The 57,671-nt window shown below is 62.8% G+C and carries 35 protein-coding genes (2 of these 35 running past the window's edge); 12 read left to right on the top strand and 23 right to left on the bottom strand.

The features are described 5' to 3' along the window. Positions 1-1,754, top strand: the 3' portion of a protein-coding gene (locus tag B4394_RS06855; protein ID WP_078308023.1) for a 5-oxoprolinase/urea amidolyase family protein. Its footprint begins 238 nt before the window's first position; the window shows 1,754 of its 1,992 coding nt (coding positions 239-1,992); its start codon lies off the left edge, out of view; the stop codon is at positions 1,752-1,754. 219 nt (positions 1,755-1,973) lie between these two features. Here B4394_RS06855 and B4394_RS06860 read toward each other — a convergent pair whose 3' ends face one another. The 3 genes from B4394_RS06860 to B4394_RS06870 all read right to left on the bottom strand — a co-directional run bounded on the left by B4394_RS06860 (position 1,974) and on the right by B4394_RS06870 (position 5,401). Continuing rightward, positions 1,974-2,843 (bottom strand): 3-hydroxybutyryl-CoA dehydrogenase, encoded by an 870-nt coding sequence (locus B4394_RS06860; RefSeq protein WP_078314553.1) that lies wholly within the window; start codon positions 2,841-2,843, stop codon positions 1,974-1,976. 211 nt (positions 2,844-3,054) lie between these two features. Continuing rightward, the gene (gene aceA, locus B4394_RS06865) at positions 3,055-4,347 is read right to left on the bottom strand and encodes an isocitrate lyase (protein ID WP_078308019.1); all 1,293 of its coding nucleotides are present in this window, start codon (positions 4,345-4,347) and stop codon (positions 3,055-3,057) included. Between the two features lie 271 nt (positions 4,348-4,618). Then, on the bottom strand, positions 4,619-5,401 hold the full coding sequence (locus tag B4394_RS06870; RefSeq protein ID WP_078290383.1) for an acyl-[acyl-carrier-protein] thioesterase: 783 nt from the start codon (positions 5,399-5,401) through the stop codon (positions 4,619-4,621). 224 nt (positions 5,402-5,625) lie between these two features. Here B4394_RS06870 and B4394_RS06875 point away from each other — a divergent pair, with 224 nt between their 5' ends. Continuing rightward, complete coding sequence (locus B4394_RS06875) at positions 5,626-6,528, top strand: CPBP family intramembrane glutamic endopeptidase (protein ID WP_176138288.1); 903 nt, start codon at positions 5,626-5,628, stop codon at positions 6,526-6,528. Here B4394_RS06875 and B4394_RS06880 read toward each other — a convergent pair. Then, entirely contained in the window at positions 6,442-7,824 is a 1,383-nt protein-coding gene (locus B4394_RS06880; protein WP_078314555.1) for an MFS transporter, read from the bottom strand. The genes B4394_RS06875 and B4394_RS06880 overlap by 87 nt on opposite strands. 28 nt (positions 7,825-7,852) lie before the next feature. Here B4394_RS06880 and B4394_RS06885 point away from each other — a divergent pair, with 28 nt between their 5' ends. After that, complete coding sequence (locus B4394_RS06885) at positions 7,853-8,800, top strand: GlxA family transcriptional regulator (RefSeq protein ID WP_078314556.1); 948 nt, start codon at positions 7,853-7,855, stop codon at positions 8,798-8,800. Between the two features lie 4 nt (positions 8,801-8,804). Here B4394_RS06885 and B4394_RS06890 read toward each other — a convergent pair whose 3' ends face one another. From B4394_RS06890 to mtf2, 6 genes are all read right to left on the bottom strand, one after another. Beyond that, positions 8,805-9,608, bottom strand: coding sequence for a GAP family protein (locus tag B4394_RS06890; RefSeq protein WP_078308011.1), 804 nt, complete (start codon positions 9,606-9,608; stop codon positions 8,805-8,807). A gap of 166 nt (positions 9,609-9,774) precedes the next feature. Beyond that, positions 9,775-17,505 carry a non-ribosomal peptide synthetase gene (locus B4394_RS06895; RefSeq protein ID WP_078314557.1) on the bottom strand — a complete coding sequence of 2,577 codons (7,731 nt, stop codon included), beginning with the start codon at positions 17,503-17,505 and terminating at the stop codon, positions 9,775-9,777. After that, positions 17,502-27,890 carry an amino acid adenylation domain-containing protein gene (locus B4394_RS06900; RefSeq protein WP_502688518.1) on the bottom strand — a complete coding sequence of 3,463 codons (10,389 nt, stop codon included), beginning with the start codon at positions 27,888-27,890 and terminating at the stop codon, positions 17,502-17,504. Before B4394_RS06900 ends, B4394_RS06895 begins: the two co-directional genes overlap by 4 nt. 26 nt (positions 27,891-27,916) lie before the next feature. After that, on the bottom strand, positions 27,917-28,147 hold the full coding sequence (locus B4394_RS06905) for an MbtH family protein (protein ID WP_005062145.1): 231 nt from the start codon (positions 28,145-28,147) through the stop codon (positions 27,917-27,919). A 937-nt stretch (positions 28,148-29,084) separates the two neighbouring features. After that, positions 29,085-29,330, bottom strand: a complete 246-nt coding sequence (locus tag B4394_RS06915) for a hypothetical protein (protein ID WP_078314559.1) — start codon at positions 29,328-29,330, stop codon at positions 29,085-29,087. Positions 29,331-29,404: 74 nt separating this feature from the next. After that, positions 29,405-30,184, bottom strand: coding sequence for a fatty-acid O-methyltransferase Mtf2 (mtf2, locus tag B4394_RS06920; protein ID WP_078308519.1), 780 nt, complete (start codon positions 30,182-30,184; stop codon positions 29,405-29,407). A gap of 180 nt (positions 30,185-30,364) precedes the next feature. Between mtf2 and B4394_RS06925 the strand changes: the two genes are divergently transcribed. Continuing rightward, positions 30,365-31,618, top strand: coding sequence for a glycosyltransferase (locus B4394_RS06925; RefSeq protein WP_078314560.1), 1,254 nt, complete (start codon positions 30,365-30,367; stop codon positions 31,616-31,618). 10 nt (positions 31,619-31,628) lie between these two features. On the opposite strand, the gene B4394_RS06930 is transcribed toward B4394_RS06925, so the two are convergent. From B4394_RS06930 to B4394_RS06965, 8 genes are all read right to left on the bottom strand, one after another. Continuing rightward, positions 31,629-32,417: a TylF/MycF/NovP-related O-methyltransferase gene (locus tag B4394_RS06930; RefSeq protein WP_078308001.1), complete on the bottom strand. Its 789-nt coding sequence runs from the start codon at positions 32,415-32,417 to the stop codon at positions 31,629-31,631. Between the two features lie 114 nt (positions 32,418-32,531). Further along, a complete protein-coding gene (locus B4394_RS06935; RefSeq protein ID WP_139359978.1) occupies positions 32,532-33,656 on the bottom strand; it encodes an acyltransferase family protein in 1,125 nt (374 codons plus the stop codon). Further along, entirely contained in the window at positions 33,653-34,921 is a 1,269-nt protein-coding gene (locus tag B4394_RS06940; RefSeq protein WP_078314562.1) for a glycosyltransferase, read from the bottom strand. The genes B4394_RS06935 and B4394_RS06940 overlap by 4 nt, the downstream gene beginning before the upstream one ends. A gap of 49 nt (positions 34,922-34,970) precedes the next feature. Beyond that, positions 34,971-35,771 (bottom strand): TylF/MycF/NovP-related O-methyltransferase, encoded by an 801-nt coding sequence (locus B4394_RS06945; RefSeq protein WP_078314563.1) that lies wholly within the window; start codon positions 35,769-35,771, stop codon positions 34,971-34,973. Between the two features lie 219 nt (positions 35,772-35,990). Further along, positions 35,991-36,725, bottom strand: a complete 735-nt coding sequence (locus B4394_RS06950; protein ID WP_078308518.1) for a class I SAM-dependent methyltransferase — start codon at positions 36,723-36,725, stop codon at positions 35,991-35,993. A 189-nt stretch (positions 36,726-36,914) separates the two neighbouring features. Continuing rightward, positions 36,915-38,033, bottom strand: coding sequence for an acyltransferase family protein (locus B4394_RS06955; RefSeq protein ID WP_078314564.1), 1,119 nt, complete (start codon positions 38,031-38,033; stop codon positions 36,915-36,917). Between the two features lie 164 nt (positions 38,034-38,197). Next, positions 38,198-39,271, bottom strand: coding sequence for an NAD-dependent epimerase/dehydratase family protein (locus B4394_RS06960; protein WP_078314630.1), 1,074 nt, complete (start codon positions 39,269-39,271; stop codon positions 38,198-38,200). 140 nt (positions 39,272-39,411) lie between these two features. Further along, positions 39,412-40,671 (bottom strand): glycosyltransferase, encoded by a 1,260-nt coding sequence (locus B4394_RS06965; RefSeq protein WP_078307993.1) that lies wholly within the window; start codon positions 40,669-40,671, stop codon positions 39,412-39,414. Between the two features lie 466 nt (positions 40,672-41,137). On the opposite strand from B4394_RS06965, the gene rfbA reads away from it, so the two are divergent. Together rfbA and B4394_RS06975 are read left to right on the top strand one after the other, a co-directional pair. Continuing rightward, entirely contained in the window at positions 41,138-42,004 is an 867-nt protein-coding gene (gene rfbA, locus B4394_RS06970) for a glucose-1-phosphate thymidylyltransferase RfbA (RefSeq protein ID WP_078290300.1), read from the top strand. A gap of 136 nt (positions 42,005-42,140) precedes the next feature. After that, positions 42,141-42,479, top strand: coding sequence for a hemophore-related protein (locus tag B4394_RS06975; RefSeq protein WP_078314565.1), 339 nt, complete (start codon positions 42,141-42,143; stop codon positions 42,477-42,479). A gap of 99 nt (positions 42,480-42,578) precedes the next feature. On the opposite strand, the gene B4394_RS06980 is transcribed toward B4394_RS06975, so the two are convergent. Genes B4394_RS06980 through B4394_RS06990 form a run of 3 tightly spaced genes read right to left on the bottom strand, consistent with a single transcriptional unit; the run spans position 42,579 to position 48,828 of the window. Beyond that, positions 42,579-45,524, bottom strand: coding sequence for an MMPL/RND family transporter (locus B4394_RS06980; protein ID WP_176138289.1), 2,946 nt, complete (start codon positions 45,522-45,524; stop codon positions 42,579-42,581). Positions 45,525-45,535: 11 nt separating this feature from the next. Further along, entirely contained in the window at positions 45,536-48,373 is a 2,838-nt protein-coding gene (locus B4394_RS06985; protein ID WP_502688515.1) for an MMPL/RND family transporter, read from the bottom strand. Between the two features lie 38 nt (positions 48,374-48,411). Further along, positions 48,412-48,828 (bottom strand): MmpS family transport accessory protein, encoded by a 417-nt coding sequence (locus B4394_RS06990; protein WP_139359981.1) that lies wholly within the window; start codon positions 48,826-48,828, stop codon positions 48,412-48,414. A gap of 536 nt (positions 48,829-49,364) precedes the next feature. Here B4394_RS06990 and ramB point away from each other — a divergent pair. Both ramB and B4394_RS07000 read left to right on the top strand, forming a co-directional pair. Next, entirely contained in the window at positions 49,365-50,795 is a 1,431-nt protein-coding gene (ramB, locus tag B4394_RS06995) for an acetate metabolism transcriptional regulator RamB (RefSeq protein WP_078314566.1), read from the top strand. Then, on the top strand, positions 50,792-51,358 hold the full coding sequence (locus B4394_RS07000) for a carboxymuconolactone decarboxylase family protein (RefSeq protein ID WP_078314567.1): 567 nt from the start codon (positions 50,792-50,794) through the stop codon (positions 51,356-51,358). The genes ramB and B4394_RS07000 overlap by 4 nt, the downstream gene beginning before the upstream one ends. An 18-nt stretch (positions 51,359-51,376) precedes the next feature. On the opposite strand, the gene B4394_RS07005 is transcribed toward B4394_RS07000, so the two are convergent. Beyond that, positions 51,377-52,366: an aldo/keto reductase gene (locus B4394_RS07005; RefSeq protein ID WP_078307978.1), complete on the bottom strand. Its 990-nt coding sequence runs from the start codon at positions 52,364-52,366 to the stop codon at positions 51,377-51,379. A 1-nt stretch (position 52,367) separates the two neighbouring features. Beyond that, entirely contained in the window at positions 52,368-52,787 is a 420-nt protein-coding gene (locus tag B4394_RS07010; protein WP_078307976.1) for a MerR family transcriptional regulator, read from the bottom strand. Positions 52,788-53,017: 230 nt separating this feature from the next. Here B4394_RS07010 and B4394_RS07015 point away from each other — a divergent pair, with 230 nt between their 5' ends. The 4 genes in view from B4394_RS07015 to B4394_RS07030 are tightly spaced (at most 9 nt apart) and all read left to right on the top strand, a layout consistent with a single transcriptional unit that may run on beyond the window. Beyond that, positions 53,018-54,553: an APC family permease gene (locus B4394_RS07015; protein WP_078307971.1), complete on the top strand. Its 1,536-nt coding sequence runs from the start codon at positions 53,018-53,020 to the stop codon at positions 54,551-54,553. Then, complete coding sequence (locus tag B4394_RS07020; RefSeq protein ID WP_078314568.1) at positions 54,550-55,809, top strand: acyl-CoA dehydrogenase family protein; 1,260 nt, start codon at positions 54,550-54,552, stop codon at positions 55,807-55,809. The genes B4394_RS07015 and B4394_RS07020 overlap by 4 nt, the downstream gene beginning before the upstream one ends. After that, positions 55,806-56,987: a GNAT family N-acetyltransferase gene (locus tag B4394_RS07025; protein ID WP_078314569.1), complete on the top strand. Its 1,182-nt coding sequence runs from the start codon at positions 55,806-55,808 to the stop codon at positions 56,985-56,987. The genes B4394_RS07020 and B4394_RS07025 overlap by 4 nt, the downstream gene beginning before the upstream one ends. Positions 56,988-56,996: 9 nt before the next feature. Next, a protein-coding gene (locus B4394_RS07030; RefSeq protein ID WP_078307965.1) for an NtaA/DmoA family FMN-dependent monooxygenase crosses the window boundary here: on the top strand, positions 56,997-57,671 show its 5' end (the start). Its footprint extends 684 nt past the window's final position; 675 of the gene's 1,359 nt are visible here — the first part of the coding sequence; the start codon lies at positions 56,997-56,999; its stop codon lies beyond the right edge, outside the window.

The following is a 57,671-nucleotide window of genomic DNA, read 5'->3' on the forward strand; positions in this document are numbered from 1 at the left end:
CACTGGTCACCGTCAACGGGCGGCCGGTCCCCCAGTGGCGGGCCGTCACTGTCCCCGCGGATGGCACACTCACCGTGGGTGCCGCCGCAGACACCGGGATGCGGATCTACGTGCTCATCGCCGGCGGCATCGCGGTTCCCCAATTCCTGGGCAGCGCAGCCACCTTCACCCTCGGCGGGTTTGGCGGCCCGGAGGGACGTGCGTTGGCCGCCGGAGACACCCTCATGCTGAGTAACTCCGATGGCACCGAACCGCAATGCATTCCCGGCGCGGCACAACCAGCGATCGGTCACCATTGGGAACTCGCAGTCACCGAGGGACCGCATGGCGCGCCCGAGTTCTTCACCCGCAGTGATATCGACGAACTGTTGTCGACCCACTACGAGGTCCACTTCAATTCCGATCGCACCGGAGTGCGCCTCATCGGACCCAAACCGCAGTGGGCACGCACCGACGGGGGCGAGGCGGGGCTACATCCGTCGAATATCCACGACAATGCGTATTCGATTGGCGCTCTGGACTTTACCGGCGACACTCCGATCTTGTTGGGCCCCGACGGCCCCAGCCTGGGCGGGTTCGTCTGCCCGGTTACGGTCGTCTCGGCCGATCGGTGGAAGTTGGGGCAGCTGCGCGCGGGCGACACTCTGCGGTTCATCCGAATCGAAGCCTCTCGCAGCGCCTCGCTGCGCTCGATCGGTATCGATCGCCGCGGGCACTGGCCCTCGGTGTTCTCCACCCACGGCGACGGCGACGACGGTGTACTGGCATATCGGCAGGCCCGCGACGACGCGCCCGCTATGACTTACCGCCGCAGTGGCGACGACAACATTCTGGTTGAATACGGCGACCTCACACTGGATTTGGCGCTGCGTGCGCGCGTCCACGCGTTACACCAACGACTAGAGGACACCCATACCTCCGGCATCGTCGATCTGACGCCGGGCATCCGGTCGCTACAGGTGCACTTCGACCCCGACAGGCTGCCCATGGGCAAGGTGCTGGGACTGCTGGACGATATCGACGAGCATCTTCCCGCTTCCAGCGAGCTCGTGGTGCCCAGCCGCCGGGTGGCCATGCCCCTTTCCTGGGATGATCCCTCTGCCCGCGAGGCCATGGAACGGTATCGCCTGGGTGTGCGCGCGGATGCCCCGTGGATGCCCTGGAACATCGAATTCATCAGGCGAATCAATGGCTTGGACACTGTTGACGAGGTGTACCGCACGGTCTACGACGCCTCGTATCTGGTACTCGGTCTGGGTGACGTATACCTGGGCGCGCCCGTGGCGACCCCGGTCGATCCCCGGCATCGGCTCGTCACCACCAAGTACAACCCTGCACGCACCTGGACACCGGAGAACGCGGTCGGCATCGGCGGTGCGTACCTGTGCATCTACGGCATGGAGGGCCCCGGCGGATACCAATTGGTCGGACGGACCGTACAGGTCTGGAACCACCGGCATCCGGACAACGCCGGCGTTTTCGAACCCGGAACACCCTGGCTGCTGCGATTCTTTGACCAGATCAGCTGGTACCCGGTGAGCGCCGCAGAGCTCCTTGAGCTGCGTGATGAGCTTGCCACCGGACGTGGCACCGGCGGCGTCAGGATCACTGAGGGTGAGTTCTCCATGGCGGAGTACTCGGCATTCCTTGCCCACCACGCGACGTCAATAGGCGAGTTCCGTAGCCTTCAACGCGCGGCATACGCTGCCGAGCGCGAAGCGTGGAGTACTGCGGGCGAATTCGCCCGGGTCTAGCAAGTGAGCGCCCCGAACCCCTCGCTCGCGAATGCCGGGGCGTGTCACTTTGCTGTCTGAATTAACCACCCCTGGCGATCTTGGTCAAGAGAAATGGGCACACTGACATTTCACGCGGCCATCAGGCGACACTGTCGCCGAACGCGGCGAGGGCACGCCGTGCGCACACAATCGGGCTGAGATGTGTGCGTATGGCGTGCCCTCGCGCGGTGGGGTGGCTTACTTGGCCTTGTACTCGTAGAACCCGACACCGGTCTTCTTGCCGAGACGCCCAGCCTCGACCATCCGGAGCAACAGCGGCGGGGCCGCGTACAGCGGCTCCTTGTATTCGTCGTACATCGAGTCGGCGATGAGCTTCAGGGTGTCGAGACCGACGAGGTCCGACAGGCGCAGCGGGCCCATCGGGTGCGATAGTCCGGCCACGACCGCCTTGTCGATGTCTTCGACTGTGGCAAAACCGGATTCGGCCATCCGGATGGCCGCCAGCAAGTACGGGACCAGCAGGAAGTTGACCACGAAGCCGGAGCGGTCGGCGGCACGCACGACCTGCTTGCCCAGCACCTCACTCGCGAAGGCCTCCGTGCGCGCGGCAGCCTCGGGCGTGGTCACCAGCGTCGAGATCAGCTCGACGAGCGGCAGCACGGGCACCGGGTTGAAGAAGTGCAGTCCCAGCACGCGCCCCGGGTTTTTGGTCGCGGCAGCGATTTTCATGATCGGGATGCTGGAGGTGTTGGACGCGAGAACCGCGCCGGGATCGGTGATCACCTCGTCGAGCTTGGCGAAGATCGAGGCCTTGATGGACTCGTCCTCGATGACGGCCTCGATGACAAGCTGGCGATCGGAGAAGTCGGCCAGGTCGGTGGTGAACTTCAGGTTGGCGACGGCGGCATCGCGCTCACGCTCGGTGATCTTCCCGGCGGAGACGCCGCGGTCCAGCGACTTGACGATGCGCGCAGACCCTGCCTTCACCAGCTCCTCGGTGGTCTCGAAGACCAGCACGTCGACACCGGCACGTGCCGATACCTCGGCGATACCCGCGCCCATCTGTCCAGCGCCGATAACTCCTACGCGCGTGATTCCATCCGTCATCTTCGTACTACTCCCTGAACATCGTTGTTAGTTTTGGTCGTATCTGATGGTCTTCGCGCAAGCTGGGGGTACCTCCCGCTTGCGGGGCCTCATCCATCCAGCACACAGGCCCCGCCCAACGGGATACGTGGGCGGGGCCTGTGCTGTCAACTCAGTGGGTCACACCGAGAGTCTTGACGTGGGCGCATTGCCCGGCTAGAGCAGGCGCGACTTAGTGGAACTGGCCCTCTTCGGTCGAACCCTTCAGCGCCGCGGTCGAGGTGTTCGGGTCCACGGTGGTGGCGATCCGGTCGAAGTAGCCGGCGCCGACCTCACGCTGATGCTTGGTGGCGGTGTAACCACGGGCCTCGGCCGCGAACTCGCGCTCCTGCAGGTCGACGTAGGCCGTCATGCCCTCGCGGGCGTAGCCGTAGGCCAGGTCGAACATCGAGTAGTTGAGCGCGTGGAAGCCGGCCAGGGTGATGAACTGGAACGTGAAGCCCATGGCACCCAGCTCCTTCTGGAACTTGGCGATGGTGGAGTCGTCCAGGGCTTGCTTCCAGTTGAAGGACGGGCTGCAGTTGTAGGACAGCAGCTGGTCCGGGAACTCGGCCTTGACGGCTTCCGCGAACTTGCGGGCGACCGCGAGGTCCGGCACGCCGGTCTCCATCCAGATGAGGTCGGCGTACGGGGCGTAGGCCTTGGCACGCGCGATACAGGGCTCGATGCCCTTCTGCACGTTGTAGAAGCCCTCGGAGGTGCGCTCACCGGTGACGAAGGGCTGGTCGCGCTCGTCCACATCGGAGGTGATGAGGGTGGCGGCCTCGGCGTCGGTACGCGCGATGACGACGGTCGGGGTGTTCGCGACGTCAGCGGCCAGACGGGCCGAGGTCAGGGTGCGGACGTGCTGCTGGGTGGGGATCAGCACCTTGCCACCGAGGTGGCCGCACTTCTTCTCCGAGGCCAGCTGGTCTTCCCAGTGGGTACCGGCGGCACCCGCGGCGATCATGGCCTTCTGCAGCTCGTAGACGTTCAGCGCGCCACCGAAGCCGGCCTCACCGTCGGCGACGATGGGCACCAGCCAGTTGTCGACGCTGGTGTCACCCTCGACACGGGCGATCTCGTCGGCGCGCAGCAGCGCGTTGTTGATGCGGCGAACGACGGCCGGCACCGAGTTGGCCGGGTACAGGCTCTGGTCCGGGTAGGTGTGACCGGAGAGGTTTGCGTCACCGGCAACCTGCCAGCCGGACAGGTAGATGGCCTTGAGGCCGGCACGGACCTGCTGCACGGCCATGTTGCCGGTCAGCGCGCCCAGCGCGTTGATGTAGGAACCGTCACCCTTGGTGACGCCTTCCCACAGGATTTCCGCGCCACGGCGGGCCAGGGTGTTCTCCTCGACGACGCTGCCCTGCAGCTCCTCGACCTGGGCGGCGGTGTAGTCGCGGGTGATGCCCTTCCAGCGGGGGTTGGTGTCCCAGTCCTGCTGGATTTCGGCCGCGGTGCGCGGCTTGCCGACATTCGACATTGGTGCTCCTCTGTTACTTGCCCTGACGTTTGGCTGTCGCAGACAGATTGTTAACGCTCAGGCACGTTCACTGCGTTGACTGTTACGACGATGTCACAGACCATATGCGCAGGTCCACCCGTTCCCAATGCCAATTTTCGCTAGGGATTAACGAGCTATTGCTAACCTTGCGAAGCGGCTAATCGTACGCCCGTACTGTTGCTACCGACCGGTAACCAACAATCCCCTGTTCAGAACGCTCGTACTGTTAAACGATCGACACTGTGTCTAGTTATCGAGCGAATATCGAGGCGAGGGCCTTCACCTCGTCGCCAACGACATATGTGAGCGTTGTAACACTGCGACCGGGGACGCCGAGCTCGGTTCCGTCCTCGTAGACGTTGGTGATGATCTCAAGCTTGTCCCCCAGCGAAACCGCGGAGTCATGCTCGAGGCTCACTCGATAGGGGCCCGACAGCAGGTCGGGATTCCGTGAGAGGTGATCCTCCACGATGCTCCAGTAAACGGAATTGTTCATGTGGTCGAACAGATCCATATCGGTGAACCGCACCGGGAAGTCCCGGATATCGGTCGCGGTCTCCCGACTTCCGGGCTTGTTGTAGGGCTTCCACCGCAACCGGTCCACATCGGTGGTGGACGCGACGGTGGCCAGGAAGTCGTCTTCGATACGGGCCGGCCCCTGGGTCTCACGGCTGACGTGAATCCAGAATGCCTCGGACTCCACCAGTCCCCCGTCGCGACCGTCGAGCCGCACCCGCATCTGGCACCACCGATTGGACGTCGCCGAGCACCAACGGCGCAGCCACAGGGCCTCCCGGAACTCAATGGGCTTGATCACATCGATCATCGTGCGACGGACGACCCAGTGCGGGTGGGTCTCCTCGGCCTCCACCCCACGCAGGTGGTCCTGCCCGATGTCCTGGATGTGCCGGGCGGCCCCGTCCAGCCGTAAACGCCCGCCGGAGTCGACGTCGGCAATCCGAACGGGCCAACGGCCCTCGTAGACGTGGGGATGCGCATGGGGCACGGGCATCATGTCTTTGTCGAGGCCAATGCTGGCTTCCACACTCACGGGGCGGTCCTTTCGCGAGGCCACGCCGGCTTCCGGCACGACAGAGAGCGCGTCAGCCGCGCATTCCCCGAAAGCCATGGTCCCATAACCGAAACGGGCCAGGTATCGACGGCGTGTCATGGCGCATTCGATTGGCACCCAACCGATCTCACAACACTCAAGGAATGGCCGCCCACGATCCCCTTGTCGGACCATACGATCGCCTGGTGGTAACCACCCGGCCGGGCCCCGACAGCAGGGTCGCCCGCGCCCTGCTCGCGGGAGCCGGTCTGTTGTTCACGATCGCCATCGGCGGGCTCGTGATCACGAGGCACACCGTGGTCACGTTCTCCTCGGACGAGGCCGCCGAGCCCTATCCACTGTGGATGCCGTTGACCTCGTCGCTGATCGTGCTGCTGCTCACCCGCCTGGTGCCCGTGCGCCTGCCGGCGATCGACCCGCTCGCCGACATCGGACCGGAGCGCCTCACCCGCGAAGTGTGGGTGCTGGTGGGCGCCGCGCTCGCGTTCCCCGCCCTCGTCGTCGCGGCAGCGGCGACCGGGATACCGCGGGATGCCGTGTACAGCCCGATCAAGGCGCTGATGTTCCTCGTAATTCCGCTGCTGGCTTTCCGTATCTTCCGTGGCGGTGTGCCGCAGGAGCCGAAGGCGCGGTGGACGGCCCGGCTGGACCGCACCCGCCTGCTGGCGCCCATCGTCCCGGTTGTCGCATGGATCGCGTTGGCTCGACTCGGCCCCCTCGCGCCGCCCGCCATCTCCCTGGCAAGTCTGCCCGATCCCGTCACCATCGCCGTAGCCTCGCTGATCACACTGCTGACAGCGGGCGTGCTCGAGGAAGTGTTCTACCGCGGGTACCTGCAGACCCGGCTGGAATCACTGGTTGGCCGTTGGCCGGCCATCGCTACGTCGTCAGTGCTCTTCGCCGCGATGCACATCGCTTCACACGTGCAGGCCACCACAGTGGCAGTGGACCTCGCGACGATCGTGGCCGTCCAGGGAACGTTCGGCGTGATGCAGGGCTACCTATGGAGCCGGTATCGAAACATCTGGGCTCCGATGGCCATTCACATCGCCGTCAACTTGATCTACCTCGACATGCTCATCAGCTGACGATCGTTCGCGTACCGAGAGGCACATCACCGCCGCGATGACGCAGAGCCCGGCGGCGAGCCGGAATGCGTTGTCGTAGTTGCCCTGCTGGTCGCGTAGCCATCCCGCACCCGCTGCCGCGATGGCCGCCCCGATCTGATGCGAGGCGAAGACCCATCCGAACACCACTGGTGTGCGTTCACCAAAATACTTACGGCACAGCGCGATGGTCGGCGGCACAGTGGCCACCCAATCCAATCCGTAGAAGATGATGAACACCCACGTAGAGGGCTCAGCGTGAGGAGAAAACAAGGCGGGCAACAGCATCAGCGAAAGGCCGCGCCCAAAGTAGTAGATACCCAACAGAACGCGCGCATCGATCCGGTCGGTGAGCCATCCGGAAGACACTGTCCCCGCGACGTCGAAGACGCCGATCAGTGCCAGCAGGCTTGCGGCTACCGTGGTCGGCATCCCATGGTCGTGTGCCGCGGGAATGAAGTGGGTGCCGATCAATCCGTTGGTGGTCATTCCGCAGATCGCGAAACTGCCTGCCAATAACCAGAAGACGGGTTGCCGCGCTCCGATGAGCAGCCCTTCGAGCGCCGCACCGAAACCCCCGGATGCAGCGCCCGACTCGTCGGTCTCTGCACCAAACGGGCCAACTCCCTTATCGGTAGGCCGGTTTCGCATGAACAGCACCACCAGCGGAACCACGGATACCGCCGAAGCAGCCACCATTACCGAGGCCCACCGCCAGCCGTGGGCATCACTCACCACCGCCACCAACGGTAGGAAAATGAGCTGGCCGGTGGCGCTGGCGGCCGTCAATACGCCCGTGACCAATCCTCGGCGCGCGGCGAACCACCTGGTCGCGACGGTGGCCACGAATCCCATCGAGATCGACCCGGTCCCGATACCCACCAACACACCCCACAGCAGTAACAGCTGCCAGGACGCGGTCATGAAAACGCCGAGGAAGGTGCCGGTCGCGATCAGCGTGAGCGCCCCCGCCAGCACCGGACGCACTCCGAACGTGTCCATCAGTGCGGCCGCGAACGGCGCCGTCAGCCCGAACAACGTCATGTTGATCGACATCGCCAGCCCAATGGTGCCGTGCGACCAACCGAACTCGGAGTGCAGCGGGTCCATCAGAACACCCGGGACGGATCGGAATCCTGCCGCGGCGAGTACCGCGACGAACGCCACCGCGGCGATGATCCAGGCCGGGTGAATCCGGCGGCGGCCAGGTATCTCGGGTGTCAGGGATTGCGTCACCTGCCCAGGCTGACCGATGAGGCCCCTTCCCACAATTGGCATAAATGCCAATAGGTGTAAAGATCATGCCATGGCACATACGGTGGCCGTCCTGCTGCTCGAACCACTGATCGGGTTCGACGCGACCATCCCGTCACTGATGTTCGGACAGACCGGCGCCGACCGCTACCGGGTCATAACCTGCGGGTTATCCCGTTCCCCCGTCATGACTACCTCGGGGTATGCGATCACCCCACAGGAGGGGACTGCCGCGCTGCACGGTGCGGACACCGTCATCGTCCCCGGCACCCAATACCCGCCGGCGCGGCTTCGCGGCGAGTTGGCCGAGGACCTCCGTGCCGCGTTTGACACCATCAGGCCGGGCACCCGCATCGTCTCCATCTGTACCGGAGCATTTGTGCTCGGTGCCGCCGGACTGCTCGACGGTCGTCGCGCCACCACCCATTGGCACAAGGCGGACGATTTTCGTGCGTTGTACCCACGCGTGGAGCTCGATGAGACGGTCTTGTTCGTCGACGACGGCGACGTTCTGACATCGGCGGGGCTGGCCTCGGGAATCGACTTGTGCTTGCACATTATTCGACAAGACCACGGCACTGCGGCGGCCAACGATGTGGCCCGGTATTGCGTGGTGCCGCCATGGCGGGAGGGCGGCCAGGCACAGTTCATCGACCGGCCACTCCCCGAATACACCGGGGATTCAACGGCATCCGCGCGCAGCTGGGCCCTGGAGAACCTCACCGAACCGTTGACGGTGCGGCAGTTGGCCGACCATTCCCGAATGAGCACGCGGACCTTCAATCGGCGTTTCCGCGACGAGACCGGGCTCTCCCCCGGTGATTGGGTGCGGCAGCAGCGTGTCGAATGCGCCCGGGCGCTCCTGGAATCACACGATCTTGCCGTGGACGAGGTGGCCCGGCGGTCGGGCCTCGGCTCGGCCGCGAATCTGCGGCATCACCTACGCCGTGGGTTTGGCATGAGTCCTACTCACTACCGAAAAACTTTCCGGGGCAGTTGATCGGCTAGACGATGCCCACACCGGTCAGCACTTGCCAGATCCCGACCACCGCGAAAAGGACGAGCAGCACCACTTGCCGGTGGGCGAGTGCCCAGTTGTGTATCGGCTCGAGTATCGCTTGGGTTCTCGCCGGCGCAATCACATAGCTGATGAGCGCTACCTCGAAAACGGCAAGCATCGCGAAGACGAAGACAACGGCGGCGAGAACCTGCGTGCCCAGCGCCGTTCCCGACCCGACGATAATGGTGTCGACCAGCAGAACCAGCGGAGGCGGAGGCATGTATCCGATGCCGAGCACCAGCGCGACCCACAGCGCACCGTTCTCCCAAGCACCCTTGCCATGATGGAAAAGGCGTCGAAACTTCGCCACCACCACGGCGACCGCACCCCTGATGCGACCAACCGAACGGGGTTCGGCCGTCGGAGTCTCCGGATCTAGTACCAAAACCGACGAATCCCCACCCGCGCCAGCGGCCACAGGCTGATTTTCTCGCTTACGCGACCGCAGACGCACCGCGATGACAACGGCCAGCACAATGCACAGCACGCCGGTTCCCAGTTGGAGCGGCTTGACGGACGAGCCCGGATCCGCCGTCGCAAGGTTCTTCGCAAAGGACGCGAAACTCGGCACCATATGCAAGGCGAATAGCGCGATCACAAAAGACGGCACATTCACCATCAGCGCGCCAACCCAGAAGGCCAGGAGGTTTTGCACCGGCCGAGGCCGTGAGATGACCACCAAAATCAGGCCGAGCAGCACCGGATTGAGTGACATCAAAAATGCCAACCCCAATAGTTCGCGCCACATATCGATAACCCTACTCTGTTTGCTCACGAATGGCAGCGCCAGCCAAAATGCGGCGAATTGCGCTGGCTACATTGGCGAGAAGGCTGATCATTCCGGCAGAAGGCAGCTCAAAAAACTTAGCCATCATGAAACAGCTTGCGTTGCGACCCCGACAATTCCTCGCACGCTAAAGCAATCCATGCAATCGCAAGTCGCTCGCGTATTTAGCGATGATCGGCGCCGAGACTTGCGGAATATCGTGACCGGAACCAATCTTGGCCTCACGCACCGCGGCCTGGAATCGGTCGGCCGGAGCCATCGAACCCCGCGAGGGTTCCGGCGGCTTCCCGTCCCAACCGTGATCCTGCAAGATCTTCAGCATCTGTAACACGGAGCCTTGGCGCTGATGATCCGGCAATTCGTGAAGGCCGGACTCGAAGCGCGTCACCCACTCGCTGAAATCGCTGATGCGTTCAATCGGGTGGCCAGCTTCGATCAGCCAATCGACGTACTCATCGATTCCAATGCCGTCGTCATGCGGATTCATCACGTGATAGGTCTCGAATCCCGTGAACGATCCGGCGGACGAGCCTGCCGCCTGGCCGCCGAGCCTGGTGATCGCCTCGGCAACGAATTCCACGGGGAGCCCGTCGAAGTGCGCGCGCTGACGGTTCCCGTCGTCGGTGAGTCGGTACACAGAATGGGGCGCGACTCCGGTGGCGACAATGCTCAGCACCATTCGGGCGACCGTGTCGGAGGCATTCACTTGGCCCGCATAGCTGGTGCCGACCATGATCATGCCCGAACGGAACACCGTGACTGGCAAACCAACCTGCTCGTGGGCCTCGCGGAGTAGCACCTCGCCGGCCCACTTGCTGTTGCCATAGCCGTTCGCATAACTCCCATCGGAAGGCCGAATCGCACTGATGAGCCGGATATCGGCATCCTCGACGAAGGTCGACTTCTCGATCTCTCGCCCGACGTCGGCCGTCGAGACGAACGTGTACGGCTTGAGTTTCGTGGTCAACGCGAACCGGATCAGCTCCGCCGTGCCAACCACATTGGGTCCAAACAGCTCGCTGTAGGGCAGAACGCTATTGACCAGCGCCGCGGAATCGACGATCAGGTCGACGGTGTCGGCCAGCCGCTGCCAGGTCTCGTCATCCAGACCGAGGCCGGGTTCAGCCTTGTCACCGGCGATCACCTGCAGCCGCTCAGCGGCGAGCGCTTCGTACACCCGGATCAATTCCGCATCGCCGCTGTCGAAGGTCCTGTCGAGACGGCGCCGGGCCTCTTCGTCGGACTTGGCACGCACCAGGCAGATCAGCGTGCCGTCGACCTGTTCCAGCTCCTTGAGCCATTGCAGCACGAGGTAGCGCCCCAGGAAACCGGTCGCTCCGGTCAACAGCACCGTTCGCGGACGCGCATGGGCGCGCGGCAGCGCCGGAGCCGCCTGCAGCGTTGCCTCATCAATGAACTTGTCCAGCTTGAGGTCACTGGCCCTTACCTCTGAGGCGCCGGGTCCATGCACGGATGCATAGGTCGGTCCGTTGGCCCAGGAGCCTGCCGCGCCGTCCAGGTACGCACTCAGACTTCGCACTGTCGGCGACTCGAAGAGGGTTCTCACCGCCAGCTGAGCATCGAGCGAGGTGTTGATCGCGGCAACCACCCGCATCGCGGAGATCGAGTCCCCACCCAGATCAAAGAACGAATCGTCGGTCCCGACCCGCTCGACGCCCAGTACCTGCGCGTAGATGCCGGCAAGTGTCTCCTCCACCGCATTGGCCGGAGCGCGGTAGCGGGCCGCGTCGTCGTACTCGGGCACGGGGAGGGCACGCTTATCGAGCTTGCCGTTGACCGTCAGCGGCAGCGCCTCCAGCTTTACCACCGCGGCCGGCACCATGTAGGGCGGCAGTCGCTTGGCCAAGGAACTGCGCAGTTCGGCGGGCTCACCGGCACCGATGAAGTACCCGACCAGGCGCTTGTCGCCGGGGCGGTCCTCGCGGGCGATCACCGCCGCCTGCGCCACCCCGTCCAGGTCGGCGAGGGCTGCCTGAATCTCACCAAGCTCGATGCGGAAGCCGCGAATCTTGACCTGCTCATCGGCGCGGCCCAGGTACTCGAGCTGACCGTTGGCGACCCAGCGCACCAAATCCCCGGTGCGATACATACGCGCTCCCGGCTCCCCGAACGGGCACGCGGTAAACCGTGAGGCGGTCAGCGCGGAGCGGCCCACATAACCGAGGCCGACACCAAGTCCAGCCACATACAACTCACCGACCACACCCGGTGGGACCGGTCGCATCCACCGGTCCAACACGAACAACGCGGCGTCGGGAACCGGAACGCCGATCGGTACCACACCCGATCCGGCGATCAATTCACCAAACGTGGCATAGATCGTCGTCTCCGTCGGACCGTAGCCGTTGATCATTACCCGTCCGGGCGCCCACTTGTCCACCACTTCGGTGGGGCAGGCTTCACCGGCGACGACCAACGTCATACCCTCCAGTCCCTCCGGCGACAGCATTCCCACCGCCGAGGGGGTCTGGAACAAAACGGTGACCTTTTCACGGATCAACAGATCGCGGAAATCATCCGGCGACCGAACGACCGAATCCGGAACGATGACCAGTCGGCCACCATGCAGCAGCGCCCCAAAGATCTCCCATACGGTGATGTCGAAGACCAGCGACCCCGCCTGCGTCCACACCTCACCAGGCCCCGTGGGCATGTGGGTGAGCGGGAACTTCAGTGCTTGTGTCACATTGCCGTGCGCGATGGCCACGCCCTTGGGGACACCGGTCGTTCCCGAGGTATAAATCGTGTACGCCACGTCATCAGGTGCCGGAGTGAGCAACGGCGCATGGCCGTAGATGGCACCTGTGGGGTCGTCTTCGGCATCGTCGAACTGGACGACCGAGACTCCGGACCCGTCGAACCGCGCGCGCAGCTCAGCGGTCGTGACGGCCGCGATGGGCACGGCATCGGACAGCATGAACTCCAGTCGCGTGTCCGGCACCGACGGATCAATCGGCAGGTACGACGCCCCGGTCTTGAGAATCGCGAGGATCGCCACAATCGCATCGTCGGAGCGGGGCATCAACAGCGCCACCGACTCACCCGGACCGGCGCCGTAGATCGCCAGTAGATTCGCCAGCCGCGTGGCGGCCTCATCGAGCTCGCCGTAGGTCGTGGAGCGGCCCTCGAATGTCAGCGCCACCGCCTCGGGGGCGCGGTTGACCTGCTCGGCGAACGATTCCGGAATGGACAACACCGGCTCCGGTCCCCGCGCCAGTACCTTGCGGTTGCCCCAGCCGTCGAGCTGCTTGTGCTCACTGGTCTTCAGCACGTCGAGCGACGAGAGTCGTTGCGAGGCATCGGCAACCATCGACGTCAGCACCCGCTCGAACCGCTCGAACACGGCGTCGATACCGGCCGTATCGAACTTGTCGGTATCGAATTCGACGCGAATGCCCAGCTCATGACCCGGCAGCGCCATCACCGACAGCGGATAGTGGTTGTACTCGCGGGTGACGAACTCGGTGATGGCCAGCTCCTGCACACCCGTGAATGCACTGGTGTCAATCGGGTAGCTCTCGTACAGGAAGAGCGTGTCGAACAGCTGCTCGTGGCCCACGATGTGGTGAATCTCGTTGAGTGCCAGATGTTCGTGCTCGATGGTGTCGTTATGGGCACTCTGCAGCTGCCCCAACAACTCCGCGACCGTGGTGGCCGCGGTGGCGCGTGCCCGCACCGGCACCGTGTTGATGAGCAGACCCACAATGGAATCGGACCCGGCAAGCTCTGCGGGCCGCCCCGAAACCGCGGTACCGAACGCGACATCGTCTTGTCCGGTCACCACCATGAGCAGCTGCGCCCACGCCGCCTGCAACACCGTGCTGATCGTGGTGTGCTGCGATCGTGCGAGATCGGCAAGGGCCTGCGTGGTCTTGGCCGACACCCGATAGGACTCGACGCCCCTGGCACCCGGGGGTGCCGGCGGAGCGACGAGAGTCGGGGTATCGAAACCGGCCAGCACCTCACGCCAGGCCGCCCGTGCGGCGTCTTGATCCTGTTCCGCCAGCCAGCCGACGAAGTTGCGGTATGCCGATGGCGCGGGAAGCCGCTGACCGAAGTAACTCGCGAAGATCTCCTGCAACAGGATCGGCAACGACCAGCCGTCAATCACGACGTGGTGGAACGTCAGCACGAACCGGTGTTTGTTTCCCTCGGTGCGAATCAACGCCGCGCGCAGCGTGGGTCGATCGGCGAGGTCGCAGACCGCGGCACGCTCGGCAGCGCAGAGCCGCTGAATCTCCTCGTCGGGAGTCAGATCGTCCCCACGAAGGTCGAGGTATCGCCATGCGATCACCGGTTCGGCGAGAATCACCTGTACCGGGTCGCCGAACTGCGTGCAGAATCGAGCGGCCAGATTGGGATGACGGCGGACGACTGCGTGAACCGCGTCGCGGAGCCTGAGCTGGTCGACAAGACCGGTCACCGTGATATCGAGCTGCACCGCGTAGAAGTCGATTCCCGCCGCGTCGTCGTCCAGCACCCCGGCCGCGCGTGCGAACGTGGTGTGGAAGAGCAGACCCTGCTGAATGGGTGTCAGCGGCAGCACATCAACGATGTTGTGCTGCTCGTGCAGCTCATCGATCTGCTCTTGACTCAACTGTGCGGGAGCGATATCGGACGGGGTCAACCCGCCGCCGCCGCCGCGGACATACGCGCAGATCCCGGCGAGGGCCTCGAACCACAGCTGACTCAGCCGCTGCACCTGCGGCTCGGTGACCGACGAGGGTGCCCACGTCCACCCGGCCCGCAGATGCGCGCCGGACTCGTCGCCGAGTCCACCCTCCACGATTCCGGCATTGAGATCCACCGTGTACATCAGCGGCATGGACACCGAAGACGCCACACTGGTTGAGGTCAGGCTATCCTCGTTGATCCGCCAGAGCTCGTCGGTGAGATCCGCCGCGCCGGCACCGAGGCGACCGAGGTAGTTGAATCCGATAACCGGTTCCGCCACCGCCAGGTCCACGTCACGGTTCAGGTAGCGCAGCAGTCCGTACGTCCACGGATCGGGAAGCGCGCGCAATTGTTCCTTGGCGCCCTTGATGATTGGCCCCAATTCGGCGGCCCCACCGGATACTTCCTGCCAGGACAGCCCACCGACACTCAGCGCCACCGGGTACTTCGTGGTGAACCAGCCGACGGTGCGCGACAAGTCGACATCGTCCGCCAGCTCCTCGTGGCGCCCATGGCCCTCGACACCAATGCCGACGGACTCCACGTTGGAATCCAGGAACTCGTTCCAGGCCAATCCGAACGCGATCAGCAGAATGTCTTGTACCCCAGCGTGAAAAGCCGCGGGGACCTCACTCAGTAGCTCCCGGGTGGTCTCGGCATCGAGAGACACGGACAGCGTCTTGGCCGTCGCATAGGTGTCCAGCCCGGGCAACACCGCGGGCAGTGCTGCGGGAACCGCTGTCACTTCTCGCCAGGCATCGGCCGTTGCGACCACTTCGGCGGAACGCGCGTGTTCGTCGAGTAGCGAGGCCCAACGAGCGAACGAGGTCCCTCCCGTCGGCAACTCCACCGGCTGCCCGCTATGGTGCTGCGCCCAGGCGATATTCAAGTCTTCCAAGAGAATTCGCCATGACACGCCGTCCACCGCCAGGTGATGGATCATCAGGGCCAACTGCCGGGTGTCGGGGACCCACACCGCGCTCAGCTCAGATCCCGCGGCCGGATTCAGCTGAGCACGGGCTGCCACCAACTCCGCGTCCGACAACGTCTCGGCGACACGCAAGCAATCGCGCGCGTTCACCGCACCCTTCTCCGGGACGGTCAGTGACCACACCCCGGTGTCGGAGGCGCCGTCGTTCTCGGCGCGCAGCCGCAGGGTGGCGTGCCGGTCCAGCAGCGCCTGCAGCACGACGACGACGTCGTCCTCCACCACCCCCGCGGGGGCCTGCAGGACGATTGTCTGGTTGAACTGGTCAGTGGGACCTTGGACGCCGTGCAGCCAGTGCATGATCGGGGTGGCCGACAGCGGGCCGATGCCCTCGTCGACAACACCGGCCTGACCGTCCGAGAGGGAGGCCACCGCCGCTACCCCACTGACGGTCTGCTCGACGAAGATGTCACGTGGCCGGCACAACACCCCAGCCGCCCGCGCACGCGACACCACCTGCATCGAGAGAATGCTGTCGCCGCCGAGATCGAAGAACGACTCGTCGACACCTACGCGATCCACGCCGAGAACCTGGGCGTAGATATCGGCCAAGATCTTCTCGACAGGTCCGGACGGTGCGCGGTAATCCGTACCGACACTGCGGTATTCAGGTGCGGGCAGCGCGCGCTTGTCCAGCTTGCCGTTCACCGTCAACGGCAGTGTCTCCAGCACCACCACTGCCGTCGGAACCATGTACGCCGGAAGCCTTTCCGCGAGCGCGGTGCGGGCCTCAACCGGATCGGCGCTTCCCATGATGTAGCCGACAAGGCGCTTGTCGCCGGGGCGGTCCTCGCGGGCGATGACCACCGCCTGCTCCACGCCGTCCAGGCGCGCCAGTGCAGCCTGAATCTCACCCAATTCGATGCGATACCCGCGAATCTTCACCTGCTCGTCGGCGCGGCCCAGGTACTGCAGCTGGCCGTCCTCACCCCACTGCACCAGATCGCCGGTGCGGTACATCCGCGAGCCGGGCCCACCGAAGGGGCAAGCCAGGAACCGCGATGCGGTCAATCCGGATCGGTGCGCATAGCCGGGTGCGACCCCGTTACCGGCGACATAAAGCTCGCCGACAACGCCTTCGGGTGCGGGCCGCAGCCACTTGTCCAAAACGAACAGCGCGGCCCCGGGAACCGGTGAACCGATAGGTGCCACATCTGAACCCGGCCTCAACGGTCCACTCATCGCCGCGTAGATCGTGGCCTCGGTCGGACCGTAGGCGTTGATCATCGTTCGTCCGCTGGTGGCCCACCGATCCACCAATTCGGTCGGGCAGGCCTCACCGGCGACGATCAGCGTCGTCGACTCCAGCCGTTCGGGCGACAACATGCCTGCCGCCGAGGGGGTTTGGCACAGGACGCTGACCTTCTCGCTGATCAACAGGTCGTGAAGTTCGTCCGGCGAAGACGCGATCGACTCGGGCACCACCACCAGGCGGCCACCGTGCAGCAGCGCGCCCCAGATCTCCCACACCGAAACGTCAAAGACCAGCGAATGCCATTGCGACCACACATGGCCGGGTCCGGCCGGCAGATCGGCGCGCACCGCGTCCACCAACTGCGTGACGTTGTGGTGCGTGACCGCGACCGCCTTGGGGACACCGGTCGTGCCCGAGGTATAGGTCATGTACGCGAGGTCATCGGGTTCCGGCGCGGAGAGCGCGGAACTGGGCTGGCCATCAATGAGGGGATCGTCGATTTCGGTCACCCGCACATCGAGTCCGTCGAATCGCGAGCTCAAGTCGGCCGTGGTGAGAATCGCTACCGGTCCCGCATCCGACACCATGAACTTGATGCGCTCGTCGGGATGGGCGGCGTCGATCGGCAGATAGGCAGCCCCGGTCTTGAGTACTGCCAAAAGCCCGATGATCGCCTCGCCCGAGCGCGGAACCAGCAGCCCCACAACCTCTCCCGGGCCGGCTCCATTACCCGCAAGCAGGTGGGCAATGCGGTTGGTGACCAGATCCAGTTCGCGATAAGTCCATGACCTGTCCCTGCACACCAGCGCGACGGTCTCCGGCGCGCGCTCCACCTGGACTGCGAACAACACCGGGATCGAGACGGGTGCGGCGGTCGGCTCGGTGAGTACCGCCCGGTTACCCCACTCGTCGAGCCGGTCGTGATCGTCGTCGTCGAGAAGATCCATCGACAACAAAGTCCGGGTGGGATCGGCGCTCATGAGGGCTCCTTCTTCTTCCCTTTGACATCGGATGTCATGGCCTCCAGCACACGCTGGAACCTCTTGACCAACTTTCCAATTCGGACAGCGTTGAAGACGTCGGTGTCAAATTCCACGCGAAGCCCCAGCTCGTGGCCCGGTGTGGCTTGCACCGCGAGCGGGTAATGGTTGTACTCACGATTACTGAACCCGGTGATAGCCAACTCGTGCACACGCGATAGCGCGGCCGTGTCGATCGGGTAGTTCTCGTAGACGAACATAGTGTCGAAGAGCTGATCATGCCCGACGGCATGATGAATCTCGTTGAGCGCCAGGTGCTGATGCTCCAGTGTGTCGCCGTAGGCACCCTGCAGCTGATTCAGCAGATCGGCGATGGTCGTGGCCGAGGTGATGGTCGCGCGAACCGGCACCGTGTTGATCAACAGACCCACCATCGATTCCGCCCCGACGAGGTCGGTGGGCCTGCCCGACACCGCGGTGCCGAAGGCGACATCGGTCTGGCCGGTCAGCCACATCAGCAGCTGAGCCCACGCGGCCTGCAGCACAGTACTGACCGTGGTGCGGCAGGAACGAGCGAGCTCGCCGAGTGCCTGCGTGGTCTCGGCAGACACCTCGAAGGACTCAACCCCTCTTCGGCCCAGCATCATTCGTCCCGGCGGTGCGACAAGGGTCGGGGTCTCGAAACCTTCGAAGACCTTGCCCCAGGCCGAGCGTGCGGCACTGTTGTCCTGTCCAGAAAGCCAGGTGACAAACCTGCGGTAGGCCACCGGCGCGGGCAGGCGTTCGCCGAAGTAGCTCGCGAAGATCTCCTGCAGCAGGATCGGCTTTGACCACCCGTCGAGCACGATGTGGTGATTGGTGACCAAGAACCGGTATTGGTCCTCACCGGTCCTGGCCAGCGCCGCCCGGAACGCGGGTTGCCCGGCCAAGTCGCAGACCGCGGCCCGCTCCGCGGCGGAGAGCCGCTCGACCCGCTGCTCGATATCAGCGCCACCGTCCACGTCGAGCTCGATGTACTGCCATGCCAGTTCGGGATCGGCCGGAATCAGCTGTACCGGCTCACCGAACTCCTCATAGAACGTGGCAACCACGTTCGGGCGACGTTTGATCGCGGTGTGCACCGCCTCCTCGAGCCGCTTCGGATCCAGCGGACCGCTCAAGGCCACATCGAGCTGCACCGCATACAGGTCGTCGCTGCCCTCCATGGCATCTGGTGCCAGATTGGAGTGGAAAAGCAGCCCCTGCTGCAGCGGAGTCAGCGGCAGAACGTCGGCGATCTGAAATTCCTCATGCAGCTCGTCGATCTGCCGCTGGCTCAGACGCGCCGGAACGATATCGGACGGAGTGAGCCCACCACCACCGGCGCGCACATGGGAGCAGATCCCGGCGAGCGCGTCGAACCAGAGCCGGCTGATCCTGTCGACCTGATCGTGGCTCAACACCGATAGCGCCCATGTCCATGTCGCATGCAACCGACCGGAGTCGGACCCGGCGCCTTCCATCACACCGGCATTGAGCTCGACGGTGTGCCCCAACGGTGTTGGTACCGATGTCGCCGCGGCCGTGATCGACACCCCATCCTGGTCGATCCGCCACAGGTCTTCGGAGAGATCGGCACCGCCGGCACCGAGCCGTCCGAGGTAGTTGAACCCGATCGCCGGGTCCGGTCCCGCGACGTCGACGTCAGGGTTCAGGTACCGCAACAGCCCGTACGAGAGTCCGTCGGGCAGGGCGCGCAGTTGTTCCTTGGCGCCCTTGATGATGGGAGCCAGGGCGGAATCACCGGCAACCACCTGCGCCCACGACAGTTCACCCACTGCCAACGACACTGGGTACTTACTGGTGAACCAGCCGACGGTACGAGAAAGGTCGATGTCTCGCTCGAGAGTCCCGCCGAGTTCTTCGTTGCGGCCGTGGCCTTCCACGTCGATTCCTATCGGCGCACCACGGGAACCGAGAAACTCGTTCCACGCCAGGGCGAAAGCAATCAGCAGGATGTCCTGGACCCCAGCGTGGTACGCGGCGGGGACCTCACCCAGCAACTCCCGGGTGAGGTCGGCGTCCAGCGATACCGACAATTGCCCCGCACTGACATAGGTGTCCATCGTGGGGTGTGCCGGCGGCAACGCGGCCGGGATCGCCGCTACCTCGCGCCACGTGTCGGCCAACGCCACCACGTCGGCAGAGCGTGCGTGCTGGTCCAGCAGCATCGCCCATCGGGCAAATGACGTCCCGCCCGACGGCAATTCCACCGGTTGTCCACCGTGGTGCTGCGCCCACGCAATATTGAAGTCTTCCAACAGAATTCGCCACGACACCGCATCCACCGCCAGATGGTGAATGATCAGCACCAGGCGACTGTTGCCGCGCTCCCAGAGCGCGCTCAGCATCGAACCGGTAGCGGGGTTCAGTCGCGAACGCGCCTGATACAGCGCCTCGTCCGTCAACGCATCCACGGCAAGCAGGCAATCGCGCGCGTCTACCGCCCCCGTCTCCGGAACCAGAAGCGACCACTCGCCGTCATTGTCCGTGGCGCGCAGCCGCAGCGTGGCGTGCCTATCCAACAAGGCCTGCAGCACGATGACCACATCGTCATCGGTGACTCCCGCGGGAGCTTGCAGCACCACGGTCTGATTGAACTCATCGACCTTGCCGCCCAGCCCATGCAGCCACCGGATGATTGGCGTGGCCACCACCGGACCTGTGCCCTCGTCCACGACTGCCGTCGCTCCGTCGGCGAACACCGCTACCTGCGCCAGTCGCGATACGGTCTGCTCGACGAAGATGTCGCGTGGCCGCAGTAACAGACCGGCGGCGCGCGCACGGGCCACCACCTGCATCGACGAAATGCTGTCCCCACCAAGGTCGAAGAAAGAATCGTCGACACCGATCTGTTCTACGCCGAGCACCTGAGCGTAGATACCGGCCAGGATTTCCTCGACGGCATCCTCGGGCGCCCGGTAATGATCGGCGTCCTGGTACTCGGGTGAGGGCAGCGCGCGTGTGTCGAGCTTGCCGTTGACCGTCAACGGCAAGGCAGCCAACACCACAACGGCCGCGGGGACCATATACGCGGGTAGCCGCTCGGCCAGCACGGAGCGCACCGCCGCGGGATCCAAAGTCCCCGCGATCGATTCGGTGACGTAACCCACCAACCGCTTATCGCCGGGCCGGTCCTCACGTGCGATCACCGCCGCTTGATCCACGCCGTCCACGCGGGCCAGTGCCGCGTGCACCTCACCGAGTTCGATGCGGTAGCCGCGGATTTTCACCTGCTTGTCGGCACGTCCCACATACCGCAGCTGGCCGTCTTCGCCCCACTGCACCAGGTCTCCGGTGCGGTACATCCGCGATCCGGGCGCCCCGAATGGGCATGCGACGAAACGTGTTGTCGTCAGGTCCGAACGTCCCAGGTACCCGCTCGCCTGGCCGGACCCCGCCACATACAACTCACCGACGACACCTACCGGCACCTGGCGCAGCCAACCGTCCAAGACGAAGAAGGCCAGATGCTCCAACGGCACACCAATCGGGCTGCTGTTGCTGACAACGTCACCGCTGCCGATCTCCCGGAAGGAGGCGTGCACCGTCGTCTCGGTGATGCCGTACATGTTGATCATCCGCGGCAGCCCCGGATGACTGTCGAACCATGGCGAAAGACGCTGCGGCTCCAGTGCCTCGCCACCGAAGACCACTGTCTGCAGCTTGAGCTGCTGCCCCACTTCGGGCTGCAGCGCATCCGCGGTTTGCAACGCGTAGAAGGCCGAAGGAGTCTGACTCAAGACGCTAACTTCTTCGCTGACCAGCATGGCGTGCAGCTCTTCGGGGGAGCGCACAACCGCGTCGGGCACGATGAGTAGCCGCCCGCCGTACAGCAGAGCACCCCAGATTTCCCACACGGAGTAGTCGAAGGCCAGGGAGTGGCATTGGGTCCAGACCTGGCCCAAATCCAGCTCTGCGTCCAGCGATTCCAACAACTGGGCAACGTTGCGGTGAGTGACCGCCACCCCCTTCGGAGCGCCGGTGGTTCCCGAGGTGTAGATGATGTAAGCGATGTCGTCCACCGCGGGGACGGGTAATGCGGTGTCGGACTGCCGATCTACGGCCGGATCGTTGATGTCGATCGCGGATACCCCGGATCCGCCGAGCCGCGGCAGCAGGTCCGCCGTGGTGACGGCGGCAACCGGTGCAGCGTCCCGCAGCACGAACTCCACCCGAGAGTCGGGGTGTGCGGGGTCGATCGGCAGGTACGCCGCGCCGGTCTTGAGCACGGCCAGAATTGCCGCGATCGCCTCACCGGTACGGGGAAGCAGCAGTGCCACCCGCTCACCCGGGCGTGCGCCACGGGTCACCAAGTGGTTCGCCAATCTGTTGGCGGTCGCATCCAATTCCCCATAGGTCCAGGAACGTTCACCACAGGTGATCGCGACTGCCTCCGGTGCGCGCGCGACCTGTGCGGCGAAGAGCGCCGGGATGGAGGTCAACGTCAGCTCCGGCCGGGTCAGCACCGCGCGGTTACCCCACGTGTCCAACCGATCGTGTTCGCCGGCATCGAGTAGGTCGATGGAAGACAACCGTGTGGCGGGGTCGGCGATCATGGCCGTCAACACCTGCCGCAACCTGTCGACGATAATCTCGATCGCCGCCAATTCGAAGACCTCGGTATCGAATTCGACACGCAGGCCCAGCTCGTGTCCAGGCATGGCCACGACCGAGAGCGGGTAATGGTTGTATTCGCGGCTACTGAACTCGGTGATGGCCAGCTCTTGCACACCCAGCTGCGCGCCGACGTCAATCGGGTAGTTCTCGTACACGAACAGCGTGTCGAAAAGTCTGTCGAGACCAACAGCGTGGTGAATCTCGTTGAGCGCCAAGTGCTCATGCTCGACGGTGTCGTTGTGGGTGCGCTGCAACTGGTCCAGCAGATCAGCGACGGTGGTGGCCGCGGTGATGTTCGCGCGCACCGGCACCGTGTTGATCAGCAGGCCGACCATCGCGTCGGCCCCGGCCAGGTCGACGGGGCGACCCGACACCGCGGTGCCGAATGCCACATCATGGTGGCCGGTCAGCCAGGTCAGCACCTGAGCCCACGCGGCCTGGAGCACCGTGTTGACGGTGGTGCGCTGCGCACGGGCCAGCTCGGAGAGCGAGCGGGTGATGTGCTCCGATATCCGATAGGACTCGACACCCCGGCGACCTGCCGTGGCGAGCGAACCGACCAGCGTAGGAGTCTCGAATCCGTCGAGAGCAGCACCCCATGCCGATTGCGCCGCAACGCGATCCTGCCTCGCCAACCAGGTGACGAAGTTACGGTACGGAGTGGCTGACGGCAGACGCTGCCCGTAGTAGGCACCGAAGATCTCTTGCAGCAAGATGGGCAGCGACCAACCATCGATCACGATGTGGTGAGCGGTCAGGACGAGCCGGTGCCGGTTCTCCGCAGGACCACCGAGCCCGGAGATGAGCGTCGCCCGGAAGACCGGCTCGGTGAAAATCCGGCAGGCCGCCGCGCGCTCTGCCGCACACAGCCGCTCAACCTGCTCATCGATGTCGCCGGCCAATTCAACATGCTGCCAAGCGATGACAGGATCTGCGGCAATGATCTGTACGGGCTCCCCGTACTCCTCGCTGAAGAGGGCGGCCAGATTCGGATGGCGCCGTACCACCGTGTACACGGCGGTACGCAAGCGAGCCGCGTCGAGAGGCCCCGTCACGGTGAGCCCCAATTGAACCGCGTACACGTCGTCGCCCACCGAATCCCCGGTGGCCTCGGCAAATCCGGCCTGGAACAGCAGCCCCTGCTGTAGCGGCGTAAGCGGGAGCACATCGGCGATCTCGTACCGCTGCACCAGCGCATCGATCTGGGGCTGGGTCAGGAGTGCGGGCGCCAGATCGGATGGCGTCAAACCGCCTCCACCCGAACGCACGTGAGCGCATATCCCGCCCAGAGCCTCAAACCACAACTGGCTCAACCGATCAGCCTGGGAACCATCCAAAGCTGAAGGCGCCCAAGCCCAGTTAGCCCGAAGCTCAGGACCCGACCCGGCCTCCGAATTTGTCTCGAGGATCCCGGCGTTGAGCTCTACCGAGTGCGCCAGCGGCATCGAAATCGCCGCAGCCACATCGGTCATCGACAAGCTTTCTTGGCTTATCCGCCAGAAATCCTCGGAGAGGTCCGCTCCCGCACCCAGGCGCCCGAGGTAGTTGAAGCCGATCGTAGGCTCGGGCCCCGCCAGGGCGACATCGGGGTTCAGGTAGCGCAGCAAACCATAGGTCAACCCGTCGGGCAGGGCGCGCAGCTGCTCCTTGGCTGCCTTGACCACCTGACCGAGGGCAGCCCCACCCGCTGTCACCTGCCCCCATGACAGTTCGCCTACCGCCAATGACGCTGGGTACTTGGTGGTGAACCACCCGACGGTGCGCGACAGGTCGATACGGCGATGGACGGCTTCGCCGATTTCCTCCTGCCGCCCGTGGCCCTCGATATCGAATGCGATCGGCGCTCCCCCGGTGCCCAGGAACTCGTTCCAGGCAAGGCCGAAGGCGATCAGCAGAATGTCTTGCACCCCAGCGTGAAACGCAGCAGGCACCTCGCCGAGCAGTTGCCTCGTGGTCTCGACGTCCAAGGACAGGGATAGCCGTCCGGCATTGGCGTACGTGTCGGTGGCAGGCTGGACCGCGGACACCCGGGCAGGTGTCGTCAGTACCTGCTTCCAGGCGTCGGTCTGCTCCACCACATCCGCAGACCGCGCGTGTTCGGCCAGCAGCGAGGACCAGCGGGCGAAGGATGTCCCACCGGTCGGCAGCTCCACATCCGCTCCACTGTGATGCTGCGCCCACGCGATATTCAAGTCTTCCAACAGAATTCGCCAGGACACCCCGTCGACGGCCAGGTGGTGAATCACCAGCGCCAACTGTTCAGCGCCGGGAATCCACAGCGCGCTCAACATCGATCCGGTCGCCACATTCAGCCGAGAACGGGCCGCCACCAACGCATCATCCGACAAGGCATCGACAACATGTAGGCAATCACGGGCAGTTACCGCCCCCGTTTCCGGGACGAGCAGGGACCACTCGCCGTCATTGTCCGTGGCGCGCAGCCGCAGCGTGGCATGCCGATCCAGCAAAGCTTGCAACACGACAAGCACGTCGTCCTCGGAGACGCCCGAGGGTGCCTGAACCACGAGAGTCTGATTGAACTCGTCGACCGCGCCCGCCGAACCCTGCACGCTGTGCAGCCAGCGCATGATGGGCGTGGCGTCCACAGGTCCGAGGCCTTCGTCCACCACATCGGCTTCGCCACCGGAGATTTCGACGACAGCGGCCAGCCGCGACACGGTCTGCTCGATGAAGACATCACGCGGCCGGCACAACACACCCGCTGCCCGGGCACGGGCGACCACCTGCATCGACAGGATGCTGTCGCCGCCCAGATCAAAGAAGGAGTCGTCGACTCCGACTCGATCAAGACCGAGCACCTGGGCATAGACACCGGCCAGGATTTCCTCGACGGCAGTGCCCGGCGCCCGATAGTCAGCACCCAGGCCGCCGTATTCGGGGGTCGGCAACGCGCGAGTGTCCAGTTTGTTGTTGGACGTCAGCGGTAACGCCTCAAGTACCACCACCGCCGCCGGAACCATGTAGGGCGGAAGACGTTTCGCCAAGGTGCTGCGCACTTCGGCGGGGTCAGCGGTCCCCGTGACATAGCCCACGAGACGTTTGTCTCCGGGCCTGTCCTCGCGGACGATCACTGCTGCCTGGTCCACCCCATCGAGTGCTCCCAGCGCGGCTTGGACTTCACCCAGTTCAATGCGGTACCCGCGGATCTTGACCTGCTCATCGGCTCTGCCCAGATACTGCAGCTGTCCGTCAGTTCCCCACGACACCAGGTCTCCGGTGCGGTACATGCGTGTACCGGGCTGCCCGAAGGGGCATGCCACGAAGCGCGAGGCCGTCAGGTCGGAGCGACCGACGTAGCCGCAGGCGACGCCTTCCCCTGCCACATATAGTTCCCCGACGACCCCGGCCGGCACCGGTTGCATCCAGGTGTCCAACACGAAAAGCGCCGCGCCGGATACCGGCGCGCCAATGGGAACCACAGAATCCGGCGACCCCGCTGCCAGCGGGGCACTGATCGCCACACACATCGTGGTCTCGGTCGGTCCGTAAGCATTGATCATCACCCGGCCGGAAGCCCACCGTTCGACGACCGCGGGAGGGCACGCCTCACCCACCACGGCAAGCGCCGTGGACTCCAGGCCTTCGGGGGACAACATCGCCACAGCCGACGGAGTCTGCGTCAGCACGGTGACCTGTTCGGCGACCAGCACATCGTGGAAGTCCGCAGGTGAGCCCGTTATCGATTCGGGTACCACCACCAGCCGGCCACCGCGGAGCAAGGCGCCCCAGATCTCCCACACCGAAACATCGAACGCCAGAGAATGGCATAGCGGCCATACCCCTGGGTTTGGCAGGCCGGCATCGAGCGTCGACATCAACTGAGTGACATTGTGGTGTGTGACGGCAACGCCTTTGGGGGCTCCAGTGGTCCCCGAGGTGTAGATGATGTAGGCGATGTCATCGGGGGTGGGGCCGGGCGATGAAGCCGCCGGCACGGTATCGAGTGGAGTATCGGCCACATCGAGATCGATGATGGTGAGATCGAAACCGTCTAGTCGCGCCCTGAGCCCGGCGGTCGTGATCGCGGCGACCGGCGCCGCATCATCGAGGATGAACTCCAGCCGCGAGGCCGGTACCGCCGGGTCGATCGGCAGGTATGCCGCCCCGACCTTCAATGCTGCCAATATTCCGATAACCGCCTGGGCGGACCGATCCGAAAGCAGGACGACACGGTCGCCCGGGCCCACTCCGTGCGATACAAGCCGACGCGCCAGACCGTCGGCGGCCGCGTCGAGCTCGCGGTACGTCAGGGTGCGCTCACCGAACGTCAGCGCCGCGGCATCATGATCGGCGGCCACCTGGGAGGCAAACAGTTCGGGAATCGATACGCGCTCAGCGAGCGGCCCGGCGAGAACCGCCGTGTTGCCGACGTCAACCAAACTCGCGAGCTCATCGTCGACCAAGGAATTCAGTGAAGAAAGACGCCGATCAGGGTCGGCCGCCATCTCCGATAGGAGCCGCTGCAACCGTTCCGCCAGATTCGGCACTCCGAATTTCGAGAACGGCAGTCCGTCGCCCGAGGTGCTCAGAAGTAGTTGGTCACTAGCTCCGATAAAGAAGAGTCCGAAGTGCCCCATCGGGCCGTGGTTGGTGTAGCTCGCCGTAGCGGGTACGCCGGCCAGGTCCAAGGTGAGTCGCATGGGAATGAAGTTGATGGCGACGCGATTTCCCGCCTGGCGGGGGCCCCGGAGGCCAAATTCGCCGCCGTCAAGAATATGCGCCGGGAACCGCTGGTGCTTCAGCAGTTCGCGAATGCGTACATCAACGTGCTGGCAGAATTCGGCGACCGTGGATTCCGGCGGAGCACTGAGCACCAGCGGCACCACGCCGGCCAGCATGCCCGGGAGCATCTTCGACTCGGGCCGAACACGTCGGCTCACCGGAAAGTCGAGCGCCACTTCCGACCCGCTCGTGGACCATCCGCGCACCAACAACGCGCAGGCCGCCGTGATCACCGAGTACCGGCGAACACGCAAAGCCTTTGTCAAGTCTTTGATTTCGCCGACTACCGCGTCATCGATCTGAACCGACGCGGACGGCGTGTAGCCCTCATGGCCCTCATGAGCATGCGGCGGCCGAGGATCGAGCCCACTGTCCGGCGGAAGGTTACGGCTCCAGTACTCGCGATCCTCTAGATAGTCCGCGGACGCTTCGTACTCTGCCTCCAGGTCGACCAGGTCCTGCAGGGTGCCGAAGTAGGCGTCGGGAATCGGATCTCCCGCGACCAGCGCCGAGTAGATCGACGCTATTCGGCGGCTCACGATCGCCATGCCCAAGCCGTCCAGGTTGATGTGATGGCACAGCCCGAACATGTAGTACTCATCGTCCGCAGTCCGGATCAACGCGAATTTCAGCAGTTGGTCGGTCAGCGGCATCAATGTGCGTTGGATCGATGAGGCGATCTCGCGAGCGTGCCCGACAGGATCTTCGGAATCACGCACGTCGTGGAAGGCCAAGACAAGCTCCGAATGGTCAATCGCCCTCTGAACGATCTGACCATTGACCTCAACGAAGGCGGCCCGCGCAGGCTCAGCCTCACAGATTGCCTGACGGACGGCCTGCTCAAGTAGAACTCGTTCTACTTTTCCTTCGATTCGAACCAAAAGGCCAAGCTGCCACTCCGCACCGACAAGACCGCTTTCCTGGGAAAGCCAGATATCCAATTGTCCGCGCGAAAGCGGTAATGCCCTGTCATCAGACTCCAACATTCGCCTACCCCCTCTCCGAAGGTTCAGCGCCCAAGACCCCCACCCTGCGCCAATCTCTCACGCAGGCTCTTCGGCCGGATATCAGTCCAGTTTTGTTCGATGTACTCCAGGCAGGCGGCACGATCCGCTTCGCCGAATACAACCCGCCAGCCATCAGGCACGTCGGCGAAAGCCGGCCATAGGCTGTGCTGCTCCTCGTCGTTGACCAAGACGAAAAAGCTTCCCTTGTCATCATCGAATGGATTGATGCTCACGCTTTCTCCAGGTTGCTTCGGTGGACATCGCAAACATACGGCTGAATTTATAGCGGCGTAGCGGGTTTCACAAAGTTCTAATCTTCGCAACTTTGACACATCACGGTTCGCTGCCGCAACTAATTAGCCACAATATCGGTATGAATGTATTTATCCAGGTCAAATACGGTTTCAGAACTATCTATCTGTTGCGAAGATCGCGCACATGAGTATACCAAGTCTGAGCATGCCACGTAAGTCGAGTGTACCGCCATGCGCGAGAGCAATCAGGTTTCCGCACCTAGCTACGCCCTGTAGCAAAGTATGCGGCCAACACTGGCTACACCTGTTACCTAATATCGAAACCAGCAGCAGGCCTTAGTCAAGCAGCTTGAAGAAGTAGCCGAGAATTCAACATCTAGAGGTTTATCGAGTTCAGGTAACAAATCGGTCCATTCCGTTACATTGCGCGCGGCACCGCCCGTGTTACACCCAAGTGCGCTCAGAATGAACTCATGGCGACCTGAATTAAGATTCAGCCCGAAATCGATGGCATCGCAGTCCCGCTAGCAACACAGGACGGGGGAACAGCGAAGGCCCGGAAGTAAATGTGGTGACAAACCACTACGAATTAAGTTCTCATCTATAAGAAATACCGTAGATATCCACGATCGTTTGGCCACCTCAGCGGATCCCGTCCACGCCGCAACGAATTCCGCGGAAAACATTGTTATGCACGCGCCGCCGATAATGTACCGACCCTCTCAGAGATCACCCGCACCACCCTCAATACATGGAGCACAGCATGCCCACAGCGTGCCTCGGCGCACATCGAGAGAAGTGTGCGGAGCACCCCGAAAGCCCTGCCTGGATGGAGGCGGGAAACCTCAAGAAGGCGATACTCAAAGGAACGCATCTGACGAATGATTCATACGTGTCGCAGCGTTACGAAACTAGATTAGTCATCCTGTGATTCGGGGCGAGCCTGAGTTCCCTCAATGGGAGATGTTCCGGCCGGCATCAGCATGACAAACACCGGGAGCCGCACCACGGCGCCATTGAGGATCGGCAGCCGAATCGCGACGGACACGACCTCAAGCTCCAGACGTCTGCCCCGTCGAGTCTCCATCTCCAGACGCCCGGGTAACTGCCTGGGCGTCGCGAGCCAATCCAGCCCGCGCTCTATCGACTCGACAACGTTCATGACTCGACTATACCCACACGATGGAACTCACAAACGATGAAATTCCTTGTCGGAAGAGGAATCTGCCGCACCGATTACGCCTTGGTGAAGCTGTACATCCGGTACTCCACCGCCCCTCCGCTGCGCAGGTCCTCGTAAGCTCGCTGGGCCGGCGCAAATCTACGGATCACACCGCGCAGGATCGTCGGCGTGGCGCGATCGATCACGTACCGCCAACGCTCCAAGTTCTTCGCCATCCCCCGCCGGACCTCCACATTGATCCCCCGCTCGGACACCATTCGCAACGGCGCGTTCGCGAGCGCCACCTTCCAGCCGGCGACATCCTGCGCGCTTCGGGCGTCCGCGTAGAGGAAATACCCTCCGGGGCGGAGCACACGTGCCACTTCCTCAAGAAATACCGAGAATTGGGGGTATAGGTGCGACGACTCGATGTTGATTACCGCATCAAAGGACTGATCCGTGAACGGCAGGTTTTGGGCGTCGCCGTGCGTGAACTCCAGACCCGGCAGATTGTGCCGCCTGCGACAGAACTCGATCCCGTCCGGGTTGAGGTCCAGCCCCGTATAGGAGGTCGGATGCAATGCGCGTACGAGGTACGAGGCCCCGCCGCCATGGCCACAACCGACCTCCAACACTCGTCTACCATCGAGCTCCGCCTGGGTAGCGGTGCTGTGATAGAGCTGAATGGAATACCGATCGGGCTCATCGGACGCCGACAACGGGATATCCATTGCCGGATCCTCTTCATAGCCGTAATTGAGGAACACGACGTTCTCTGTTTCGAGCTTACGGGTGGCATACCGGTAGATGAACTTCTGCACCCCCTGAGTGAACTGCGCGTTCAGCTTGAAGATGACCCAATCTCGCGACTTCCGAACCGGATGAGTGCGCACCATGGGCGAATTATGGCAGAGTTCTGAGTTTCAGACCGGCTTATCGAATTCCGAACTGCCTTGCGACAGTTGGAGAACCAGAGATAATGACTCAGTGTTCGGGTCCACCAACGCGACAACAACTGAAGGGCCAGGAACAGAATGAAGTTTGCGCTGGCGTGCTACGGAACTCGCGGCGACGTCGAACCGTCGGTCAGCATCGGATGCGAGTTGACCCGAAGAGGACACGACGTTTGTCTGGCTGTCCCTCCGGACCTTGTCGCCTTCGCGGAGTCCGCTGGGCTGACCGTGGTTCCTTATGGCCCGGAACTACAGGATTTCCTGCAGGACGAGTTCCTGCGAAACTTCTGGGCTCAGTTGGTACGCAATCCTGTCGGTACGCTGCGTGAGCTGTGGGCACCGATCGCCCGGTATTGGAGTGACACCAGCGCCACGCTCGCCTCCGTGGCGGAAGGGGCTGATCTGCTGTCGACGGGTCTCAATTTCGAACAATCGGCCGCCAACGTCGCCGAGTACTTCGACATCCCGCTGATGATGCTGCACCACTTCCCGATGCGACCCAATGGTCAACTGCTTCCCATGCTGCCGGCACCGCTCGTACGATCGGGCGGAATGCTGTCTGAATGGCTGCTCTGGCGCGCGACGAAAAGCGCGGAGGACGCGCAGCGGCGCGAACTGGGCCTGCCCAAGGCAACAGGTCCCGCACCGCGTCGAATCGCGCGCGGAGGAGCCGTCGAAATCCAGGCCTACGACGCGGTTTCGGTCCCCGGACTGGCCCATGAATGGGCGAAATGGAATGGCAAGCGGCCCTTCGTTGGGGCACTCACGATGGGCCTCTCCACCGAGGCCGACGACGACGTCGCGTCCTGGATCGCCGCGGGAACGCCGCCGATCTGCTTTGCCACCGGCAGCATTCCACTCGAGTCGCCGGCCGACACGATCGAGATGATCGGTTCTGCCTGTACGGAACTGAACGAGCGGGCGCTGGTCTGCGCCGGAGGCACAGATTTCGGTGATATCTCTCATCCCGACCATGTCAAGGTCGTCGGCGCCGTCAACTACTCGGCGGTCTTCGCGGCCAGCCGGGCAGTTGTTCACCACGGCGGCTCAGGCACCACGGCCGCGAGCCTGCGGGCCGGTATCCCTACCCTGATCCTGTGGAGCACGGCCGATCAGCCGTACTGGGGCAACCAGCTCGGCAGATTGAAAGTCGGTGCTGCCCGCCGCTTCTCGGCGACCAATAGGAAAACACTGGTCACCGACCTGCGCCGGATCCTGGCCCCGGAGTATGCAGTGGCGGCCCGCGAGCTTGCTACGGCGATGACCAGCCCTGAAGAGAGCGTCTCCAAGGCCGCCGACCTCTTCGAAGACGCCGTCCGGCGGAAAACCCAGTGAGGAATGGCCGCTACTGCGGTGGCTTGATGATCAGTCCCTGCCCGGTGGGCAGGGCGACGACACTTACACCCAATTCACTCGCCACCTCATCCATGGCGATGCGCTGCTCATCGCGGCCACGGTTCGCGTAGTCGTCCAAGAGCACAAACGCGCCCGGCGACAATCGCGGCCAAAAATACCGCAACGTCTCCACTTCTGGTGGAGCACAGTTCATATCGATATGCAGGAATGCGACAGCATCGGTGTCGACTTCGGCCAGCGTCTCGGGAACGGACCCGACGATGACGCGCTGATTCTTCCACTGCGCGAAGTTCGCCTTGACGCTGTCCACCGAGCTCACGTACATGCCATTTTTTACAAGTTTGTCGCTCTTTTCGAGCGCGCCGGCGCTGCGCTCACCCGCGCTGACGAAGCGCGGATCGAGGCCGGCGAAGGTGTCGAGCAGATAGAACGTCTTACCCAGCTGATCCCAATCGAGGTACTCCATGATGGCGCTGCTCAAGAATCCGTAGCTGACTCCGCACTCGACGAAATCGCCCTTCACCTTGTTGGCGCTGGCCGCAGCCCAGAGCCCGACATGCACCCGCCAGTGCCACTGGTACCAGTCCGTTCCGCCCAGGGCGCGAACACCGCGTTGATACGCGCGCTGAAAGTCCGGATCATCAAGGAACGCATGACTGTTGAAACAGATCAGCGCATCGTTCGAATAGACCTTAGGTAGAAGCGTGCGCGCAAGCCAATACTCCTTGCGAACCGCCCACAGCTGGATACGGGTACGGAGCGATAGCTCATCTGCCACAGCGAAAACGATAGCATCCGCCGTCAGCGTGGCGGGGAGAAAGGCTCGTCGCGAACCAATTCAATCTGATCGAATCGCTATGGCTCGCAAGCTGATCGATGGCAGTTCTGACCATCACACCGCATCGCGATCAACAGGTATCGGTGGTGAATCCTCTACCGCGGTGGACTTCTTCCGGGTCAGCCGAGACTTCAGGGAGATAGCGTGTTTTTCCACCACGAACCAGCTGAAGGCGGCTAGCGGCACGGTGGCTGCGGTCGCAATAGCGAAGAACAGCAAGAGATTCAGGCTACCCAGCCCCATGACCACCAAGAGCTGCTGTATGGGATAGGCGTAGATATACGTGCCGTACGACAGGTCGTTTCGTAGATTCAATCGTGGATTGTGAATGAGCGAACCCGACACGATGACCGCATAGGCCAAGGGCAGCGCCGCGATATCCCGATAGTTTTCAAGCAGTCCTGATGCCAGCACGATGCCGACGCTGAGCGCGACCAGCGACCACCGCGCAGGGATGACGTCCTTGTACTGATTCAGCAGTGCCCCGGCCGCGAACATCACGGCGAATCGGGCCACCATCTGCGCGATGGACGTCGCGGCGAAGACCGGATACGACAGATATGCCGTCGCACAGAGGAAAAAAACGAACGCCGCCGGAACAACCCACCGCCGCTTGAGCAACCCCGCCACACCCAGCACCGCCACCGCGATGTAACAGATCATCTCGAAGACAAGCGTCCAGATCGATCCGTTCCACACCCCCGGCCACGGGACACCTCGCGGCGTGCCGTCGACACCGGCGTAGTAGACGTTCAGCAGACCATTGTTGAGGACGTACTCGATCGGCTTGTGTGAGGAGAACAAATCCGAGACCGAGCCACCCTGGATGAGAACGCTGATGGGGGCGATCACGAACGCGATGATCAGGAGACAGACCCATAGGCCCGGGAAAATGCGGAGGCCGCGGGCAATGGCGAAGTCTCGAAGCTTCGGCTTGCGCAGCCAGCTCGCGGTGATGAGGAACCCCGATACCGCGAAAAAGCCGTCGACGCCGACCTGCTCGATGAGTTGCTCAAAAGGCCGGTAGCTGATCGTTCGACCGGTGAGCGGCCAGGAATGCCAGAAGATGACACTTACCGCCAGGATCAACCGCCACGCGTTCAACGCATTGTTTCGCGGGTCGAACACCTGGCCGAGCGTAGAACCCCTGGCCGGCCGGGCGCCGTCGCTCCCGCTCACGCGGAACACCGCGCGCGTGCGAACTGCTCCATGGCATCGGCCGCGGCCACGGCACTTTCACCGGGCTTGGTCATTCCGTCCGCGAGCTCACGAGCCCGGTCGACGTAGTCCGGAGCAAGAATCCTCCGCAGGTCCGCAACCAAAGTCCCGCGAGTAGTGGTCGAAAAGCGCCGGGTGGTACCCACTTTCAGCTTCTTGACCTGGCCACCCCAAAGCGTTTGATTGGCATCCATTGACAAGATCAACGTAGGAACCCCAGCACGCAGACTTGCCGCGGTGGTGCCCGAGCCTCCGTGATGCACGACCGCCCGGCAGGCCGGAAAGACCGTCGCGTAGTTAACCGCTCCCACAACCTTGACGTGGTCGGGAAGTTCCGCATCGCTAAAATCGGTCCATCCGGCGCCCACCAAGGCCCGCTCACCCAGCTCCGCACACGCCGAGCCGATCATTTCGAGTGCGGCAGTAGGAGATTCGACTGGCATGCTGCCGAAGCCGAAAAAGATCGGCGGCGTTCCCGACGCGATCCACGACGCGACATCCTCATCAGCCTCGGCGGTCAAGGCCATCGTCAGCGAGCCGACAAACGGCCGCAAAACGTTCCATTCCTTCCACTCCGCCGCCAGCCCGGGAAAGCAGACCTCGTCATAACCCTGGATCTCCAGCGATCCGCGCTCCGCGATCCGCTGTGGCGACGGTCCGGACGCCTTCGGCAGGCGGAGTTCACGCCGCTGCGCGTCCTCCACCTTCTTGTTCAGGCGCCACGCCAGCCAATCGAAGGCCGTCATGGCCGTGCGCCCCAATCGGGACGGCAGGATGGTGACGAGCTGACCATTGGGCCGCATCGGGATGTGATGCAGCGTGACCAACGGAATATCATGGTATTCAGCAACATTCGCGGCCGGCTCCTGATAGCTCTGCCCTGCGAACAACACATCGGCACCCTCGGCCGCGGACATCAGCGTGGTGTTCATCTGCGCCCAGCACTCATCGCTGAGCTCCCACATCTGACGCCACATCCTCCGGATCTCCCGCACCTTCCAGAAGGTGTGGAAGAAGAACGTCCAGAAATTGCGATACACGTCCAGCCAGGTCTTGGTGTCCAACCCGTAGGAAACCGTCTCCAGCCCTGCCGACTCCGTAAAGCTCATCAGGTCGGGCGGCACGGCCATGACCACGTCGTGTCCCCTGCGCTGCAACTCACGGGCCACGACGACGGAGGGCTCAATATCACCCCGGGTTCCGTAGCTCGCCAGCACAAACTTCATCGCCTCTAACGCCTTTCGGGTATCGCGGTTCAGTGGAGTCGGGCCGCCCTCATTCCTTGCGCCAAAACACGCCAGTCCCGTCAATTTCCACGATCTCCGCGGTTATCCCGTGCTTCGTGCGGTAATCCGTGACGGCCTGTTTGCACGAGTCAAGTGCGTGGTAATCGTCGATGATGCAAAAACCTCCGGGAGACAAACGCGCATAAAGCCCGTCGAGCGCCTGGATTGTGGATTCATAGAGGTCGCCATCAAGCCGCAACACGGCGATTCGTTCTATCGGGGCATCATGCAGCGTGTCTTTGAACCAGCCGGGAACAAAACGGACCTGGTTGTCCAACAAACCATAGCGCTGGAAATTAGCCCTGACATTCTTTTCGGTCACCGCCAGGATGGGTGCCGCGAGGTGCAGCCTGTCTCCCTTGTCCGCCTTGTAATGCGCGGTATCCGGAGGAGGCACCCCCTCGAACGAATCGCAGAGCCAGACACTGCGCGTCGTATCCCCATACGCGGCGAGAACTCCTCGCATGAGGATGGATGCACCACCGCGCCATACTCCGCATTCGACCAGGTCGCCGGGCACGTGATCAGCAAGCGCCGTCTCAACGCACTGCTGCAGACTGGTGAGTCGCTGCATCCCGATCATCGTCAACGCATCCGCCGGCCAATCCAGACCCAAGTCACGTTTGTGCGCGTCGAACGGACGCTTGCGCACGAGCACGTAGTCGCCAAATTTGAAAAAGGGGCGGTGCAGCCAGTTCCAACCCACTGGCACAAGTTCGTCAACTCCGTATCTGGTGAGGTCCTTCCGAAGAAGGTCCAGATAAGCGGATCGAGTGTCGTAATCGGTCACGGTCAAGAACTGCCCCTATCTCGAAATGCTGGTGTCCCGTCCCAGCGCTAACAATAGCCGTCTGAACGACACCGTCGACACGTTTCGGACCGGGCCACTCCCCTTGTAGGCGCTGCATTTTCAGTGGAATCTGTCAAGAATTCTTATGCACGAATGTCACCAAATATCTGGCACTCGCTCCCGGCGCAGATCCCCTGGCCCTTCATTTAGTATTCGGCGTCATCGGAACACGGCACGGGGCAGCCGCTTGGGCTCTGCTGCCCGATGAATCACCACCACGGAGTCGAAAACCTCGATCCGGTCGATGATGGTGGCCGCGAACGGCACCTGGACTTCCTGAAGCCGCTTGGGATGGTCCTCCATGATCTGGTAGACCGACCTCATCTCCATATAATGAGCGTGCATCGCATCCATCAGCCATTTGGTGAAGTCGATGAAAGATTCACGCTGATCGCGATAAATCGTCCAGTAGTTGGCGCAGACGTCCTCGACGATGTAGACCCCGCCGGGCCGCAGACGCGGAAACAGATACCTGAACGACCCGATCATCTGTCGAGGAGTATGACCGCCGTCATCGAGAACGGTGTCGAACGGTCCGAACTCCTCGACCACGGTCCCGAGAAAGTGTGAATCGGTCTGATCACCGATCCGCACATGGATATCGCGCCCGGGGTCGTCGTGTTGCGCAGCCTCGGGGTTGATGTCGAGGCCCACGATCGTGGCTTGCGGCAGGTGCGCGCGCCACATGTGCAGAGATCCGCCCCGATCCACCCCGATCTCGAGCATTCGCTCGGTCCGCGTCAGAGCGTTCTGATAGATGGGCAGGTAATGACGCAGCTTGTGCACATTGTCGGTGTTCTCGAATATCCCCCCGATAGGGGTATCGGCGGGCGCTGAATGATCGGCCCGCATCGAGACCGTCCTGGCCAGGTCCGGGCCCAGCGCGTCGAGCATCCGGCGACGGCCCGCGTACGGATAACGTCGCGCAATGAACGGCGGTTTGGTCTGCAGTGCCAGACGGAAGAGCCGCATAATCACGAGATCCTTTGCTGTCCTTTGATGTTCGAAGAACATCGCCCATTCTCAGAATCCCGAAATGCCATGCAACTCAGCCTACCGACTCTTCATGGCGACACCGGTGCGCTAACTGTCCTCGCGCGGGGACAGAGCCCGTTCTCGCAGTCCCGGACTATCTGACTCCGCCGGGGTCGCCGTCGGGTCGATTTTCTTGCGTCTGAGGCGCGATTTGAGCGCCAGTGCGCGCTTCTCAACCAGGAACCAACTGAATGCGGCGGGCACCAGCGTCGCACCCGCCGAGACAACAAAGAAAACGAAGGGGTTCAGGCTGGCTAAACCCGCGACAGCCAAAAACTGCTGTGTCGGCGACGCGTAGATGTAGACGCCGTACGACAGGTCCGTCTGTATGTTCATGCGCTTGTTCTTGATCAGCACCCCCGAAACAACGACGGCATACGCGAGCGGAAGAGCGCCGATCACGCGGTAGTCGGGCAGCATGCCCGAGGCCAGCACAATCCCGGCGCTCGCCACCACAAGCGACCATCGGGCTGGTATCACGTCTCGCCACTGATACAGCAGCGCACCAGCAGAGAACATGATGGCGCTGCGCACGGCGAGCTGCGGGATGGTCCATAACCCGGGGAAGGTCAGCGGCGGCAGGAGAATTGCCGCAATCGTTGCCAGTACCAGTATCACCGGCGCTGTCCACCGGCGACTCGCAAGGCCGAGTAGCCCGAGCCCCGCGACGGCGATGTAGCACATCACCTCAAATACGAGTGACCACAGGGAGGCGTTCCAGATTCCGGGGTATGGGATATCGCGCGGCGTCCCACCCACATCGAACTGAAGCTGCACCAGTGCGCTGTTTTTCAGCATGTATTCGATCGGTGCGCTGGAGAACAGCAGCCTGGCGGCCGAGCCACCCTGGATCGCAACACTGAGCGGAGCGATGACAAAGGCCGTCACCGCCAGCACGACGTAGTACCCCGGCAAAATGCGAAGGGCTCGAGCGAGGAAGTAGTCGCGCGTGCTGGGATTACGGAGCCAACTCGCCGTGATCAGAAACCCGGAAAGGGCAAAGAATCCGTCAACTCCCACCGAGAACAGCAGTTGAAGTACTGCCTTCGATTCCACGACATGCCCGGTGAGTGGGAACGAGTGGAAAAGAATGACCTCGGTCGCCAAAGCGAGCCGACAGGCGTTCAGCGCGTTGTTTCGCGAATCGAATACAGAACCGAGCTTCATGCGCCTCCACCACTCTTCGCCGGAAGCGCCATCGTATCGTCATATCAGTTCGAGATCAGGCTTTCCGGTGTTTCCACATGTAGTTGGAAAACATTGTCACAACTGATGATTCACAATCATGCCGGGCCTTCTCGCCGCCAAATCTCCGTCGCGGCGCGATGTGCTCAAAAACGATTCGGGCAGCCCTTGTCGATCCATTCGAGAAGTGCATGCAGGCCGTCCTCAAGCGCCCACTTCGGACTCCACGCGAGCTGTTCGATTGCCGGCTCGATATCGCAACTCGCGGCGCGCACATCGCCGTCCCGGAACTTCCCGACAACAGTGGGCTCGGGCGCGGCACAGATGTCGGCGACCTTACGCGCCAACTCGTCAATGGTTGTCGCGGTGCCAGAACCGATATCAAGGGTGCGTCGCTCGACTGCGGGCGCGTGCACCGCGGCGAAGAGTGCGTCGACAACGTCGTCGATGAAAACAAAGTCGCGGACTATCCGCCCGTCCTCGTAAACCTCCAGCGACTGCTTCTCGCGTGCCAGACGCGCGAAGAGGGTGACGATTCCGGTGTAAGAGTTGGTGAGTGACTGGCCGGGCCCGTACACGTTCTGTAGTCGCAAGACGCTGAGGTTGGTGTCGCGCGCGGCCGCCCAGGACGCCAACAGATGTTCCTGGGCCAGTTTGGTGCCTGCGTAGATGTTCGTTGGGCGGGGCTCTGTCCGGCCGGCGCAGCTGGGAAGCGGCTCCGACGCCTCCCCCGTAGGTCCTTTCGGATCCCACTGGCCGGCAAGTAGTTGTGCATGACTGCGCGGGCGCGGATAGAAGACATCCGCACCGGACTGCCACGCACCTTCGCCATACACCGCACGCGACGATGCAAGCACCAGCTGATCCGGCACAAGTGCCGCACGACTCAGGGCGTCAAGGAGTTGGGTTGTGCCCACCACATTGACCGAACCGTGGCGCGTCGCTTCCGAAAGCGACTGCGCTGTACCCGTCTCCGCAGCCAAATGAACAACCTGCGAGGGTTCGAACAACCGAAGTACGGCATCCCAGTCAGGGGCATGGGTGACGTCTCCGGTGAAGAGCCGCACCGACGGTGGGAGGTCGATCTCTCGGCCTCTCGCGTGTACCTGCGGGTGTAGGACGTCCATCACCGCGACGTCGTATCCCGCTTGAACCAGACGGTTGGACAGCGCGGATCCGATAAATCCCGCTCCACCAGAAATGAGTACAGATTTCGACAAAGCCGACGCCTCCCGTTCTTTACAGAGCAGCTCGCTGACCCGCACGCATCGGTAATGCGTTCCGGGTCAATGATATCGATGGTCCATGTGTCATCACACGGGGTTCTTCCGGCATGGGCCGCCGCACGGTAACGCCTGACCTAAGCACGGGCGGCCCTCTCCTCCAACAGGTCGGCCGCCTTGTTGACGCTCTCGTACGGCTTGGACATGTGGGGAGCGATCGCCCGAGCCCGGACCGCACATTCCGGGCTGAGGATCTCACGCAGGTCCGCGACCAGCGTCTCGCGAGTCGTCGTCGAAAAGCGCCGGGAGGTACCCACTTTCATGCGCTTGAGCTGATTTCCCCAAAATGGCTGATCACCAACAGTCCAGAGGATCAAGGTAGGCACTCCGGCGCGCAGGCTCGCCGCCGTCGTGCCCGAACCGCCGTGGTGAACGATCGCCCGGCTCACCGGAAAGACCGCCGCATAATTCACCACTCCGACCACCTTGACGTGCGGGGCGGTGTGAACGTCGCTGAAGTCAGTCGCGCCGGCACACACCAATGCGCGCTCCCCCAATTCCGCGCATGCTGAACTGATCATCTCCACTGTCTCTGCCGGAGATTCAACCGGGATGCTCCCCGAGGCGAAACAGATAGGCGGTGGCCCCGCGGCGATCCATGACATGACCTCGTCATCGGCCGCCGTCGTCAACTCCATGGTGAGCGCACCCACAAACGGCCTTCGTCCGCCATACTTCGCCCATTCCTCCGCCAGTCCGCGAAAGCAAATACTGTCGTAAGCCTGGATTTCCAGCGACCCGCGCTGGCCGATCCGCCGCGGCGAAGGGCTCCCCGCCTTGGGCAAGCCGAGCTCACGCCGTTGCGCATCCTCTGCCTTCTTGGTCACGCGCCAGGTCAGCCAGTCATAGGCGGTCATCGCTGTGCGTGTCAACGGCGGAGGCAGGAGCGGAAAGAGCTGACCGTTGGGGCGCCACGGCATGGTGTGCAGGGCAACCAACGGGATCCCATAGAACTCGGCAACATTGGCGGCCGGTTCCTCATAACCCACGCTGGTTGACAGAAGATCCGATCCATCTGCCACCGACACAAGAGCCTTACTCATTTCCGACCACTGTTCGGTGACCAGTTTCAGGGCCTGCTGACACAACGCGACCAGATCCTGGACCCTCCAAAAATGACGAGTCCACGACATCCACAAGTCGCGGTATTCATCGAGCTGCGGCCCCACCTGAACGCCGTAGGACACCGCCGAGAGTCCGACCGACTCTGCGAAGCCGATCAAGTCAGGCGGAACCGCCATGCGCACTTCGTGTCCCCTGCGCTGCAGTTCCCGTCCGACAGCAACGGCAGGTTCGATATCGCCGCGCGTGCCATAGCTTGCCATGGCAAATTTCATGACGGTATCGACCTCCCCGATATGTTTACGTACTCGCAGAATGGCCGTCAGTGCTGCCGGTCATTATTACCGATCTTGTGCGTCACGGATAGCCTCAAGATGATGGGCACACATGTGTCTCCAAATTCCAAAACGCCAATGCAGCTACAGCCGAAAGAATTCCGTTCCATGGATTGCCACACGTAAAATCGCTATCCCGGATGAAGCGGCAATGCAATACAAGCCTGCCCGTATTGCGCAGGTCTCACGATATCCGTATGCGGCTGCGGCCCTGCCGGATCGATCGTGACAGACTTTGTCGTGACTCAGAGGTCGCCGAACGCCACTCGCACACCCCCTCCCCGCGATTGATTCCGTCGGCATTCCGTCTTCATACGCGATAGGGTGGCGTGTGGGTTGCGCCGCGACAGCGTAGAAAATGTCGCCGCCGCAACCGAACTCGGATTGTCGTCGAGTAGGAGCACACATGCGCGGCATCATTCTCGCGGGCGGGTCGGGCACTCGCCTGCATCCGATAACGACGGGTGTCAGCAAGCAGTTGCTGCCGGTGTATGACAAACCGCTGATCTATTACCCGTTATCCACCCTGATCATGGCCGGAGTCCGCGACATTCTGGTGATCACCACGCCTTTTGATGCCCCGGCATTCGAGCGACTTCTCGGGGACGGCTCGACATTCGGCATTAGCTTGACCTATGCGGTCCAGCCCAAACCGGAGGGGCTGGCGCAGGCGTTCGTCATCGGTGCCGAGCACATCGGCACCGACACTGCGATGCTGGCACTGGGTGACAACGTCTTCTACGGGCCCGGCCTGGGCACCAGTCTGCGCAGGTTCGAGAACATCAGCGGTGGAGCGATTTTCGCGTACTGGGTGGCTAACCCGTCGGCGTACGGTGTCGTGGAGTTCGATGCCGCCGGCGTCCCGTTGTCCCTGGAAGAAAAGCCCGCGAATCCGAAATCCCACTATGCGGTGCCCGGCCTGTACTTCTACGACAACGATGTCATCGAGATCGCGCGCTCGCTGCAGAAGTCTGCTCGGGGCGAGTACGAGATCACCGAGGTCAATCAGACCTATCTGGATCAGGGACGTCTTTCCGTCGAGGTGCTGCCGCGTGGAACCGCGTGGCTGGACACGGGCACGTTCGACTCACTGCTGGACGCGAGCGATTACGTACGCACCATCGAGCGTCGCCAGGGCCTGAAGATTGGCGTGCCGGAAGAAATTGCGTGGCGTGCGGGTTTCATCAATGACGACCAGCTCGCTGCACGTGCCCAACAGCTACTCAAATCTGGATACGGAAGTTACCTACTTGAGCTCTTGCAGCGGAAATAGACCGATGTTCTGGTCGGCGGTAACAGAATGGATTGTCGGACGTATAAATAGTCATGGGTCTGAGTGCACCCTGGGCCTTGGGTTTCGTTGAATACGTAAAGTTGATGTGGTCGGTACGAGGGAGGCAATTGAGAACATGAACAAACTGTCACTGACGAAGATTGTGGCGGCCGTTGGCGGTGCCACGCTGGCGTTGAGCGCGGGCGCCGGACTCGCATCCGCGGACCCTGTTACGGACGAGATGGTGAACAGCACCTGTACGTACGATCAGGCCAACGCGGCGCTGCACGCGGAGAACCCGATGGCCGCGGAGTATTTCGACCAATCACCCCCGAATCAGCAGTTCATGCAGGAATTCCTCAGTTCACCAAAGGCCAAGCGCGTGACCATGATCAACCAGGTCAGGGGCAATCAGGGCATCGAGTTCGTCATACCCGTCTTCCAGCAGATGGTGCGCAGCTGCCACAAGTACTGAGTCTTTTACGCACAAAGGCCGGGCCGAGGTGAACCCTCGCCCGGCCTTTTGCGTTGGCAACACCGCATCCAACACCAAAGCGATTGAGCCAAAGCGTGATTAGTTGTTGAACTTCGGCAGCTCGGTGGTCGGATCGCCATCGTCCTGTCGAGCCGGGACGGACGGTGCCGGGCGGGCGCCAACGGGCTCCAGCAGAGCACTCGGCGGTCGCGGCCGTACTCGCTGCGGCCACCAGAACCACCGGCCCAGGAGCGCCGCGATCGACGGAGTCATGAACGAGCGCACGATCAGCGTGTCGAACAACAGGCCCAGCCCGATGGTGGTGCCGATCTGACCGATGATCTGCAGATCGCTGACGACCATCGAAGCCATGGTGGCCGCGAACACCAATCCGGCTGATGTGACGACCTTTCCGGTACCGCCCATCGCGCGGATGATGCCCGTGTTCAGCCCCGCACCCAGCTCCTCTTTCATCCGGGAGACGAGCAGCAGGTTGTAGTCGGACCCCACCGCCAACAGGATGATCACGGACATCGCCAACACCATCCAGTGCAGATTGATGCCAAGGATGTACTGCCACAGCAGCACCGACATGCCAAAGGACGCGCCCAGCGAGAGCGCCACCGTGCCGACGATCACCAGAGCCGCGATGAAGCTCCGGGTGGTGACGAGCATGATGATGAACACCAGGCAGATCGCCGCGATGCCCGCGATCAGCAGGTCGTAGGTCGAGCCGTCCTTCCAGTCCTTCGCGGTTGACGCGGCACCGGCGAGGTAGATCTTGCCGCCCACCAGAGGCGTTCCCTTGAGCGCCTCCTCTGCCGCGTTACGGATCTGCTCAATCCGGGTAATGCCCTCCGGCGACATCGGATCACCATTATGAGAAATGATGAACCGCACCGTCTTTCCGTCCGGCGACAGGAACGAACTCATCGCGCGCTGGAAGTCGGGGTTTTTGAACACTTCTGGGGGCAGGAAGAACGAATCGTCATTCTTGGAGGCATCGAATGCCTGTCCCATGGCCATTACGTCATTGGTGGATTCGTCCATCGAAGCGAACTGCCCGGACATGGTGGCGTACATGGTGAGCACCGAAGTCCGCATGCTCTGCATGACCTCGATCATCTGAGGGAACTGGACAAGCAGCTGCGGCATGATCGCGTCCAGCTGATCCATGTCCCTGACGAGAACTAACAACCCGTCATCGAGCGCGTCGACTGCGTCCATCGCATCGAAGATCGATCTGATCGAGAAGCAGATGGGGATGTCGAAACAGTGCTTTTCCCAATAGAAATAGTTGCGGATCGGCCTAAGAAAGTCATCGAACAGCGCAATGCTGCCCCGTAAGTCGTCGGTGAGTTGCTGCACCTCATGGGTATGGGCCGTCATTCGGTGTGTGGTCTCGGACATCTGCTTCATCACGAGGTACGTGTGCTGCATCGTCGCGATCATCTTCGACATATCGTCGGCCTGCTTTTGCATGTCGGCGATGCGCTTCTTCTGGAATCGAGTCGCCTGTACCTGGCCGGCGCTTTGCAAACTGAGCAAGAACGGCACCGATGTGTTGGCGATCGGGGTTCCCTCGGGGCGGGTAATCCCCTGCACCCGCGAGACCCCACGCACCTTGAAAATGGCCTTGGCGACCTTGTTCAACACCAGGAAGTCGGCGGGGTTTCGAAGATCCCGGTCGGTTTCGATCAACAACACATCGGGCGTCAGACGCGACTCGGAGAAATGTCGTTGTGCGGCAGCGAATCCCTGATTGGCGGGGATATCGCCGGAGATGTACAGCCGATCGTTGTAGCTCGTCTTGTACCCCGGCAACGTGGACAGCCCCACCAATGCCACCGCCAACGAGGCGACCAGGATGGGTGCGGGCCAGCGGACGACTGCCGTACCCAGCCCGCGCCACCGCTGAACCCGCAGCTTACGTTTGGGTTCAAGCAACCCGAATCGGCTGGCCACCGCAATCCCCGCGGGAACCAGCGTGACCGCGACCGCGACGGCCGCCAGCATGCCGATGGCACACGGAATGCCCATAGTTTGGAAGTAGGGCAGCCGCGTGAAATGCAGACACAGAATGGCTCCGGCGATAGTCAGCCCGGAGGCCAGGACAACGGGGGCCACGCTGCGATATGTGGTGTAGTAGGCCGTTTCCCGGTCCTCACCGGCCTGGCGCGCCTCTTGATACCGGCCGAAGAAGAAGATCCCGTAATCGGTGCCGGCGGCGATGCTCAAGAAGACCAGCATGTTGACGGCGAACGTCGACAATACGAAAACGTCGTGGTACCCGAGGAATGCCACAATGCCACGGGCAGCGGCCAATTCGACGCCGACCATGATCAGCAGCAGGATCACCGTGACAACGGAGCGATAGAGGATCAACAGCAACGTGAAGATGATGACCACGGTGACCGCGGTGATCTTCAGAATCGACTTGTTGCCCGCATGCTGCATATCCGAGGCGAGCGGCGCCGCACCGGCCACATAGACCTTGACGTCGGTGGGAGCGGCGGGCAACGTCCGATTGACGATCTCGCGGATCGCGGCAACCGACTCGTCCCCCACCGCGGTGCCTTGATTACCAACGAGATTCAACTGCACGTATGCGGCCTTTTCGTCGGGACTCTGCACACTCGAGGACGTCAGCCGATCGCCCCACAGATCCTGCACGTGCTCAACGTGTTTGGGATCGTTACGCAGCTCGCGGATCAGTCCGGCGTAGTACGTATGCGCATCCTCGCCGAGCGGCTCCTTCCCCTCAAGCACGATCATCGCGGAGCTGTCCGAGTTCGATTCGTTGAAGTCCTTGCCCATGCGCATGATGGCCTTGACGGCCGGCGCATCCTGCGGCATCAGCGATACCGAACGCGCTTCCGCGACGTTTTCCAACGCGGGGATCGCCTTGGTCCAGTCCCAATTGACCGACGCCAGCGTCGTATACAGAATCAGCGCCAGCCAGCCCAGGATGATCAGAGGCGACAGGTTTCGTATTGTTCGCGCGATAAACGGCCGCGAGTGCGCTGAGTTTGTCTCAGCACTCATCCCCGGTCTCATCAGTTCCTCTGCAGCACGGATCGGACGAGGCGCGGTCCCTTCCACCCGTGCACCGCACCGACCGGCCGGGGAGACACCTGCAGCGGCCACCAGAACCACCGGCCCAGGAGCGCGGCGATGGCCGGCGTCATGAACGCTCGCACAATCAGGGTGTCGAACAGCAAGCCCAAACCGATCGTGGTCCCGACCTGCCCAAGCGTAAGCAGATCACTGACGATCATGGAGCCCATCGTGGCCGCGAACACCAATCCGGCGGCGGTCACCACCTTGCCGGTACCGCCCATCGCTCGGATGATGCCCGTATTGAGGCCGGCGCCCAACTCCTCTTTCATACGCGAGACAAGCAGCAGGTTGTAGTCGGACCCCACGGCGAGCAGCACGATGACCGACATGGCCAACACCACCCAGTTGATCTGTATGCCGCAAATGTGTTGCCAGACAAGGACGGACAGACCGAATGACGCACCCAGTGACAACGCCACGGTTCCGACGATCACCAGGGCGGCGACCAGGCTCCGCGTCATCAACAACATGATGATGAAAATGAGGCACAGCGCCGCAACGCCCGCGATCAACAGATCGTATTTTGATCCGTCGACGAGCTCACTGACACCTGCCGCCGTGCCGGCCAGCGAGAGCTTGGCGTGCTCCAGCGGGGTTCCCTTGAGCGCTTCCTCCGCGGCGGTCTTGATCGGCTCCACCCGCGAAATACCTTCGGGCGTCGCGGGATCTCCGCGCTGAGATATGAGCATGCGCGTGGACTTGCCGTCGGGCGACATGAAGATCTTCATGATCCTCTTGAAGTCCTTGTTGTTCAGAACATCCGGCGGCAGGTAGAAGGAGTCATCGTTCTTCGACGCGTCGAAGGCCTTACCCATGGCCGTCGAGTTCTCGGTGGATTCATCCATCTGGGCGAAGATGCCGGACATCGTGCTGTGCATCGTCAGCATCGATTCGCGGGTGCTCTTCATGGTGTCGATCATGATGGGGAACTGCTCGAGCAGCTGCGGCATCAGCCTGTCCAGCTCGTCAAGATCGCCCACCAGAGTCTGCATCTTGTCGGTCACCTGGTCGACGCCATCGAGCGCATCGAAGATCGACCTGATCGACCAGCAGATGGGAATGTCGAAGCAGTGCTTCTCCCAGTAGAAGTAGTTACGGATCGGCCGCCAGAAGTCTTCGAAATTTTCGATGTGGTCCCGCAGTGTGGACATATCTTTCTGAAGATCGTGCGTGGTACTGACCATCCGGTGAGTGGTCGCCACCATCTGTTTCATCAGATCGAACATGCGCTGCATCAGCGCGATCGTCGTTCCCATGTCATCGGCCTGCTTGAGCATGTCGTCCATACGCGCGCGCTGGAACGGCAGACTCAATCGCTGGCTCGCGTTCGACATGCTGAGCATGAAGGGCACCGACGAGTGCTCGATCTGCGTTCCCTCGGGACGCGTGATGGACTGCACGTTGGCGATGCCGGGTACCGCGAACACCGCCTTGGCCAGCCTGTTCAACACCAGGAGATCGGCCGAGTTGCGCATATCGTGATTGGCCTCGACCAACAGGATGTCGGGCGTAGACATCTTCGATTCCGGGAAATGCCGTGAAGCGGCGACGAGTCCCTGGACCGCGGGGATGTCCTGCGGAATGTACTTCGCGTCGGTGTAGCTCGGGTTGTATCCCGGCAGCGTCAAGAGCCCGATGAGCGAGATGGCCACCGTCCCGGCGAGAATCGGTCCGGGCCAGCGCACGATTGCGGTGCCCAGCCGCCGCCAGCGGCGCGTCGTCACCTGCCGCTTGGGATCGAACAGCCCGAAGCGACTACCTGCGGCGATGCATGCCGGTACGAGGGTGAGCGCCACCGCCACCGCCACCAGGATGCCGACCGCGCCCGGGATACCCAGCGGCTTGAAGTAAGGCAAGCGGGTGAAGTGCAGGCAGGCGATCGCACCCGCGATGGTCAGGCCGGATGCCAGGACGACCTTGGCCACACCCTTGTAGGCGGTGTAGTAGGCCCTCTCGCGATCCTCGCCTGCCTGACGCGCCTCCTGGTACCGCCCGGTGAAGAAGATTCCATAGTCCGTACCTGCGGCAATACCCACAGACACCAGCAGGTTGACGACGAAGGTGGTCAGACCCACGATCCCATGCATGCCGAGGAATGCGACAAGTCCTCGCGCGACCTGCAGCTCGATGCCGACGGTGAACAGCAAGATGATGACCGTGATGAAGGACCGGTAGAGCAGGAGCAGCATCAGGAAAATCACGCCGACACTCACCAGGGTGATGAGGACGACCGTCCGGTTTCCGCTCTCCGACATATCGGAGACGACAGCCGCGGGACCCGTGACATAGGTCTTGACCCCTGGCGGCAGCCCCGGGGTGTTCTTGACGATCTTCTGGACGGCTTCCACGGATTCGTTCGCATCGGCCTGACCGAAGCGTCCGGTGAGATTCAATTGCACATACGCGGCTTTTCCGTCAGCACTCTGGGCGGCACCCGCGGTTAGCGGGTCACCCCAAAAGTCCTGGATGTGCTGCACATGTTTCGGGTCGTCCTTCAATTGACGGACGACGGCGTCGTAATACTTGTGCGCGTCGTCACCGAGGGGGTTCTCGCCCTCGAGCACGATCACCGCGACACTCTCGGAATTAGATTCCTGGAAGACCTTCCCCATCTGCGTCATCGCTTTGACGGAGGGCGCATCCGGCGGGCTGAGGGAGACTGAATGTTCTCTTTCGACGATCTCCAGCGGCGGCACCTTGACGGTCAGCACGACAGTGATCGCAAGCCAGCCCAAGATAATGAATACCGCACCCTTACGGATAATGGTCGCCATTACCGGCCGGTGTGATTGGCCTTTGCCGCCGCCCTCGCTCATGCGGCCTTCAGCAGGCATGAGGTAAAGGCATTGGTCTGAGTACTCACCTTCTCGGACTTAACCTCATCGTCCACGATGATGCGGCAGCCGATACTGCCACCATCTCCCTGCGCCATGATGCTTCCCACGGCGGTCGTCTTGCCGATCTCGAATTTCACCGACCACGGCAGCGGGATTTTTTGAATGTACAGCGGATCGCCATTGACATCGAAATAGCTGATATCGGCGACATTCCCCGGTGAGCCAAAAACCTCATACGACATCTTCTTGGGATCAAACGATTTGGAGTCACTGACATTCGTGTCGGCATACGACGGACGGTTCTCGGAACCGAATACACCGTGGAGCCGCGACACCGTAAATCCGCCGACGCCAATTACCGCGAGCACCAGCAGCGGAATCCACAGACGCATCAAAAGCCGAAGAATCGTAACCCTCCTCGTCTATCGCCGCATCCGGCACCATGCTCGGACATGCACATCCCAAATTGCAAAACGCGGAACACCTCAGCGGTGCTCCCCGGCCGTTAAAGATTAGACCATGCATGAGAGTCGCGTATGTGCCCGTTGCACACCCGATATGGAATGAGTAGCACGCTATGTGGGATACATGCGTGTACAGATTTACTGCACGGCATCTTGGGCAACTCTAGTGACGTATTTACCATTCCGCACGAATGAGTGAACAGATAGCTAATCAGCAGCTGGAGCCCCTGTTTGTGACCTCGGCATCCAACCGCCAGGCACAGTGGCGCCGGTCATAGCGAGAAGCAGCTCAGCCAATCATGTTCGCCGGTGACCTTCACCCCGGTATGCCCAGAAAGCAAACCAGCTTGATTGCTCGGTGACCTCAGGCCCCCACTTCCCTCGCGGCGGACCAGATCCTGAACGGATCCGAACCTTGCCAAGACTGCCAAGTTGGAGTTGGCAAGGCGCGTAGGCTGGTCAACGTGTCCAAAACGTATGTTGGAGGGCGCCTTCGTCAACTCCGGAGCGAACGCGGGTTCAGCCAAGCCGCGCTGGCCCAGATGCTGGAGATCTCCCCGAGCTATCTCAATCAGATCGAGCACGACGTCCGCCCGCTCACCGTGGCGGTGCTGCTGCGTATCACCGAGGTGTTCGGTGTCGACGCGACGTTCTTCTCCTCCCAGGACGACAGCCGCCTCATCGCTGAGCTGCGCGAAGTGGTGCAGGACAAGGATCTTGACATCGACGTCGATCCCGCGGAGATCGCCGATGTGGTCGCCGGGCATCCCGCGCTGGCCCGCGCCATGGTCAACCTGCATCGGCGCTACCGGATCACCACCACGCAGTTGGCGGCCGCCACCGAGGACCGCTACACCGACGGCAGCGGCAGCGGTTCGATCACCATGCCGCACGAAGAAGTACGCGACTACTTCTATCAGCGGCACAACTATCTCCATGAGCTCGACACCGCGGCCGAAGACCTGACGGTTCGGATGCGCATGCACCGGGCGGACCTGGCCAGAGAGATCGCCGACCGTCTCACCGAGGTGCACGGCGTCCAGATCGCCCGGCGCATCGATCTCGGCGACAGCGTGCTGCACAAGTACGACCCGGGATCCAAGACGCTGGAGATCAGCAATCACCTCTCCGGTGGGCAACAGGTCTTCAAGCTGGCCACGGAGCTGGCCTACCTGGAGTACGGCGATCTCATCGACACCATGGTCGACGACGGCAAGTTCACCTCGGAGGAATCACGGAAGCTGGCGCGCCTGGGCCTGGCCAACTACTTCGCCGCCGCCACAGTCCTTCCCTACCGCCAGTTCCATGGGGTGGCCGAAGATTTCCAGTACGACATCGAACGGCTTTCCGCGTTCTACTCGGTGAGCTACGAGACCATCTGTCACCGGCTGTCCACTCTGCAGCGCCCCTCGATGCGTGGGGTGCCGTTCTCGTTCGTCCGGGTCGATCGTGCCGGAAACATGTCCAAACGGCAGTCAGCGACCGGCTTTCATTTCTCCTCCAGCGGTGGCACCTGTCCGCTGTGGAACGTCTACGAGACCTTCGGCAATCCGGGCAAGATCTTGGTCCAGGTGGCGCAGATGCCCGACGGGCGCAACTACCTGTGGGTGGCGCGCACCGTCGAACGGCGTGCGTCGCGATACGGCCAACCAGGTAAGACGTTCGCGATCGGGTTGGGTTGCGAGCTACGGCACGCACACCGGCTGGTCTATTCGGAGGGGCTGGATCTGTCCTCCGAAGGTGCGACGACGCCGATTGGTGTGGGCTGTCGCGTGTGCGAGCGCGACAACTGCCCCCAGCGCGCCTTTCCGGCACTCGGGCGGGCACTCGACCTTGACGAGCATCGCAGTACGGTGTCGCCATACCTTGTCCAGCAAGAAGGAGTCCGACAGTGAGTGATGAGCCGCTTGCGCGAAGAGCAGACCGTGCCGATGGCCGCATCCCATCAGGTGGTCTGCGTGAGCTCGGACCGGTCAACTGGGTGATTGCCAAGGGCATGGCACGCGCCATCAGCGTGCCGGAGATGCACCTGGCGACCACGCTCGGACAGACGGGCGTCCGGTTCTGGCCGTGGCTGGCGTACTCCGGTGCGATTCTGCGCGGCACCAAACTCTCTGCCCGCGATACCGAAGTAGTCATCCTGCGCGTGGCCCACGTACGTGAGTGCGAGTACGAACTGCAGCACCACACCCGCATCGCCAAGGGCGCCGGTATCGATCCCGCGTATCAAGAGCGGATCTTCACCGGGGCCAGCGCCGAGGGACTCTCCGACAAGGAACGCGCACTCATCACCGGTGTTGACGAGATCCTCACCACCAGAACACTTTCCGATGACGCGTGGGAGGGACTTGCCAAGTTCCTGGATCGCCGCCAGCTCATCGGCTTTTGCCTGCTCGTCACGCAATACGACGGCCTGGCCGCGACCATGTCCTCATTGCGCATTCCGCTGGATCACTGACGTACCCAGAGGCGTGGGCTACCGGTCCAGCAGCGCAGAGTGCTGCGCGGAGTAGCGCTCCCCGGACGCAGGTGCCAAACCATCCAGCCGGGCAAGCTGTTCCGCCGACAGCACCGCGTCCACCGCGCCCGCGTTCTCTTCAACACGCGCGGCCTTGGTGGTCCCGGGGATCGGCACAATGTCCTCACCACGCGCCAGCAGCCAGGCCAGTGCCACCTGCGCCGAAGTCAGGCCTGCCTCCACGGCGACCGTCCGCACCTGCTCGACCAGGGCCAAGTTGGCGTCGAGGTTGTCGGCGTTGAACCGCGGCAGGTTCTTGCGAAAGTCATCGTCCGAGAGCTGATTCGCCGACCGGATAGCACCCGTCAGGAAGCCTCGGCCCAGCGGCGAATAGGGCACCAGCCCGATACCCAACTCCCTCAGTGTCGGCAGCAGCTCCGACTCGACGTCGCGGGTCCACAGCGAGTACTCCGACTGCACCGCGGTGACCGGATGTACCGCATGTGCCCGGCGCACCGTGGCCGCAGAGGCCTCCGACAGTCCGATCCGGCGGACCTTGCCCTGGCCCACCAAATCTGCCAACACCCCGATCACCTCTTCAATGGGCACACTCGGGTCGACGCGATGCTGGTAGTACAGGTCGATGTAATCGGTATCAAGCCGTCGCAACGAACCCTCCACCGCGACAACGATATTCGCCGGTGAGCTGTCGGGGTTGAAGAGCGCGCCAGTGCTGTGCGAGACCAGCCCGAATTTGGTGGCCAGCACCACCTCATCCCTGCGGCCCGCGATGGCCTTGCCCACGAGCTCCTCGTTGGCATAGGGGCCGTATATCTCGGCGGTGTCGATGAGGTTGACCCCGAGGTCCAACGCCCGTCGCAGCGCCGCTATCGAAGCCTGCTCGTCGGGGCCCGCATCCGAACCAAGTGGCTGGTAACCGGAGGACATCGACATGGCACCCAAGCCGATTCGCGATACCGGCAGGCCGCCGATCTGTGTGTATTTCATGTCAACCCTTCTTCTGTCCCACTGCGGCAGTCGGGGCGCCGTTGACCGACTCGGTGTAGTACGCGACCTTGAAATCGACGACCTTGAGGTCCTCGGTGAGCCGCTCCATGGCGGCCATAATCCGCACACGCTGCGCGAACAGCAGCTCCAGGCGCTCGGCGTGGGTCTCCTCGCCACCCTCCAACAGCTGGATGAACCGGCGCATGTCGCGCACCGGCATGCCAGTGCGACGCAACCGCAGCATCAGCTGGACACGCTCGATGTCGTCGTCACTGAATCGGCGGCGGCCACCGCCATCTCGCGGTACCCGGGGGAACAGACCCTCGCGCTCGAACCAGCGCAGCGCGTCGATCGACAACCCGGTCCGTTGGGCAACGTGCGAGATGGGAAACCCTTCATGTTGCGGCTCACTTGTGCTCACACAGCCACGGTAGAACCTGGAGTCGACTCCAGGTCAAGTGGGACATACGCGCAGGGCGAGCCCTAAGTCATCGCAGGTACTGGACACGGCGTCGCGGGTGCCGTTGACACGTTCTTGATGCCACCGCACCATCGGAACATGCGCTTGGCCCCCGACTGTAGGTAGGCGTGCAATTTCGTTTGCGCGCTGCCTGTTTCAGTCCCTCTTCCGCCAAGCGAAGGTATTTCCGCATGTCCACTCCCGCCCACCAGCTCACCGTCAACGGCAGATCCCTTCAGAACAATGGGTCCCACGGACTCGAGCGCGACGCCATCGGCTCCTGGGGCGTCTTCGCTCAGGGATTGGCAGCGGCGGCACCCAGTGTCGCGGTCGCGACGGTGCCGTTTTCCCTGTTCGTGGCCGCCGGTAAAGGCGCCGCCTGGGCAGCGGTGATCGGCCTGGTGGCGGTGATTCTGATCGCCACGACCATCAGCTTCCAGGCCAAGAGGACGGTGTCGTCGGGCTCACTCGGGACATATGCCGGCAACGGGCTGGGCCCCGGTGCTGCGTATGCCGCCGGTTTCAGCCTGCTCATCGGCTACATCACTTTCGCCACCACGGGCACTCTCGGCGGTGTGCTGTACTTCGAATCCTTCCTGGAGGCGATCGGAATCCACTCGGAGGCAACCGCCTTCAAACTCGCGCTGGTGGCAGTGGTCGTCGCCGTCGCCGTCTATCTGCCCTATCGCGGTGTCTCGATCTCGGCCAAGTATGAGCTCGTCTTCGAAATCATTGCCACCGCACTTATTCTCATCATCATTGTGGCCTCGTATGTCAGTTACGGCTGGCGCATCGACACCGAGCAGTGGTCACCGTCCAACCTCGGGAACAGCACCACCTTCATCGCGGCGGTCACGGCGGTCGGTGCGTACGCGGGGTTCGAGAGCGTCGCGTCCCTGGGCGCTGAATCGCGGGACGCACACCGCACCATCGCCCGCTCACTGCTACGCGTCGTACTGATCATCGGAGTGCTGTACATCCTGGCCACCTACCCGCAGATCCTGCAGTTCCGGAACATCGACGGCGACAGCGCGATACTGCCTCAGGTCGCCACGAATTCCGGTGTGGCATGGGCGATCTACCCGATAAGTCTGGCGGTGGCCATCGCGTTCATCGTCTTCGTCACCGCGGTCATCAACTCGGCAGCACGAGGGCTGTTCACCCTGGCCCACGAGGGAGCGCTCCCGGCCGCCCTCGCGCGAGTGCACCCGGTCTACAAGACCCCCGTCGCCGGCATCTTCCTCATCGGGGTCATCGCGGTGGCATTTTCCGTGACCGCCACGCTCAGCTCGGTGGGCCGCCTGGTATTCGATGTGTACGGAAATTACGTGGCCAACTGGGGCTTCCTCACCAGTTACCTGCTCGTGGTGGTGGCCACCCCCATTTGGCTGTACCGCATCAAGGCACTTACCCCGGCCCGGCTGGCGGTATCGGTCGCAGCCACCCTGGCCATCGGGTACGTGATCGTCAGCAACTTCTATCCGGTGCCCACATTCCCATTCAACATCCTGCCGCTCATCTTCGGTGCGATCCTGCTCGCCGGCCTGCTGCGCTATTGGTATCTACGGGCACGACGGCCAGAGGTCGCCGCGCGGATCGGCTCCATCCAAACGCTTTCCGAATCTGAGAAAGAACGTTTGGCCGAGCTCGGCATCCTTGAGGTTCTCTACGACGAACCGGCCACCGAACCCGAACCCGCCAACGATTCAGGAGTTCTCGTCAAATGACCGCCGCCACCACGTCACCAGCCCTTGTCTACCAAGGGGTCAGCGATACCGACTTCACCGAGTGGACACGGATTGCCGCACGCGTTGCCGACGAGCTGGCGACCACCACGCTGGAACGAGACCGCGCCAACCAAAACCCCGCCGCCGAGATCGGACTGCTCCGCGAGCACGGACTGCTGTCTTTCGCCACCGCTCGCGAATTCGGCGGCGCCGGAGGCAGTCTGGCCCAGGCACTACAGCTCAGCCGGATCATCGCGGCAGCCGACGGCTCCATCGGCCAGCTGCTCGTCTATCACTTCTCCAACGGCGTATGGACCTACATACTCGGGTCGCCGACTCAGCGTGAACACATCGCGCGCGGCGTCGGCGAACAGGGCTGGTTCCAGGGCAGTGTCAGCAATCCGCGTGACCCGGGCATCACGGTTACCCGGACAGACGAAGGCTATCGGGTCAACGGCACGCGGACATTCGCCACCGGGGTCGCGCTCGCCGACCTGATCACCGTGCTGCTCTACGACGAGGAGCCGATCAACGCGATCATCCCCCGTGACAGGGAAGGTCTGCGGTTCAACGACGATTGGGACAACCTCGGACAACGGCTTACCGCAAGCGGCAGTGTCGAATTCGATAATGTGCTGCTCCGCCACGACGAGGTACTCACTGGCCTTGGCGAATACGGTGACGCCCGCGAGCACCGCGACGGACTGCGGGCGTTGTTCAGCCAGCTGATCTTCGTACATCTGTATCTCGGGATCGCCGAAGGCGCACTCGCCGCCGGCGTCACCTACGTCAGAGACAAGGGCCGCCCGTGGCCCGAGGCGCATTCCACAGAGGTGACCGAGGATCCCTACCACCAGCAGCTGCTCGGGCGGCTGTCGGCCGGGATCGCCGCGGGGATCGCCCTCGCCGACGCGGTGACCAAGGAATTCGAACAGACCCTGGCCGCGGATCGAGCACTCACCGCGGCCCAGTGGGGCGCACTGGCTATTCGGGTGGATCAGGCCAAGTCCATCGCGACCGAGGTGTCCCTGGATGTCACACACAACATCTTCCAAGCCACCGGCGCTCGGTCGACGGCTAATTCGGTGGGACTGGATATCTATTGGCGCAACGCACGCACACACACCACCCACGATCCACTGCCGTACCGCCAGCGTGAGATCGGGCGGTACCTGCTGACCGATGAGTGGCCGTCGCCACGCAGCCTCACTGGCCTCGGGCGGCTCTCCGCCACAACACAGGGCAAGGGATCGTGACGGATATTCGCTTCCTGCAGACCTCCGCGGAGCGGGAGCGCGCCTTCACGGTGTTCTGGAGGGCCATGGTGGGTTTGCCGCCCCTGGGCGATATCGCGGTGGACCAATTGCTCGAAACGGGAAGATATCTTGGCGCTTTCGACGATGCGGAGCTTGTCGGCGGAGCCGATTCATACACCAGCTGGCTCACCGTCCCGGGCGGGACACGGGTTCCGCACGCGGCTGTCACACATATCGGTGTGCTGCCCACCCACACCCGGCGCGGGATACTCACTTCTTTAGTCACCCGGCAGCTCACCGATATCGCGGGGCGTGGAGAGCTCGTCGCCAGCCTGCGCGCCTCCGAAGCGGTGATCTACCGCCGTTTCGGCTATGGGGTCGCGACCAGCAGCGCGAACTACCGCATCCAGCGGCGACGGGCACTGGCGCACAGTCTCGTTGACGCCGGACCCGTCACTCTGCTCGACGCATCATCCACACCGCAGCGACTCGCCGCGATCTATGAACGCGCGGCGTGGACCGGAGCAGTGGCACGTCCGCCGCACTGGTGGCGGCTGCACGAACTGTTTGACGCCGCCGATCCGGTGAAACCCTATGTGGTCACCCACGCCGATGGGTACGTCAGATATCGCCCACGGAACACCTCCGAATGGTTCGCCAGCGACACCCGGACTATATCTGTTGATGATCTTGTCGCCCATAGCGATAACGCCTACCGTGCGCTAGTCGGCCACCTGTTGGAGCTGGATCTTGTCGATGTCATCGAACTCGGCCAACGCCCGGTCGACGACCCCCTCCCCCACCTCGTCACCGATCCGCGCGCGGTGACGGTCACCGGTATCCGTGACGAGACCTGGCTACGGCTCGTCGATGTCGAGGCGGCACTAGCGGCACGCACGTACGTGGATACGGCACCGATAGTGATCGAGGTGCACGATGACCTGCTTCCCCATAACTCGGCACGGTTCGCCGTGGGCGCCGACAAGGTCCGGCGCACCCAGCACACTCCTGATGTGTCACTCGATGTCGCCGCCCTGGGGTCGGTCTATCTCGGCGGCACCTCGTGGACACAGCTGGCACGCGCTGGACTGGTATCGGCACAGTCGACGCAGGCGATCACGTCCGCGGATGCCCTGTTCTCGACCGGCGCACAGCCTTTCGCCGGTATCAACTTTTAGGAGAACCCTGTGCCCGATGATCTTCACGCAAGCGGCTCATCCGTCTCTGACCGCCAGCTACACCTCCTTGCCTTCGGCAACGTGCGCTCCGGTGGCGCGTGGCGGCTTCCCGGCGTACGAAACGGCCCGGCCAATCAGCTCGATACGTTGGTCGCCACCGCGAAAGCAGCGGAAGCGGCCAAGTTCGATGCCATCTTCTTCGCCGATGGCCTCAACTTCGGCCCGGAGGCCACCTGGGCCCACAAGTCCACCGAAGACTTCGAACCACTCACGGCCACCTCATACCTCGCCGCGGTCACCGATCGCCTGGGCCTGGTAGTCACCGGATCCTCCACCTTTCAGCCGCCGTATCACCTGGCACGCCAACTGTTGTCGCTCGATCATCTGAGTGCGGGACGTGCCGGATGGAACCTCGTGACCAGCTTCGCGCAGGCGGCCGCCGCCAACTTCGGCGAGCGGGGCTTCCTCCCGCACGACGAGCGCTACCGGCTGGCAGAAGAGACGCTTCACGTGGTGAAGGCCCTATGGCATTCCCTCGAATCGGATACCGTCATCGAGAACCGGGCGACGGGAATCTACAACGATGTCAACAAGATTCACGTCGCCAACCACGATGGCGAGTTTCACAAGGTCAAGGGGCCACTCGGCGTCACGCCCTCCCGCCAGGGACGACCGGTGATCTTT

Origin of the sequence: Mycobacterium sp. D16Q16 (assembly GCF_002013745.1) — a bacterium.
Lineage (GTDB): Bacteria > Actinomycetota > Actinomycetes > Mycobacteriales > Mycobacteriaceae > Mycobacterium.

Bases quoted from the DNA above. Each gene is read 5' to 3' on its own strand.
- B4394_RS06950 (WP_078308518.1), bottom strand. From the start codon at position 36,725: ATGCTCGACGCGCTGGGCCCGGACCTGGCCAGGACGGTCTCGATGCGG.
- B4394_RS06885 (WP_078314556.1), top strand. From the start codon at position 7,853: ATGGCACATACGGTGGCCGTCCTGCTGCTCGAACCACTGATCGGGTTC.
- B4394_RS06965 (WP_078307993.1), bottom strand. From the start codon at position 40,671: ATGAAATTTGCCATGGCAAGCTATGGCACGCGCGGCGATATCGAACCT.
- B4394_RS06975 (WP_078314565.1), top strand. From the start codon at position 42,141: ATGAACAAACTGTCACTGACGAAGATTGTGGCGGCCGTTGGCGGTGCC.
- B4394_RS06925 (WP_078314560.1), top strand. From the start codon at position 30,365: ATGAAGTTTGCGCTGGCGTGCTACGGAACTCGCGGCGACGTCGAACCG.
- B4394_RS06860 (WP_078314553.1), bottom strand. From the start codon at position 2,843: ATGACGGATGGAATCACGCGCGTAGGAGTTATCGGCGCTGGACAGATG.
- B4394_RS06890 (WP_078308011.1), bottom strand. From the start codon at position 9,608: ATGTGGCGCGAACTATTGGGGTTGGCATTTTTGATGTCACTCAATCCG.
- B4394_RS06895 (WP_078314557.1), bottom strand. From the start codon at position 17,505: ATGAGCGCCGATCCCACCCGGACTTTGTTGTCGATGGATCTTCTCGAC.
- rfbA (WP_078290300.1), top strand. From the start codon at position 41,138: ATGCGCGGCATCATTCTCGCGGGCGGGTCGGGCACTCGCCTGCATCCG.
- B4394_RS06985 (WP_502688515.1), bottom strand. From the start codon at position 48,373: ATGGCGACCATTATCCGTAAGGGTGCGGTATTCATTATCTTGGGCTGG.
- B4394_RS06955 (WP_078314564.1), bottom strand. From the start codon at position 38,033: ATGAAGCTCGGTTCTGTATTCGATTCGCGAAACAACGCGCTGAACGCC.
- B4394_RS06980 (WP_176138289.1), bottom strand. From the start codon at position 45,524: ATGAGTGCTGAGACAAACTCAGCGCACTCGCGGCCGTTTATCGCGCGA.
- B4394_RS07020 (WP_078314568.1), top strand. From the start codon at position 54,550: ATGACCGCCGCCACCACGTCACCAGCCCTTGTCTACCAAGGGGTCAGC.
- B4394_RS06940 (WP_078314562.1), bottom strand. From the start codon at position 34,921: ATGAAGTTTGTGCTGGCGAGCTACGGAACCCGGGGTGATATTGAGCCC.
- B4394_RS07005 (WP_078307978.1), bottom strand. From the start codon at position 52,366: ATGAAATACACACAGATCGGCGGCCTGCCGGTATCGCGAATCGGCTTG.
- B4394_RS06915 (WP_078314559.1), bottom strand. From the start codon at position 29,330: ATGAACGTTGTCGAGTCGATAGAGCGCGGGCTGGATTGGCTCGCGACG.
- B4394_RS06990 (WP_139359981.1), bottom strand. From the start codon at position 48,828: ATGCGTCTGTGGATTCCGCTGCTGGTGCTCGCGGTAATTGGCGTCGGC.
- aceA (WP_078308019.1), bottom strand. From the start codon at position 4,347: ATGTCGAATGTCGGCAAGCCGCGCACCGCGGCCGAAATCCAGCAGGAC.
- B4394_RS07015 (WP_078307971.1), top strand. From the start codon at position 53,018: ATGTCCACTCCCGCCCACCAGCTCACCGTCAACGGCAGATCCCTTCAG.
- B4394_RS06880 (WP_078314555.1), bottom strand. From the start codon at position 7,824: ATGCCAATTGTGGGAAGGGGCCTCATCGGTCAGCCTGGGCAGGTGACG.